Source organism: Streptomyces venezuelae, from assembly GCF_008642315.1.
Lineage (GTDB): Bacteria > Actinomycetota > Actinomycetes > Streptomycetales > Streptomycetaceae > Streptomyces > Streptomyces venezuelae_D.
This window is the reverse complement of sequence record NZ_CP029192.1, coordinates 1,364,227-1,421,897: the sequence shown is the minus strand read 5'-3', so window position 1 is coordinate 1,421,897 and position 57,671 is coordinate 1,364,227. Positions and strand designations below refer to the sequence as shown.

The 57,671-nt window shown below is 70.8% G+C and carries 46 protein-coding genes and 1 tRNA gene (1 of these 47 running past the window's edge); 27 read left to right on the top strand and 20 right to left on the bottom strand.

Features of this window, described 5'->3' with window-relative positions:
* The 4 genes from DEJ48_RS05835 to DEJ48_RS05820 form a co-directional block, all read right to left on the bottom strand.
* Positions 1 to 838 carry the 5' portion of an ABC transporter substrate-binding protein gene (locus DEJ48_RS05835; protein ID WP_150215079.1) on the bottom strand. 515 nt of this gene lie to the left of the window's left edge, so only the first 838 of its 1,353 coding nucleotides appear in the window; its start codon is at positions 836 to 838; the stop codon falls past the left edge of the window.
* A 14-nt stretch (positions 839 to 852) separates the two neighbouring features.
* Entirely contained in the window at positions 853 to 1,080 is a 228-nt protein-coding gene (locus DEJ48_RS05830) for a ferredoxin family protein (RefSeq protein WP_055563275.1), read from the bottom strand.
* A gap of 49 nt (positions 1,081 to 1,129) precedes the next feature.
* Positions 1,130 to 1,897: a GntR family transcriptional regulator gene (locus DEJ48_RS05825; protein WP_150215077.1), complete on the bottom strand. Its 768-nt coding sequence runs from the start codon at positions 1,895 to 1,897 to the stop codon at positions 1,130 to 1,132.
* A 173-nt stretch (positions 1,898 to 2,070) separates the two neighbouring features.
* Positions 2,071 to 3,612 (bottom strand): MFS transporter, encoded by a 1,542-nt coding sequence (locus tag DEJ48_RS05820; protein WP_150215075.1) that lies wholly within the window; start codon positions 3,610 to 3,612, stop codon positions 2,071 to 2,073.
* Positions 3,613 to 3,738: 126 nt separating this feature from the next.
* On the opposite strand from DEJ48_RS05820, the gene DEJ48_RS05815 reads away from it, so the two are divergent.
* Entirely contained in the window at positions 3,739 to 4,713 is a 975-nt protein-coding gene (locus DEJ48_RS05815; RefSeq protein ID WP_150215073.1) for an Lrp/AsnC family transcriptional regulator, read from the top strand.
* On the opposite strand, the gene DEJ48_RS05810 is transcribed toward DEJ48_RS05815, so the two are convergent.
* The gene (locus DEJ48_RS05810) at positions 4,692 to 5,600 is read right to left on the bottom strand and encodes a LysR substrate-binding domain-containing protein (RefSeq protein WP_150215071.1); all 909 of its coding nucleotides are present in this window, start codon (positions 5,598 to 5,600) and stop codon (positions 4,692 to 4,694) included. The two genes, DEJ48_RS05815 and DEJ48_RS05810, sit on opposite strands and share 22 nt — an antisense overlap.
* A 178-nt stretch (positions 5,601 to 5,778) precedes the next feature.
* On the opposite strand from DEJ48_RS05810, the gene DEJ48_RS05805 reads away from it, so the two are divergent.
* Positions 5,779 to 6,819: a bile acid:sodium symporter family protein gene (locus tag DEJ48_RS05805; protein ID WP_150215069.1), complete on the top strand. Its 1,041-nt coding sequence runs from the start codon at positions 5,779 to 5,781 to the stop codon at positions 6,817 to 6,819.
* On the opposite strand, the gene DEJ48_RS05800 is transcribed toward DEJ48_RS05805, so the two are convergent.
* The 3 genes from DEJ48_RS05800 to DEJ48_RS05790 all read right to left on the bottom strand — a co-directional run bounded on the left by DEJ48_RS05800 (position 6,755) and on the right by DEJ48_RS05790 (position 11,057).
* Positions 6,755 to 8,023 (bottom strand): hypothetical protein, encoded by a 1,269-nt coding sequence (locus DEJ48_RS05800; protein WP_223831914.1) that lies wholly within the window; start codon positions 8,021 to 8,023, stop codon positions 6,755 to 6,757. The two genes, DEJ48_RS05805 and DEJ48_RS05800, sit on opposite strands and share 65 nt — an antisense overlap.
* 10 nt (positions 8,024 to 8,033) lie before the next feature.
* On the bottom strand, positions 8,034 to 9,929 hold the full coding sequence (locus DEJ48_RS05795; protein WP_150215067.1) for a sialidase family protein: 1,896 nt from the start codon (positions 9,927 to 9,929) through the stop codon (positions 8,034 to 8,036).
* 204 nt (positions 9,930 to 10,133) lie between these two features.
* Positions 10,134 to 11,057, bottom strand: a complete 924-nt coding sequence (locus DEJ48_RS05790) for a zinc-binding alcohol dehydrogenase family protein (protein WP_150215065.1) — start codon at positions 11,055 to 11,057, stop codon at positions 10,134 to 10,136.
* Between the two features lie 108 nt (positions 11,058 to 11,165).
* Here DEJ48_RS05790 and DEJ48_RS05785 point away from each other — a divergent pair, with 108 nt between their 5' ends.
* Entirely contained in the window at positions 11,166 to 11,642 is a 477-nt protein-coding gene (locus DEJ48_RS05785; protein ID WP_150215063.1) for a MarR family winged helix-turn-helix transcriptional regulator, read from the top strand.
* A gap of 90 nt (positions 11,643 to 11,732) precedes the next feature.
* Here the strand turns inward: DEJ48_RS05785 and fdhD are convergent, their stop codons facing one another.
* The 5 genes from fdhD to DEJ48_RS05760 are packed head-to-tail and all read right to left on the bottom strand — an operon-like array spanning position 11,733 to position 18,350.
* The gene (gene fdhD, locus DEJ48_RS05780) at positions 11,733 to 12,581 is read right to left on the bottom strand and encodes a formate dehydrogenase accessory sulfurtransferase FdhD (protein ID WP_150215062.1); all 849 of its coding nucleotides are present in this window, start codon (positions 12,579 to 12,581) and stop codon (positions 11,733 to 11,735) included.
* A gap of 7 nt (positions 12,582 to 12,588) precedes the next feature.
* Positions 12,589 to 13,449: a 2Fe-2S iron-sulfur cluster-binding protein gene (locus tag DEJ48_RS05775; RefSeq protein WP_150215060.1), complete on the bottom strand. Its 861-nt coding sequence runs from the start codon at positions 13,447 to 13,449 to the stop codon at positions 12,589 to 12,591.
* Positions 13,446 to 15,449 carry an NADH-ubiquinone oxidoreductase-F iron-sulfur binding region domain-containing protein gene (locus DEJ48_RS05770; protein WP_150215058.1) on the bottom strand — a complete coding sequence of 668 codons (2,004 nt, stop codon included), beginning with the start codon at positions 15,447 to 15,449 and terminating at the stop codon, positions 13,446 to 13,448. The genes DEJ48_RS05775 and DEJ48_RS05770 overlap by 4 nt, the downstream gene beginning before the upstream one ends.
* A 13-nt stretch (positions 15,450 to 15,462) precedes the next feature.
* A complete protein-coding gene (locus DEJ48_RS05765; RefSeq protein WP_150215056.1) occupies positions 15,463 to 17,382 on the bottom strand; it encodes a molybdopterin oxidoreductase family protein in 1,920 nt (639 codons plus the stop codon).
* The gene (locus tag DEJ48_RS05760; protein WP_150215054.1) at positions 17,379 to 18,350 is read right to left on the bottom strand and encodes a 2-dehydropantoate 2-reductase; all 972 of its coding nucleotides are present in this window, start codon (positions 18,348 to 18,350) and stop codon (positions 17,379 to 17,381) included. The genes DEJ48_RS05765 and DEJ48_RS05760 overlap by 4 nt, the downstream gene beginning before the upstream one ends.
* 156 nt (positions 18,351 to 18,506) lie before the next feature.
* Here DEJ48_RS05760 and DEJ48_RS05755 point away from each other — a divergent pair, with 156 nt between their 5' ends.
* The 20 genes from DEJ48_RS05755 (at position 18,507) to DEJ48_RS05660 (ending at position 43,150) form a co-directional block, all read left to right on the top strand.
* On the top strand, positions 18,507 to 19,862 hold the full coding sequence (locus tag DEJ48_RS05755) for an OFA family MFS transporter (RefSeq protein WP_150215052.1): 1,356 nt from the start codon (positions 18,507 to 18,509) through the stop codon (positions 19,860 to 19,862).
* Between the two features lie 236 nt (positions 19,863 to 20,098).
* The gene (locus DEJ48_RS05750) at positions 20,099 to 21,046 is read left to right on the top strand and encodes a beta-ketoacyl-ACP synthase III (RefSeq protein ID WP_150215050.1); all 948 of its coding nucleotides are present in this window, start codon (positions 20,099 to 20,101) and stop codon (positions 21,044 to 21,046) included.
* A gap of 178 nt (positions 21,047 to 21,224) precedes the next feature.
* On the top strand, positions 21,225 to 21,905 hold the full coding sequence (locus DEJ48_RS05745; protein ID WP_150215048.1) for a GntR family transcriptional regulator: 681 nt from the start codon (positions 21,225 to 21,227) through the stop codon (positions 21,903 to 21,905).
* Between the two features lies 1 nt (position 21,906).
* The gene (locus DEJ48_RS05740) at positions 21,907 to 22,524 is read left to right on the top strand and encodes a GNAT family N-acetyltransferase (protein WP_150215046.1); all 618 of its coding nucleotides are present in this window, start codon (positions 21,907 to 21,909) and stop codon (positions 22,522 to 22,524) included.
* Between the two features lie 164 nt (positions 22,525 to 22,688).
* Positions 22,689 to 23,870: an ROK family transcriptional regulator gene (locus DEJ48_RS05735; RefSeq protein WP_150220987.1), complete on the top strand. Its 1,182-nt coding sequence runs from the start codon at positions 22,689 to 22,691 to the stop codon at positions 23,868 to 23,870.
* Positions 23,871 to 24,083: 213 nt separating this feature from the next.
* The gene (locus DEJ48_RS05730) at positions 24,084 to 25,601 is read left to right on the top strand and encodes a sugar ABC transporter ATP-binding protein (RefSeq protein ID WP_150215044.1); all 1,518 of its coding nucleotides are present in this window, start codon (positions 24,084 to 24,086) and stop codon (positions 25,599 to 25,601) included.
* The gene (locus tag DEJ48_RS05725) at positions 25,598 to 26,617 is read left to right on the top strand and encodes an ABC transporter permease (RefSeq protein ID WP_150215042.1); all 1,020 of its coding nucleotides are present in this window, start codon (positions 25,598 to 25,600) and stop codon (positions 26,615 to 26,617) included. Before DEJ48_RS05730 ends, DEJ48_RS05725 begins: the two co-directional genes overlap by 4 nt.
* 16 nt (positions 26,618 to 26,633) lie before the next feature.
* A complete protein-coding gene (locus DEJ48_RS05720) occupies positions 26,634 to 27,674 on the top strand; it encodes a substrate-binding domain-containing protein (protein ID WP_150215040.1) in 1,041 nt (346 codons plus the stop codon).
* Positions 27,675 to 27,722: 48 nt separating this feature from the next.
* A complete protein-coding gene (locus DEJ48_RS05715) occupies positions 27,723 to 28,958 on the top strand; it encodes a Gfo/Idh/MocA family protein (protein ID WP_150215038.1) in 1,236 nt (411 codons plus the stop codon).
* 78 nt (positions 28,959 to 29,036) lie between these two features.
* Entirely contained in the window at positions 29,037 to 30,050 is a 1,014-nt protein-coding gene (locus DEJ48_RS05710) for a sugar phosphate isomerase/epimerase family protein (RefSeq protein ID WP_150215036.1), read from the top strand.
* Between the two features lie 216 nt (positions 30,051 to 30,266).
* Complete coding sequence (locus DEJ48_RS05705) at positions 30,267 to 32,771, top strand: PQQ-dependent sugar dehydrogenase (RefSeq protein WP_223831913.1); 2,505 nt, start codon at positions 30,267 to 30,269, stop codon at positions 32,769 to 32,771.
* A 13-nt stretch (positions 32,772 to 32,784) separates the two neighbouring features.
* Entirely contained in the window at positions 32,785 to 34,308 is a 1,524-nt protein-coding gene (locus DEJ48_RS05700) for a ThuA domain-containing protein (RefSeq protein WP_150215032.1), read from the top strand.
* 95 nt (positions 34,309 to 34,403) lie between these two features.
* The gene (locus DEJ48_RS05695; protein ID WP_150215030.1) at positions 34,404 to 35,744 is read left to right on the top strand and encodes an inositol-3-phosphate synthase; all 1,341 of its coding nucleotides are present in this window, start codon (positions 34,404 to 34,406) and stop codon (positions 35,742 to 35,744) included.
* On the top strand, positions 35,741 to 36,886 hold the full coding sequence (locus DEJ48_RS05690) for an SCO3242 family prenyltransferase (RefSeq protein ID WP_150215028.1): 1,146 nt from the start codon (positions 35,741 to 35,743) through the stop codon (positions 36,884 to 36,886). Before DEJ48_RS05695 ends, DEJ48_RS05690 begins: the two co-directional genes overlap by 4 nt.
* The gene (locus DEJ48_RS05685) at positions 36,883 to 37,875 is read left to right on the top strand and encodes a sugar phosphate isomerase/epimerase family protein (RefSeq protein ID WP_150215026.1); all 993 of its coding nucleotides are present in this window, start codon (positions 36,883 to 36,885) and stop codon (positions 37,873 to 37,875) included. Before DEJ48_RS05690 ends, DEJ48_RS05685 begins: the two co-directional genes overlap by 4 nt.
* Entirely contained in the window at positions 37,872 to 38,546 is a 675-nt protein-coding gene (locus DEJ48_RS05680; RefSeq protein ID WP_150215024.1) for an EboA domain-containing protein, read from the top strand. The genes DEJ48_RS05685 and DEJ48_RS05680 overlap by 4 nt, the downstream gene beginning before the upstream one ends.
* A complete protein-coding gene (locus tag DEJ48_RS05675) occupies positions 38,546 to 39,397 on the top strand; it encodes a TatD family hydrolase (protein ID WP_150215022.1) in 852 nt (283 codons plus the stop codon). Before DEJ48_RS05680 ends, DEJ48_RS05675 begins: the two co-directional genes overlap by 1 nt.
* A 3-nt stretch (positions 39,398 to 39,400) precedes the next feature.
* On the top strand, positions 39,401 to 40,570 hold the full coding sequence (gene eboE / locus DEJ48_RS05670; protein WP_150215020.1) for a metabolite traffic protein EboE: 1,170 nt from the start codon (positions 39,401 to 39,403) through the stop codon (positions 40,568 to 40,570).
* Positions 40,567 to 41,943 carry a nucleotide pyrophosphatase/phosphodiesterase family protein gene (locus DEJ48_RS05665; RefSeq protein ID WP_150215018.1) on the top strand — a complete coding sequence of 459 codons (1,377 nt, stop codon included), beginning with the start codon at positions 40,567 to 40,569 and terminating at the stop codon, positions 41,941 to 41,943. Before eboE ends, DEJ48_RS05665 begins: the two co-directional genes overlap by 4 nt.
* A gap of 148 nt (positions 41,944 to 42,091) precedes the next feature.
* Positions 42,092 to 43,150 (top strand): sugar phosphate isomerase/epimerase family protein, encoded by a 1,059-nt coding sequence (locus tag DEJ48_RS05660; RefSeq protein WP_150215017.1) that lies wholly within the window; start codon positions 42,092 to 42,094, stop codon positions 43,148 to 43,150.
* A 67-nt stretch (positions 43,151 to 43,217) separates the two neighbouring features.
* Here the strand turns inward: DEJ48_RS05660 and DEJ48_RS05655 are convergent, their stop codons facing one another.
* From DEJ48_RS05655 to DEJ48_RS05635, 5 genes are all read right to left on the bottom strand, one after another.
* Positions 43,218 to 44,612 carry an OFA family MFS transporter gene (locus DEJ48_RS05655; RefSeq protein ID WP_150215015.1) on the bottom strand — a complete coding sequence of 465 codons (1,395 nt, stop codon included), beginning with the start codon at positions 44,610 to 44,612 and terminating at the stop codon, positions 43,218 to 43,220.
* Between the two features lies 1 nt (position 44,613).
* Complete coding sequence (locus tag DEJ48_RS05650) at positions 44,614 to 46,002, bottom strand: OFA family MFS transporter (protein ID WP_190537226.1); 1,389 nt, start codon at positions 46,000 to 46,002, stop codon at positions 44,614 to 44,616.
* A gap of 123 nt (positions 46,003 to 46,125) precedes the next feature.
* On the bottom strand, positions 46,126 to 48,279 hold the full coding sequence (locus tag DEJ48_RS05645; RefSeq protein ID WP_150215011.1) for an acetate--CoA ligase family protein: 2,154 nt from the start codon (positions 48,277 to 48,279) through the stop codon (positions 46,126 to 46,128).
* A gap of 3 nt (positions 48,280 to 48,282) precedes the next feature.
* Entirely contained in the window at positions 48,283 to 49,512 is a 1,230-nt protein-coding gene (frc, locus tag DEJ48_RS05640) for a formyl-CoA transferase (RefSeq protein ID WP_150215009.1), read from the bottom strand.
* 15 nt (positions 49,513 to 49,527) lie between these two features.
* Positions 49,528 to 51,213 carry a thiamine pyrophosphate-binding protein gene (locus DEJ48_RS05635; protein WP_150215007.1) on the bottom strand — a complete coding sequence of 562 codons (1,686 nt, stop codon included), beginning with the start codon at positions 51,211 to 51,213 and terminating at the stop codon, positions 49,528 to 49,530.
* Positions 51,214 to 51,411: 198 nt separating this feature from the next.
* On the opposite strand from DEJ48_RS05635, the gene sucC reads away from it, so the two are divergent.
* From sucC to DEJ48_RS40180, 3 genes are all read left to right on the top strand, one after another.
* A complete protein-coding gene (gene sucC, locus DEJ48_RS05630; RefSeq protein WP_150215005.1) occupies positions 51,412 to 52,542 on the top strand; it encodes an ADP-forming succinate--CoA ligase subunit beta in 1,131 nt (376 codons plus the stop codon).
* 11 nt (positions 52,543 to 52,553) lie between these two features.
* Positions 52,554 to 53,426, top strand: a complete 873-nt coding sequence (gene sucD / locus DEJ48_RS05625; RefSeq protein ID WP_150215003.1) for a succinate--CoA ligase subunit alpha — start codon at positions 52,554 to 52,556, stop codon at positions 53,424 to 53,426.
* A gap of 137 nt (positions 53,427 to 53,563) precedes the next feature.
* Positions 53,564 to 55,249: an aldehyde dehydrogenase family protein gene (locus tag DEJ48_RS40180; RefSeq protein ID WP_223831912.1), complete on the top strand. Its 1,686-nt coding sequence runs from the start codon at positions 53,564 to 53,566 to the stop codon at positions 55,247 to 55,249.
* Between the two features lie 78 nt (positions 55,250 to 55,327).
* Here DEJ48_RS40180 and DEJ48_RS05610 read toward each other — a convergent pair whose 3' ends face one another.
* Positions 55,328 to 56,671 carry a DUF2254 domain-containing protein gene (locus tag DEJ48_RS05610; RefSeq protein ID WP_150215001.1) on the bottom strand — a complete coding sequence of 448 codons (1,344 nt, stop codon included), beginning with the start codon at positions 56,669 to 56,671 and terminating at the stop codon, positions 55,328 to 55,330.
* 141 nt (positions 56,672 to 56,812) lie between these two features.
* On the opposite strand from DEJ48_RS05610, the gene DEJ48_RS05605 reads away from it, so the two are divergent.
* A tRNA-Leu gene (locus tag DEJ48_RS05605) sits at positions 56,813 to 56,897 on the top strand.
* 75 nt (positions 56,898 to 56,972) lie between these two features.
* Here DEJ48_RS05605 and DEJ48_RS05600 read toward each other — a convergent pair.
* Positions 56,973 to 57,635 carry a GntR family transcriptional regulator gene (locus DEJ48_RS05600; RefSeq protein ID WP_150214999.1) on the bottom strand — a complete coding sequence of 221 codons (663 nt, stop codon included), beginning with the start codon at positions 57,633 to 57,635 and terminating at the stop codon, positions 56,973 to 56,975.
* Between the last annotated feature and the right edge of the window lie 36 nt (positions 57,636 to 57,671).

Sequence of the window (57,671 nt, the reverse complement as noted above, 5' to 3'; positions counted from 1 at the left end):
TCGCCACCGACTCGGCGGCGGCGACCGGCCGCTCGCGCAGGTAGTCGGTGGCCCGGCGCTGCGCCGCGAGGAAGTCGTCGAGCACCCCGGAACGCTTCTCGGCGAACTCCTCCCGGACGGTGACGCCGTGGAAGGTCGGCAGGTTCAGGTCGGCCCCGTCGTAGAGCGCCTTCGCCTTCCCCTCGTACGCCAACTGGCCTGGCCAGGCCACGAATTGCGACAGCGCGTCGACGCTTCCGCCGGCCAGTGCGGACGCCCCTACGCTGGGCTGCTGGTTGAGCTTGCGCACCCCCTTGTCGGGGTCGATCCCGGCCTTCGTCAGAGCGCGGATCAAGGTGCCGTCGGCGGCCGAACCGATGCTGGTCGACACCTTCTTGCCGCGCAGATCGGCCAGCGTCCGCAGCTTCGAACCGGGCTTCGTGACCACGGTGTTGAGGCCGCCGCGCAAGTTGTAGCCGGTCACCGAGACGAGCCGCGTCGGCTGTCGCAGCTGCTTGCCGCGGGCCGCGTTGATCAGCAGCGGGAAGTCGCCCATCGACCCGATGTCGATCTTTCCCGTGGTCATCTGGGCGGTGATCGGGGCGCCCGTGGCGTAGTCCTGCCACTTCACCTCGTACGTCTTGCCGTCCTTCTTGCCGCGGGCGGCGAGCTCCTCCTCGAAATAGCCGAGGGAGCGGAGCAGCGTGCCCGCGGTGACGGTGTTGATGGTCTTCGACTGGTATCCGACGGTCACCGTGACGGTGTCCCCGTCGTCGGCCCCTGCGGCGCCGCCGCACCCCGTGGCCAGGGGCGCCAACAGTGCCACGGCGAGGAGGAGTCTGCCTGTCGTGCGAGTCATCGGGGTCGGGCCTTTCACCTGAGCAGGTAGGGCATGTTGACGGTGACCGCGCCGGTGGGGCACCGGGCCGCGCACGGGCCGCAGTACCAGCACTCGTCGACGTGCATGTACGCCTTGCCGTTGTCCTCGCGGATCGCGAGCGAGTCGAGCGGGCACATGTCGACGCAGAGGGTGCAGCCGTCGATACAGCGGGACTCGTCGATGGTCACGGGCACGTCGGCACGCTGCGGGACAACAGGCATGGCTGTCTCCAGGACTCAGAGAAAGGGGGTGGGCGGAAAGGCGTGCGGGTCATGCGGAACGGCGCAGGACCCCGTTCATCGTGATGCGGTCGCCGCGGAAGCGGATGAACTCCAGGTCCACGGGCCGCCCGTCGGGCAGATGGGTCAGCCGCTCCAGCATCAGGACGGCGCTCCCGCGCGGCGCCTCCAGGACGGCGGCGGAGTGCGCGTCGGCGTTCACGGCTTCCAGTGTCATGTCGGCGTGCCCCAGCGGGCCGCCGGTCACCGTCTCCAGGAGACGGAACACGTCCGTGTTCTCCAGGTCGCAGCCGAGCAGTTCGCCGCCCACGTCCATGGGCAGGTACGACAGGTCCAGGGAGAGCGGCAGCCCGTTCAGGCGGCGCAGCCGCTCGATACAGAGCACGTCGGTGTGGTCGGGCAGTCCGAGCCGACGCGCCACCGGCCCGGGTGCGCCGACCGGGCCGACGGTGCGGACCTCGTTGGTGACCGTGCCGTGTTCGTGCAGGGTCTCGGCGAGGCCCTGCAGCCGGTCCAGGGCGTGCGGGTACTTCTCGCACACGACGACGGTGCCGACACCGGACCTCCGGTCCACGAGCTGCTCGCCGCGCAGCAGGTCGAGGGCCTGCCGGACGGTGTTGCGGCTGGCACGGTAGTCGGCGGCGATGACGTCCTCCAACGGCAGGACGCCGCGCGGGAAGCCGCCCGTGAGGATCTGGTGGCGCAGCAGATCGGCGAGTTGCCGTGCCTGGTCCGCGCGCAGCCGCCGACGCCGCGCGGCGGCGACGGGAAGCGAGGCGGGGCTGTGTTCGGCTGGCATGGCAGGGAACGTACCGGCGCCGTGGCCGCGGTGGTGTTGCGGCAGCATTGCGCCACCTGACGGCTCCGGGCGCACCGCTCTGACCTGCCACGATGCCGGATGACGGGCAAGATCCGCCACCGGAGTGCCCACTCCGTGGACAGCTGCGGTGGCGGAACAGGGACGACGTACCGTCAGCGCTTCGCCTCTTCGACGTGCGGTTGCCGTCCCGGAGTTCCGGTGGCGCGGCCCGCTGCCGATGTACCGGGACCCTGCGCGCCGTCCGCCGGACCCTCGACCCCTCGGTTCCCCGGCGCCCGCACCATCACCAGCACCAGGACGCCCGCGACCAGGCCCGCCACGCCCGCGGCCAGCGACGCCCCGTTGAGCCCCGAGGCGAAGGCCGCACGGACCGCGTGCTCCGGCACCGTGCCGTGCAGGGCCGCGGCGCCGCCGCCCGCGACGGTGTGCGCGGCGTCGTGGCCGAGCGAATCCTGCATGCGCGCGGTCAGCACCGTCCCGAACAGGGCGACCCCGATCGCGTACCCGAGCTGGCGGAAGGTGTTGACCGCGCCGCCCGCCATCCCGGCGTTCGCGGCCGGCACCGAGGCGAGCGCCGCCCCCGCGAGCCCCGGCGCGACCAGACCGGCGCCGACACCCGTGAGCGTGAGCCCCGGCGCGAGCGCCCCCCAGGACGACCCGGCGTCAAGTACCGCCATGCACAGCCCGCCCGCACCGATCAGGAGCAGCCCGACACCGATGACCAGCCGCGGCGCCACCCCGTGCAGCAGACGCCCGGCGAGCAGCGCCACCACGAACGACGTCGCGGCGAGCGGCAGCAGCACCAGGCTGCCCCGCACCGGACTCATCCCCAGCACGGTCTGCAGCCAGATGGAGAGGTAGGGGACGACGCCGAACGCGGCCCCGTTGTAGCCGACCGCGCCGATCAGCACCCCCGTGAAGGCGGGCTTGCGCAGCATCCGCAGGTCGAGGAGCGGCTGCGCCACACGCCGCTCGACGAGGACGAAGCAGAGCAGCGCGAGCGCCGCCACCGCGAACGACGTGCCGGCGGCCGCAGACGCCCAGCCGTCCGCCCCGCCCCGCAGCACCCCGTACGTCCCCGCGCCCGCGAAGCACGCGAACGCCGCCGTGCCCGCCCAGTCGACGCGGCGCACCGCGGGTCCGCGCGACTCCGGCACCAGGCGCAGCGTCAGCCAGACCGACGCGACGCTCACCGGCAGGTTCACGAAGAAGATCCAGCGCCAGCCGGGACCCTCCGTGAGCAGTCCGCCCACGATGGGCCCGAGCGCTGCCGACGCGCCGCTCACCGCGCCCCACACCCCGAGCGCGGCCGACCGCTCGCGCCCCTGGTAGGCGGCGCCGAGCAGCGGCAGCGTCGTCGCGAGCATCGCCGCCGCGCCGAGCCCCTGCACGGCGCGGGCCGCCACCAGCACGTTCGCGTCCGACGCGAGTCCGCAGCCCAGCGAGGCGACCGCGAACAGCGCGGTGCCGATGACGTTGAGCCGCCGCCTGCCCCACACGTCGGCCGCCGCGCCGACGCCGAGCAGCAGCGCGGCCAGCGCGAGCGCGTAGCCGTCGATGACCCACTGCAAGTCGCTCAGTGAGGCGTTCAGCGCCGCCGCCATGTCGGGCAGCGCCACAATCACGATGGTCACGTCCAGCAGCAGCATGAACGTCCCCAGAGACACCGCCGCGAGCGGCCCCCATGTACGCATGTCCTTGTTCTCCCGACTCCTCGTCCGATGCCCTCAGGCGTCCTCGTACGATGAGCCGACGGCGGACGAAGCCGGTGCCGGACGACCGTCCAACACACGCATCCGATACACAGGGGTCTTTCCACGATGGAATCCGACACCTTCGACGATCTCGACCTCAAGCTGCTGCACGCCCTGGAGATCGACGGCAGGGCGTCCTTCAGCCGCATCACGGGGGTCCTCGGCGTCTCCGACCAGACGGTCGCCCGCCGGTTCCGCAGACTGCGGGCCGAGGCGGGCCTGCGCGTCGTCGGCGTGCGCGACACCCGCAGGCTCGGTCTCGACGAGTGGATGCTGCGGCTGCGCTGCGCACCCGACGGCGCCGAGGCCATCGCGACCGCCCTGGCCCGCCGCCCCGACACCGCGTGGGTCCATCTCACGTCGGCGGGCACGGAGGTGGTGTGCATGACGGTGCCCCGGACGCAGGACGACTACGACGACCTGCTCTTCGGCAAGCTCCTGCGCACCCGCAAGCTCGTCGACATCACCGCCCACCAGCTGATGCACCGCTTCTTCGGCGGCCGCACGGGATGGATCGGCAAACACCGCCCGCTCACCGACGCGCAGGCCGCGGCGCTTACCCCCGCGGAGGAGCCGGTCGCCGCCCCCGCCCGCATCACCCCCGACGACGCACCCCTGCTCGCCGCCCTCAAGGCCGACGGCCGCGTCACCTACCCCGAACTGCGGCGGCTGACCGGCCGTTCCGAGTCCTCGGTCAAGCGCCGTGTCGCCGCGCTGCTCGGCTCCGGCGCGCTCTACATCGACACCGAGTACGACACCGCGCGCTTCGGCTTCACCACCGCCGCGATGCTCTGGGTCACCGTCGCCCCCGGCGCGCTGGACGCGGTGGGCCGGGCGATGGCCGGGCATCCGGAGGTCGCGCACGTCTCCGCGATCACGGGCTCCGCCAACCTGATGGCGAGCGTCCTGACCCGCGACACCGCGGAGCTCTACACCTACCTCAGCGGCGGACTCGGCGCCCTGGACGGCGTGCGGCACGTCGAATCGGCCCCCTACGTGCGCCGATTCAAGGAACTCACCTACCCGCGGCCGCTGCGGTAGCCCTCCGGGGTGAGGGCTCGGCGTCCGCTTCGGTGCAGCCGGTCCCCGCCCGCCAGGACCGCCGCCGCCAGCGCGTCCGCCGCGTCCTGGGCCGACGCGCGCCGCTCGCCGTGGAGCAGGACGAAGTCGACCGGACCCAGCTCGGGCAGTCCTGCCCGGTCCGGGACGCGGACCAGGCCGGGCGGGATCAGGCCCCGCGAGTGCGCCATCACACCGAGCCCCGCGCGGGCCGCCGCCACCAGACCGTTGAGGCTGCCGCTCGTGCAGGCCACGCGCCAGGAGCGACCCCGCCGCTCCAACGCCTCGAAGGCGAGGGCGCGGGTGATGCCCGGCGGGGGATAGACGATCAGCGGCACCGGGCGCTCGGGGTCGAGGCGGAGCCGCTCGGCGCCGATCCAGACCAGGTCGTCCTGCCACACCAGCTCGCCGCGCGGATCCTCCGGGCGGCGCTTGGCGAGCACGAGGTCGAGCTTGCCCGCGTCCAGCTGTTTGTGCAGCGTGCCGGAGAGCTCGACCGTCAGCTCCAGGTCGACGTCGGGGTGGTCGTGCCGGAACGACTCCAGGATGTCGGTGAGCCGGGTCAGGACGAAGTCCTCCGACGCCCCGAACCGCAGCCGCCCGCCGAGCCGCTTGCCGGCGAAGAACGCGGCGGCCTGTTCGTGCGCGGCCAGGATCCTGCGGGCGAAGCCGAGCATGGCCTCGCCGTCCTCCGTCAGCTCCACGCTGTGCGTGTCGCGCGTGAACAGCTGCCGCCCGGTGACGTCCTCCAGACGGCGCACGTGCTGGCTGACGGTCGACTGACGCAGGCCGAGCCGACGGGCGGCCCGGGTGAAGCTCAGCGTCTGGGCGACCGCGAGGAACGTACGGAGCTGCGAAGGGTCGTACACGCGCCCCAGCCTAGTACCGCTCATCGCAGAACGTGATGACAGTCAGAACGGTGTACGGGATTCCCGATCACCCCGATCAGGAGGATCATGGAGAGGGCACGCCCGCAGCACAGCGGGAACACCCCGCCGCAGAGCAAGAACACGGCGGGACCGCCCCGCACCGAGAGCATGGAGCACCGTGAAACGCCTGAAGTGGCCGTCGTGGATGCCGGTCGACCCGTACATCGTGGCGTTGCTCGCGACCGTGGGCCTCGCGGCCCTGCTGCCCGCCCGCGGCACGTCCGCCGATGTCGCCTCCGGTGCCTCCACCGCCGCCGTCTCGCTGCTCTTCTTCCTCTACGGCTCCCGGCTCTCCACTCGCGAGGCGCTCGACGGGCTCAAGCACTGGCGGCTCCACGTCACGGTCCTGGCCTGCACGTTCGTCGTGTTCCCGCTGCTCGGGCTCGCCGCGAAGGGCCTCGTTCCGTACGTCCTGACGCCCGCGCTCTTCAGCGGCTTCCTCTTCCTCACCCTCGTGCCCTCGACGATCCAGTCGTCCATCGCCTTCACGTCGATGGCGCGCGGCAACGTGCCCGCGGCGATCTGCGCGGGCTCCTTCTCCTCGCTGGCCGGCATCGTGCTGACGCCGCTGCTCGCGGCCGCGCTGCTCGGCGGGAGCGGGGGCGGGTTCTCCGCGGACTCGCTCCTCAAGATCGTGCTGCAACTGCTGGTGCCGTTCCTCGCCGGGCAGCTCCTGCGCCGGTGGGTGGGCGGCTTCATCGCGCGCCACAAGAAGGTCCTCGGCCACGTGGACCGCGGGTCGATCCTGCTCGTCGTCTACACCGCATTCAGCGAGGGCATGGTGCAGGGCATCTGGGGCCAGGTGCACCCGCTGCGGCTGCTCGCGCTGCTCGGCGTCGAGGCGGTGCTGCTCGCGGTCATGCTGGCGCTGACCTGGTACGGCGCGAAGCGGCTCGGCTTCGGCCGCGCCGACCGCATCGCGATCCAGTTCGCCGGGTCGAAGAAGTCCCTGGCCGCGGGGCTGCCCATGGCGAGCGTCCTGTTCGGCGCGGACGCCTCGCTCGCGGTGCTGCCGCTGATGCTCTTCCACCAGATGCAGCTGATGGTGTGCGCGGTCATCGCCAAGCGCCGCTCGCGGGACCCGGAGGAGTTCGTCAGCGAGCCGCCGCGAGCCGCAGCGACACGAACCGCGGTCGGTACAGGGACACGTTCCGGGTGACGTTCGCCTGTGCGTTGGCGGGCGTCGCGTCCAGCCAGTTGACGTCGTAGCTCAGCACGACACGGCCGTCGCCGTCCCCGCCCCCGGCGAGCGCCGGGTGGGCCTGCGGGTTGTAGGCGGCGGTGTCCTGGCGGGGGGCGCTGTCCTCGGGCAGGGCGGCCTCGAAGGCCTTGGCGGGGCCGTGCCAGGGCCCGGTGGGGGAGCAGGACCAGTACGAGCTGACGGTGGTCAGGCCCTCGGTGCCCGCCGCCATCGTGAACAGCACGTACGTCCCGTCGTCGCGCACCACGGTGAACGCGCTGCCCACCCCCTTGCGCCTGCCGTCCCCGAGCACGGCCCGGGGCGTGACGTCGTGCCCCCACTTCTCGCCGTCCCAGTACTCCCACGCCGACCGGTCACCGAGACCACCGTGCGGGACGCGCGCGACATGGGCGTCGGAGGAGGGGCGCGAGGTCGCCTGGGCGTCCGTGCCGCCGAAGACGTACGTCCAGTCCTCGTCGTCGGCCGTCGTCGTGCCGTACAGGACGCGCTTCTCCGGGTCGCCGACCGACTGCTGGTCGGAGACCTTCGTGATGCCCTCGACCCGCAGGTCGGGCAGGGAGAGCGTGGCGACCTCGGTGGCGAGGGGCACGCCGTAGATCCACGGGCCCTGGCTGGCCATGCGGTTCCACAGCAGGACGCGCACCACCCGCTCGTCGCCGCCGGGGGTGCGGGGCTCCACGCGCGCCGCGACCGGCCAGCGCCACTGCTGGGGTGCGGGGTCGGGGAAGAGCGGTGCGGCGAGGGTGCGTTGGAGACGGCCCGAACGGGACATCACCACGGCCGAGTTGCGGACCATGGGTGTGTTGGTGTCGCGCCAGGTGTGTGGCTGGCCCGCCGGGTTCGGGGGCGCGTGGACCTGGCCGAGGAAGGTGTCGGAGAACAGCCACAGCACGCGTCCGTCGGGCAGGCGCACGGAGTGGGTGCCGTCGCCGCCGGTCCAGTCGTCCGTGCGCGTCATGTCGTCGCCGTAGCGCGCGAACTCGTCGGTCGGCGCGGCCTCGGGGGACGCCGAGGCGACGGTGCGGGGCCTGCACGCTGCCGCATCGCCCTCCCGGTCGTCGTCCGGGAGGGCGATGAGCAGGACGGCCGCGCAGGCCAGGGCCAGCAGCAGGACCGGCCAGATCCTGCGCGGCCCCGACGCGGCACGTTCGCGGGCGGACACGCCGGGGACGTTAGTTGCTGCCGCGCACGCGGTCCATGGGGAGTCGGACGACGGTGTCCCGTGTCACAGCAACCTCACCCGTACGCAGCTCCCCCACCTCGGCGTCGTCCAGAGCCCAGTCGTATACGCGCACTTCGTCGATCGCCCCGGTGAAGTGGGCGCGACTGTCCATGCGTTGCCCGACGTGCACGCCGAACGGCGAGTTGCGGCTGACCGTGCCCGGTACGTCGGCGGCGGAGATCCGCGTACCGTCCAGGAACAGCGTCAGGCGGCCGTCGCCGCGGCGCAGCGCGATGTGGTGCCACGCACCGTCGTTGTACGCGCCCGTCGTGCGGACCGACGCGGACCTCGGTGGCGCCGCACCGTCGCGCGTGGTGATGAGGCCGGTGACGCGGTTGCTCGCGGGCTCGCCGCGCAGCCACACCTGCGGCTGGTTGGTGCCGATGCCGCCCATCCACAGCAGCGGCTGTTCGCCGGTCGTCGCGTCGTAGCGGAACCACAGGGAGGCGGTGAAGTCCTCGGTGCCGAGCGGGAGTCGGCGGCTGAACGGGAGTCGCACGGCGTCGTCCGTGCCGTCGAAGGCGAGCGCGCCGCCGAAGCGGCCCGGGGTCACGCGCGCCCCGCCGAGCACCGCGGCGGGGCGCGCGCCCGGCGCGCGGTCGCTCGTGGTGGGGTCGGGGCCCCGGCGTGGCTTCAGCCAGTCCTCGGTGAAGCGGGCGAAGCGGATCTCGTCGCGCGCGTCGACGGCGCCGCCCTCGTACAGCAGCCCCACGTGCGTGCGGTCGGCCCGCACCAGGTCCGAGTAGCCGGACCAGTCCGTGGTCACCGTGGTGCCGCGGTCGACGCTGTCCCAGGTGCGTCCGCCGTCGTAGGACGAGCGGATCTGCATCGTGCGGCGGCGGTCCGGGTCGGCCGGGCAGGCGAGCAGCATCCGCTTGCCGAACTGGAGCGTGGAGCCCTGCACTTGGGGCGTGTAGAGGTCGGGGATCGCGCGGAAGGGCGCGGTGAAGGTGTTGCCGCCGTCCTTGCTGACGGTGTGCGTGCGGTGGCCCAGGTCCGTGCCGTCCTGTTCGCGGCCGCTGACGTAGACCGCGCCGTCGGGCCGCTCGGTGACGGTCATCTCGGACGGCTTCTGACGGAACGTGCCGTCAGCCGGTATCGGGTACGAGTCCGTCGCGCCGATCTTCCAGTGGTCGCCGCCGTCGTCGCTGACGATCAGCGCGGCGTGGTTGGCGGTGATGCGGCTGCCGTTCCACGTCTCGGTGTTGGCGGTGAAGACGAGGCGCCCCTTGTGGCGGCCGCGGGTCAGCTGGATGCCGTGCACGGGACCGGTCGCGTACCAGGAGTTCCAGTGCGGCGGCAGGATCTCGTTGCTCAGGTCGCGCGGCGCGGACCAGCTGGCGCCGTCGTCGTCGCTGTACTGCAGGTGCGGGGTCCGGTCGCACGGTATGTCGCAGTTCTTGCCGTCGGTGCGTCCCGTGTTGTACGTCTCGGCCAGCAGGATGCGGCCGGTCTCCCGGTCCACGACGGGCGCCGGATTGCCGTGGGTGTCGCCGTCGCCCTCGTTGATCACCTGGAGCGGGCCCCAGGTGCGGCCGCCGTCGTGCGACCGCTTCAGCACCAGGTCTATGTCGCCGGCGTCGCTGCAGTCGTTGACCCTGCCCTCCGCGAAGGCGAGCAGCGTGCCCTTCGTCGTCCGTACCACGGCGGGGATGCGGTAGCAGGCGTAGCCGGGGTCCTGGTCGGCCTTGAACAGCACCTGCTGCTCGAACGGGGCGCGCGGCTCCGGCGCCGCCCGCGCGGCTTGCGCGGCAGGCGCGGGCAGTAAGGCGCCGACGGTGGCGACGGTCAGGGCGGCGGTGGCGGTGCGGAATGATCTGAGACGTACGCGGAGGCTCGATGGCATGGTGCGGTCCGCCTTTCGTGGCGACGACGGCGACTCATGGCGCGTCCTGGACACGGGGCCCTGGCCCCGGCCGGGGCATGGTCATCTGACGTACTGACATCCTGACATCCCATGTCCACGTTTCGACGCAGACGCTACTGCGGGTCACCCACACCCCACAAGGAGTACGTCCTCACGCGATTGCGTGCCCACGAAATCGTGTCCTCACGGGACGAGGACGACCTTGCCGAGGTTGCTCCGCTCCTCGATCACCGCGTGCGCTTTCGCCGCGTCCCGGAGCGGGAACACGTCGTGGACCGCCACGCGCAGGCCGCCGGTCGCGTGCAGCTCCCACAGCTCTCGTCGCCACGCCTCGTACAGCTCCGGCCGCTCGCGCGCGATCAGTCCCATCTGGAAGCCGATGACGGACTTGGCGCCGACGAGCAGGTCGTACGCCGCCACTGTGCCGCCGCCCGAGCTGTAGGCCACCAGCCTGCCGTGCGGCGCCAGGGCCCGGACGGCGGGTGTCAGGAGGTCGCCGCCGACCGCGTCGAGGACGTAGTCGACCGGTTCGCCCCACGTCTCCCGGTCGTACGTGACGACGTCGTCGGCGCCGAGCCCGCGCACGAAGTCCGCCTTACCGGGATCGGAGACGGCGGCCACCACGCGTGCAGCACCCTTCAACCTGGCCAGCTGCACCGCGAGGTGGCCGACGCCGCTCGCCGCCGCCGTGACGAGCGCGGCCTCACCGGGCGCGGGCCGCGCGGCCTCCAGCGCCCCGTACGCGACGAGCCCGGAGCGGACCAGCGCGACCGCGTCGACGGCGCTCGCCCCGGCCGGGACGGGGGAGGCCAGCGCGGTGTGGAGCAGGGCGTGGTCGGCGTAGCCGTGTCCGAAGACCAGGCCGGTGACGCGGTCGCCGGGCGCGAACCCGGTGACTCCCTCGCCGAGCGCCACCACCGCACCGGCGACCTCCCCGCCGAGCGCGATCGGGTCGCGGGGCTCGCGGACCTTGCGCACGACGGGCAGGGTCACGCCGACGGCCTCGACCCGCACCAGGAGCTCACCGGGCCCGGGCTCGGGGACGGGTACCTCCTCCAGGAACAGGACCTCGGGGCCGCCGCTGCGCTCGTACCGGACGCGACGCATCCGCACCACCTCCATGAGCCATAAACCGTTGGGACCTCCAACGACTTGGGCATCACCGTAGGACAGAAACCGTTGGGGAGTCCAATGATTCTTCGGTACGCTTCCCTCATGGCCACGACACCCGCAGCCCCCAGCACCATCCGCACCCTGCCCAGCTGGCTGCTCGGCCGCGCGGCGGCCCGCGGGCGCGCTCTGGTCGCCGACGCGCTGGCCCGCGAGGGGCTCAAGATGTGGCATCACGTGGTGCTCTCCGCCGTCGCGGACCTCGGCCCCGTCGCCCAGGCGGAGCTGGGCCGCAGCGTCTCGCTCGATCCGAAGGACATGGTCGGCGTCATCAACGACCTGCAGGCCGACGGCCTCGTCGAGCGCGCCCCGGACCCCCGCGACCGGCGCAAGAACGCCATCACCATCACGGCACGCGGCAGGCGTACGGTCGCACGCTGCGCGGAAGCGGCCGAACAGGCCAACGCGGAACTGCTCGCGCCGCTTTCGCCCGACGAACGGAAGCGGTTCCTGGACATGCTGAACCGGGTCTCGGGGATCTCGGGTGTCTCCGGGACCTCGGACGTCGAGGGGACGTCCTGAGGGCGGCGCCGCATCGGGCAGGGGCCCGGCCGGCGCAGGGGGCGCTCCCCGCCGGCCGCGGCGCCGCCGCCGTGCGGCGGGGAGCCCGGGTCAGCCCTGGGCGGCCGCGGCCCGCAGGGCGACGCGGTGCTCGCCCGCGTACACGTTCATGGAGGAGCCCCGCAGGAAACCGATCAGCGTGAGGCCCGTCTCGGCGGCCAGGTCGACGGCGAGCGAGGACGGCGCGGAGACCGCCGCGAGCACCGGAATGCCCGCCATCACCGCCTTCTGCGCGAGCTCGAAGGACGCGCGGCCCGAGACGAGCAGGACCGCGCGGGACAGCGGCAGCTCACCGTTCTGCAGGGCGCGTCCGATCAGTTTGTCGACGGCGTTGTGCCGCCCCACGTCCTCCCGTATGTCCAGCAGATCGCCCTCTTCGGAGAAGAGCGCCGCCCCGTGCAGCCCGCCGGTCCTGTCGAAGACCCGCTGCGCGTCGCGCAGCCGGTCGGGGAGGCTCGCGAGGAGCTCGGTCCCGACCCGAACGGGCGGGGTGTCGGCGATCGGGAACCGGGCCGTCGTACGGACGGCGTCCAGGCTCGCCTTGCCGCACAGACCGCAGGACGAGGTGGTGTAGACGTTGCGTTCGAGGGTGATGTCGGGAAGCACGACACCGGGGGCGGTCTTCACGTCCACGACGTTGTAGGTGTTCGAGCCGTCGGCCGTCGCGCCCGCGCAGTACACGATCGACTGCAGCTCGTCGGCGGAGCCGAGCACGCCCTCGCTCACCAGGAAACCGGCCGCCAGCGCGAAGTCGTCACCGGGCGTGCGCATGGTGATGGCGAGCGGCTTGCCGTTCAGCCGGATCTCCAGGGGTTCCTCGGCGACGAGGGTGTCGGGCCGCTCCGAGACGTGCCCGTCCCTGACCCGGATCACCTTGCGTCGCTCCGTGACTCGTCCCATGTCTTGATCAGTCCCGGTTCTGTACGTGCTGGTAGCCGAAGCGGCCCTTGATGCAGAGGTTGCCGTGGGTCACCGGATTGTCGTGCGGGGAGGTGACCTTCACGATCTCATTGTCCTGCACGTGCAGCGTCAGGTTGCAGCCGACTCCGCAGTACGCGCACACAGTCGTCGTCTCGCTCTGCGCGGACTCGTCCCACGTACCGGCGGCGCGCATGTCGAACTCCGACTTGAAGCTGAGGGCGCCCGTCGGGCACACCTCGATGCAGTTGCCGCAGTACACGCAGGCGGAGTCCGTCAGCGGCGCGTCGTGCTCGACGGCGATCCGGGCGTCGAAGCCGCGCCCCGCGACCGCGATGGCGAAGGTGTTCTGCCACTGCTCGCCGCAGGCGTCCACGCATTTGTAGCAGAGGATGCACTTGTCGTAGTCCCGTACGTACAGGTCGTTGTCGACCTTGGGTTCCTCGTTCAGGCGGGCCGCGTCGGCCCCGAACCGACCGGGCTCCGCCCCGTACTCCACGATCCACGCCGCGGCCCTCGGCGTCGTCGACAGATCGACGGAGGAGGCGAGCAGTTCCAGGACGAGCCTGCGGCTGTGCCGGGTGCGCTCGGTGTCCGTGTGCACGCTCATGCCGGGCTCGGCCGCGCGCGAGCAGGCGGGTGCGAGGGTGCGGGCGCCCTCCACCTCCACCACGCACACGCGGCAGGCGTTCTTCGGCGTCAGGGTGTCGCCCTCGCACAGGGTCGGGACGTCCTTGCCCGCGGCACGGCAGGCGTCGAGCAGCGTGGCCCCCTCGGGAACCCTGGTCGCCGCCCCGTCCAGCGTGAACTCGACCAGTCGGCGCGGCGGTTGCAGCGGTATCGCGGTCATTCGTACGCCCCCAAGCGGTCGATGGCGGATTCCACGGCGTTCCACGCGGTCTGGCCGAGACCGCAGATCGAGGCCTCCCGCATGGCCCGCCCCACGTCGCGCAGGAGCGCGATGTCGTCGGCCGCGTCGGCACCGGTCCGCGCGACGATGCGGTGCAGCGCCTCCTCCTGCCGTACGGTTCCGACGCGGCAGGGCACGCACTGTCCGCAGGACTCGTCGCGGAAGAACCCGGCGATGCGCAGGAGGACGCGGGGGAGCGGCACGGTGTCGTCGAACGCGAGCACGACGCCGGAGCCGAGCGTCGTCCCGGCGGCCCTGGTCCCCTCGAACGTGAGCGGGATGTCCGTCTCGTCGGCCCGTACGAAGCCGCCCGCCGCACCGCCGAGCAGCACCGCGCGCAGATTGTCGGGCTTCCCGGCGAGCGAGAGGAGCTCACCCAGGGTGGCGCCGAAGGGCAGTTCGTAGACGCCGGGCCGCGCCACGCTCCCGGACACGCAGAAGAGCTTGGGCCCCGTGGACTCCTCCGTGCCGATGGCCGCGTACGCCGCCGCGCCCATGGTGAGGATCGGCAGGACGTTGACGAGGGTCTCGACGTTGTTCTCGGCAGTGGGTCCGCCGAACAAACCCTTCTCCACAGGGAAGGGCGGTTTGGAACGGGGCTCTCCTCTGTACCCCTCTATGGAGTTGAAGAGCGCTGTCTCCTCACCACAGATGTACGCGCCGGCGCCGCGCCGGATCTCGATGTCGAAGGCGTACCCCTGACCGAGGACGTCGTCTCCGAGCAGGCCACGCGCGCGTGCCTGCGCGATGGCGTGTTCCAGGCGTTGGAGCGCGAGCGGGTACTCGCCGCGCAGATACAGGTAGCCCCGGTGGGCGCCGACCGCGTACCCCGCCACGGTCATCGCCTCGACCAGCGCGTACGGGTCGCCCTCCATCAGGACGCGGTCCTTGAACGTGCCCGGCTCGGATTCGTCGGCGTTGCAGACCACGTAGTGCGGTTGCTCGGGCCGGGCGGCGGTGGCCTGCCACTTCCTTCCCGTGGGGAAGGCGGCGCCGCCCCGGCCCAGCAGCCCGGAGTCGGTGACCTCGCGGATGACCTCGGCGGGGCCGATGGCGAAGGCGCGGCGGAGCGCGGTGTAGCCGCCGTGGGCGCGGTAGTCGTCGAGGGAGGCCGGGTCGACGCTCCCTATGCGCCGCAGCAGGATCAGGGTGTCCTGGCCTGCCTGAGGGAGTGGAGCGGGCGGGGCTTCGGAGGAGAACGTCTCCGGGTCGAGGGCGGCGAGGGTGAGGGTGTCGGGGGTGGCGGGGGCGAGGGTGAGGGTGGCGTGTGTCTTCTCCCCAGCCCCGCCCCTTCCCGAACCGGGGCTCCGCCCCGGGCCCCGCTCCCCAATCGCCGGAGGAGCTGGGATTGCCAGCCCGTCCGGCGATTGAGGACGAGCGCGCAGCACGACAGGCGGGGGCCCAGGGGGCGGAGCCCCATGGTTTCGGGGAGGGGCGGGATCGGGGAATGCAACCGCCGGAGGCCCCGCCCGCACCACCACCGCCCCCGGCCCCCGCTCGCACAGCCCCAGGCAGGGACTCGCCTCCACACCGACCCCCGGCACGGAGGCGAGCCGCGCCTCCACCTCTCCGCACAACCCCGCACCCCCGCAGACCAGATCCGTGCACACCCGCACCACCGTCGCAGGTCTCGGCCGCACCGAGAACATGGAGTAGAACGTGGCCACCCCATAGCCCTCCGCAGGAGGAACCGTCAGCCGACGGCACAGGTAGTCGAGGCCCCCCTCGCTCACCCACCCCACCCGGTCGTTGAGCGCGTGCAGCCCCGGCAGCAGCAGATCCCGCCGCCCCCGCGCCGCCCGCCCGCCCCGCGCCCACCGCAGATCCGCGGCGTCCCGGTCCTCGGCCCCTTCCCACGCGGACCCCGGCGGCCCGAGCACCGCGTCGACGGCCGCCCGCTCCTCGTCCGTCGGCTTGCTGTCACCGAAGCGCAGATCCATACGCCACCTCACCTCACCCCGATCGGTCGGTCAGCTTGTCGATGCGGATCGCGGAGGCCTTGAACTCCGCCGTGCCCGCGATGGGACAGTTCGCCTCGATCGTCAGCCGGTTGGTGTCCACCTCGTCGGGAAAGTGCATGGTCATGAAGGCGAGGCCGGGCCTGAGCCCCGGGTCCACCCACACCGGCGCCACCACCGACCCGCGCCGCGAGGCGACCCGCACCTCCTCGCCCGCCACGACGCCGTACCGTTCCGCGTCCTCCGGGCACAGCTCGACGTACTCGCCGCGGCGCAGCGGAGACGCGAAACCTCCGCTCTGCACACCGGTGTTGTAGGAGTCGAGCCGTCGGCCCGTCGTCAGTCGTATCGGGTATGCCTCGTCGGTCGCGTCGACCGGCGGATCGTGTGCGACCAGCCCGAACGGCGCGCGCCTTCCGCGCCGTTGCGGATCCGCCTCCCACAATCTGCCGTGCAGATAGGAGGGTTCGAGACCGTCCTCGTCGGGGCAGGGCCACTGGATGCCCTGCAGCGCCTCCAGGCGGTCGTACGTCATGCCCCGGTGATCCGGCGAGACGGACCGCAGCTCGTCCCAGACGGCCCGCGCGTCCGCGTACTTCCACTCGTGCCCGAGGAGCCCGGCGAGCTCGCAGAGGATGTCGATGTCCTCGCGAGCCTCCCCGGGCGGCGCGACCGCCTTGCGGACCCGCTGCACGCGCCGTTCGCTGTTGGTGGTGGTGCCGTCGGTCTCCGCCCAGGCGGCGGTCGCGGGAAGCACGACGTCCGCCAGCTCGGCCGTCTTCGTGAGGAAGATGTCCTGGACCACGAGGAAGTCGAGGGCGCGCAGCCGCCGCGCCGCCTGCTCGCTGTCCGCCTCGGACTGGGCGGGGTTCTCGCCGATGCAGTAGACGGCCTTGAGGGTGCCTTCCTCCATGGCTTCGAACATCTCGGTGAGGTTCAGACCGTAGCGGGGCGGGATGGTCGTGTCCCAGGCCGACTCGAACGTGTGGCGTGTGTCCGGGTCGAGGATGTCCTGGAAGCCGGGGAGCCGGTTGGGGATGGCACCCATGTCGCCGCCGCCCTGCACGTTGTTCTGACCGCGCAGAGGCTGGAGCCCGGAGCCGAAGCGGCCCACGTGGCCGGTGAGGAGCGACAGGTTGATCAGTGCGCGCACGTTGTCCGTGCCGTTGTGGTGCTCGGTGATGCCGAGCGTCCAGCACAGCTGGGCCCGCTCGGCGCGTGCGTAGGCGTGCGCCAACTCCTGTATGGCGGCGGCCGGTACGCCCGTCACCTGTTCGGCGAGCGACAGCGTCCACGGCTCGACCAGGGCCGCGTACTCCTCGTGGTCCGTCGTCGCCCGCTCCATGAAGGCCCGGTTGGCGAGGCCCGCGTGGATGATCTCGCGGCCGATCGCGTGCGCCATCGGGATGTCCGTGCCGACGTTCAGACCGAGCCAGCTCTCCGCCCACTCCGCCGTCTTCGTGCGGCGCGGGTCGACCGCGTACATGCGGGCCCCGTTCCTGATGCCCTTCAGGACGTGCTGGAAGAAGATCGGGTGCGCGAAGCGGGCGTTGGAGCCCCACATGACGATCAGATCGGTGTGCTCGACCTCCTCGTACGAGGAGGTGCCGCCGCCCGAACCGAAGGCGGCCGACAGGCCCGCGACGCTCGGCGCGTGACAGGTGCGGTTGCAGGAGTCGACGTTGTTCGTGCCCATGACGACGCGCGCGAACTTCTGCGCCACGTAGTTCATCTCGTTGGTGGCGCGGGCGCACGAGAACATGCCGAAGGCGCCACGGGCCCGCCCGAACCCGGCGGCGGTGCGGGTCAGCGCCTCCTCCCAGGTGGCGCGGCGGAACGGTTCGGCACGGGAGTCGCGGACGAGGGGGTGGGTGAGGCGGGTGTACGTCTTGGGTGTGCGGTCGCGTTTGCTCATGCGGCGGTCCTCGATGCGAGCAGGTCCGAGATGGCGTGGACGGTGCGCAGCGTCGGCACCGGAACCCCGGTGATGTCCGCCAGTTCGACGACGGCCGCGAGCAGCACGTCCAGTTCAAGCGGTTTGCCGCGCTCCAGGTCCTGGAGTGTGGAGGTGCGGTGGTCGCCGACGCGCTCGGCGCCGGCGAGGCGCCGCTCCACCGAGATGTCGGGCTCGCAGCCGAGCGCCGAGGCGACGGCCAGCGTCTCGGTCATCATGATCTCGATGACGCGCCGGGTGCCGCCGTGCCGGCACATCTCGCCCATCGTGGCGCGGGCCAGCGCACTGATCGGGTTGAAGGAGATGTTGCCGAGCAGCTTGATCCAGATGTCGCCGCGCAGCTCCGGTTCGACCGGGCACTTCAGACCGCCCGCCACCATGGCCTCGCTGAAGGCGGCACAGCGGGCCGAGCGGGTCCGGTCCGGCTCGCCGATGGAGAAGCGGGTGCCCTCCAAGTGGCGGACGACGCCCGGTCCTTCGAGTTCGGTCGCCGCGTAGACGACGCAGCCGACGGCCCGTTCGGGCGCCAGCACCGCGCTGACGGCGCCGCCCGGGTCGACGCTCTCGACGCGGTGACCGTCGTGCGGTCCTCCGTGCCGGTGGAAGTACCACCAGGGGATGCCGTTCTGCGCGGCGACCACCGCGGTCGTGCCGTGCAGGAGCGGTGCGATGAGCGGCCCGCACGCCGCGTACGAGGTGGCCTTCAGGCCCAGGAAGACGAAGTCGACCGGCCCTATCTCGGCGGGGTCTCCGGTGGCGCGGACCCGTGCGGTGAAGTCTCCGCGCGGGCTCAGGACCCTTGCTCCGTGCTGCCTCATGGCCGCCAGATGCGGTCCACGGGCGACGAGATGGACGTCGGCGCCCGCGCGGTGCAGCGCGGCTCCGACGTAGGCGCCGATCGCACCGGCACCCAGGACTGCGACTTTCACGGTGGGACACTCCATTCGGTCGAGGAACGTATGGAGAATCAGGTCGACAGAATATTGTCTACAGTATGGAGGTTGGGTCGACAAGGGTCCGCGCATGCCCGTGCACGCTTCCCAACCTCCGGCCCAGTTCCTATGGTTCGGGATCATGAGGCAAACATGAGGCCCCCCGTCGCTCCCCCCGGCTGGAGCCGCTGGCTCGTACCGCCCGCCGCTCTGTCGGTGCACCTCTCCATCGGCCAGGCCTACGCCTGGAGCGTCTTCAAACCGCCCCTCGAATCCGCCCTCGACCTCTCCGGCACGCAGAGCGCGCTCCCCTTCCAGCTGGGCATCGTCATGCTCGGCCTCTCCGCAGCGTTCGGCGGCACACTCGTGGAACGCAACGGCCCGCGCTGGGCGATGGCCGTCGCACTGACCTGCTTCTCCTCCGGCTTCCTGATCGCCGCGCTCGGCGCGGCCCTCGGCCAGTACTGGCTGATCGTCTTCGGCTACGGCTTCGTCGGCGGGATCGGCCTCGGCATCGGCTACATCTCACCCGTCTCCACCCTGATCAAGTGGTTTCCGGACCGGCCGGGCATGGCCACCGGCATCGCGATCATGGGCTTCGGCGGCGGCGCGCTCATCGCCTCGCCGTGGAGCGCGCAGATGCTGGACTCCTTCGGTACGGACGCGGACGGCATCGCCCTCGCGTTCCTCGTGCACGGCCTGACATACGCCGTCTTCATGGCGCTCGGCGTGCTCCTGGTGCGCGTGCCGAGGACGGAGGGTGCGCACCGACCGGGCGGCCCCGGCGCGCTCGACGGGCCGCAGGTCTCGGCCGCGCGGGCCGTCCGCACCCCGCAGTTCTGGTGCCTGTGGGTCGTCCTGTGCATGAACGTGACCGCGGGAATCGGCATCCTGGAGAAGGCCGCCCCGATGATCACGGACTTCTTCGCCGGCACCGGGACGCCCGTGTCCGTCTCCGCCGCGGCCGGCTTCGTCGCCCTGCTCTCGGCGGCGAACATGGCGGGCCGCATCGGCTGGTCGTCGGCCTCCGACCTGATCGGCCGCAAGAACGTCTACCGCGTCTACCTCGGCGCGGGCGCGCTGATGTATCTGCTGATCGCACGCTTCGGCGACACCTCGAAACCGCTCTTCGTCTGCTGCGCGCTGGTGATCCTCTCCTTCTACGGAGGCGGCTTCGCGACAATCCCCGCGTATCTGAAGGACCTCTTCGGCACGTACCAGGTGGGCGCCATCCACGGCAGGCTGCTCACCGCGTGGTCGACGGCGGGCGTCCTCGGACCGCTGATCGTGAACCGGGTCGCCGACCACCAGGAGGAGGCGGGCAAGCACGGCCCGGGCCTCTACGGCCTCTCCTTCTCGATCATGATCGGGCTGCTGATCGTCGGCTTCGTCGCGAACGAGCTGGTCAGGCCCGTCCACCCCCGCCACCACATCCCCGCACCGAGGGAGGCCGCCGATGACGACGCCACAGCCGCCGACGACCACGCCACCGAGCGCACCGCCCAGTGACCGCGCGCGCGGCCGCCGCGCCCTGACCGTGTTCGCCTGGCTCTGGGTGGGCCTTCCACTCGGATATGGCGTCTACGAACTCGTACACAAGGTCACACAGCTCTTCAGAGGGTGACCAGATCATGAGAAACGTCCAAACCCTGCGCTCCTTTCCTGTCGCATCACGTGCACCGTTACTCATGAGTCGCTGACCACACTGGAGGGTCCCGTATCTCCGGCCCAAGGGGGACCCGTACATGCACGGCTCACGCATCGCCGCCGTCGGCCACTACCAGCCCGCCAGGATCCTCACCAACGAGGACCTGACGGCCAGGGTCGACACCAGCGACGAGTGGATCCGGTCCCGGGTGGGCATCCGCACCCGCCACATCGCGGGCCCGGAGGAGCCGGTCGACGAGCTGGCCGCGCACGCGGGCGGCAAGGCCCTCGCCGCCGCCGGGCTCACCCCCGAGGCGATCGACCTCGTCCTGGTGGCCACGTCCACGGCGATCGACCGCTCGCCGAACATGGCCGCGCGGGTCGCCGCGCGGCTCGGCGTCCCCGGCCCGGCCGCCCTGGACCTCAACGTGGTCTGCGCCGGTTTCACCCACGCCCTCGCCACCGCCGACCACACCCTGCGGGCCGGCGCCGCGACCCGTGCCCTGGTCATCGGTGCCGACAAGATGTCCGAGGTCACCGACTGGACGGACCGCACCACCTGCGTCCTGACCGGCGACGGCGCGGGCGCGGTCGTCCTGGAGGCGTGCGGGCCCGGCGAGGAGCCCGGCGTCGGCCCCGTGCTCTGGGGCTCGGTGCCCGAGATGGGCAACGCCGTCCGCATCGAGGGCACACCGCCCCGCTTCGCACAGGAGGGCCAGAGCGTCTACCGCTGGGCGACGACCCAGCTTCCCCCGCTCGCCCGAGCGGCCTGCGAGCGCGCCGGGCTCGCCCCCGCCGACCTCGCCGGAGTCGTCCTGCACCAGGCCAACCTCCGCATCATCGAGCCGCTCGCCGAGCGCATCGGCGCGGTGAACGCCGTCGTCGCGCGCGATGTCGTCGACTCCGGCAACACCTCGGCGGGCAGCATCCCGATGGCCCTGTCCAAGCTGGTCGAGCGCGGGGAGCTCCGCTCCGGGGACCCGGTCCTGCTGTTCGGCTTCGGCGGCAACCTGTCGTACGCGGGGCAGGTCGTGCGCTGCCCGTGAGGTGGTGCGCTGCCCGTGAGGTGGTGTGCCGCCCGTGAGGTGGTGTGCCGCCCGTGAGGTGGTGTGCCGCCCGTAACCGGACAGGCGATGTCCGTGTGATGGGCTCAACTCCCCCTGGTACTGGCCCCTGTAGCTCGTAGACTGTAGACAAAAGGCAATCTTCGAGGAGGGGACCGCGATGTTGTCCACAGGACTGCCGGCGGGGGCGGTGCCCAAGCTCGAACGGCCCGGGCCCCTCAGGGAGCGGGTCTACGAAGCCCTGCTCGAACTGATCACGACCCGTTCCCTGCAACCGGGCCAGCACCTCGTCGAGAGCGAACTGGCCGGGCACCTGGGCGTCTCGCGGCAGCCGGTGCGCGAGGCGTTGCAGCGGCTCAACACCGAGGGATGGGTGGACCTGCGGCCCGCCCAGGGCGCGTTCGTGCACGAGCCGACCGAGGAGGAGGCGGACCAACTCCTCACGGTCCGGACCCTGCTGGAGGCGGAAGCCGCCCGGCTCGCCGCCGCGAACACCGGCCTCGCCGGCATCACGGAGCTCGACGAGCTCTGCACCCGCGGCGAACAGGCCGTGTCCGACGGCGACGTGGACCAGGTGGTCGCCCTCAACGCCGCCTTCCACGCCAAGGTGATGGAGCTCGCGGGCAACGTGGTCCTCGCCGAGCTCGCCGGACAGGTGGACCGCAGGGTCCGCTGGTACTACACGCCGGTGGCCAGGCAGCGCGGCAGGCAGTCCTGGATGGAGCACCGCGAGCTGATCGCGGCGATCGCCGAGCGCGACGAGCGGCGGGCCACGGACGTCATGCGCGCTCACACGGAACACACCAGGCAGACGTACCACCAGCGCGACCGGGAGCAGTGAATTGAGTGCACCTCACGGTGTCCCCGGCCCCACGCCCCACCGCATACGCCCCCTGATCGACGAAGACGTTCCGGCGGCGGTGAACACCCTCGCCAGAGCCTTCGCCGACTACCCCTTCACCCGGCACGTCGTCGCCGCCGACGACCACCACCAGCGGGTGCGCCGGTTCCAGGAACTCTTCCTGACGCGCATCGGGATGGTCTACGGACGGGTCTGGGTCGCGGGCGCGGGCCGCGCCGTCGCCGTATGGACGACTCCGGCCCGGGACCCGGGCCCCGGCTTCGCCGCGGTCGGTCCGCTGATCGCGGAGCTCGCGGGGGACCGGGCGCCCTGGTTCGAGTCGGCGGACCGCGCGCTGCGGCCGCACCGGCCGCACTTCCCCGCCTGGTTCCTCGCGACGGTCGGGGTGGACCCGGACGAGCAGGGCAAGGGGCTCGGCGGTGCGGTGATCAGACCCGGCCTCGAAGCCGCCGACCGTGCCGGACTGCCCTGTTTCCTGGAGACCTCGACGGAGCAGAACGTGGCGTTCTACGAGCGGCTCGGCTTCACCGTCACGGCGGACGTCCCGCTTCCGGACAACGGGCCGCGTACCTGGTGCATGCTCAGGAAACCCGCCTAGACACACACCCCACCCCGTCCCCTCACCCCCCTTTGTCCTGTGACTGGAGAAAGTCATGGGTAATTCGCGCTCAACTTCTTCCCAGCCCCGGCAGGCACTGCTACGTTCCCCTCGAAAGCTCGAACCGGGAAGCCCGAAGAGGCGGGGAGGGGCGCGTGAGACGTATGACGGCTCGACCCGCCAACACGCACCAGGCACGGCTGCTGCGCCTGTTGCGTGACGGAGGACCCAACTCCCGCGCCCAGCTGGGCGATCAGGTCGACCTCTCGCGGTCCAAGCTCGCCGTCGAGGTCGACCGGCTCCTGGAGACCGGACTCGTGGTCGCCGACGGACTCGCCGCCTCGCGCGGCGGCCGCCGCTCCCACAACATCCGCCTGGCCCCGGCCCTCCGCTTCCTCGGCGTGGACATCGGCGCGACCTCGGTCGACGTCGCGGTCACCAACGCCGAGCTGGAGGTACTCGGCCACATCAACCAGCCCATGGACGTGCGCGAGGGCCCGGTCGCGGTCTTCGAACAGGTCCTCGCCATGGCGGCCAAGCTCAAGGCCTCCGGGCTCGCGGAAGGGTTCGACGGCGCCGGCATCGGCGTCCCGGGCCCCGTCCGCTTCCCCGAGGGCGTGCCGGTCGCCCCGCCGATCATGCCGGGGTGGGACGGCTTTCCCGTCAGGGAGGCCCTCAGCCAGGACCTGGGCTGCCCCGTCATGGTCGACAACGACGTGAACCTCATGGCGATGGGGGAGCAGCACGCGGGCGTCGCACGTTCCGTGGCCGACTTCCTCTGCGTCAAGATCGGCACGGGCATCGGCTGCGGCATCGTCGTCGGCGGTGAGGTCTACCGCGGTACGACGGGCAGCGCCGGCGACATCGGCCACATCCAGTCCGAACCGGACGGACGTCCCTGCGCCTGCGGCAACAAGGGCTGCCTGGAAGCCTATTTCAGCGGCGCGGCGCTCGCCCGCGACGCCGAGGAGGCGGCCAGGGAGGGACGTTCGGCGGAGCTCGCCATGCGGCTCGACGAGGCGGGACGGCTCAGCGCCGTCGACGTCGCGGCGGCGGCCGCAGCGGGTGACGCCACCGCACTCGACCTCATCCGCGAGGGCGGCAACCGCACCGGCCAGGTCATCGCGGGCCTCGTCAGCTTCTTCAACCCCGGACTCGTGGTGATCGGCGGCGGTGTGACCGGCCTCGGCCACACGCTGCTCGCCGCGATCCGCACCCAGGTCTACCGTCAGTCGCTCCCCCTGGCGACCGGCAACCTCCCCATCGTCCTCGGTGAGTTGGGCCCCACCGCCGGAGTCATCGGCGGCGCCCGCCTCATCAGCGACCACCTCTTCTCCCCGGCCTGACGGCCGGCCTCACCCCGAGCACCGTCCACGTGCCGGTCGGCCCGACCGGCACGTGAGGAACACCCGGCACGTAACCCGGCACGTGAGGAACACCGCCTCACCTCACCCGGCACCGCGCTCTGCTCCGCCCTGCGCCGGTGCCGCCACCCAGGCAACTCCGCCCTGCCCTGAATCCGCCCTGCCCTGCTGCGATCGCCGCCGAGGGGAACCGTCATGGCACAAGAACCACCACTGCTCACCATGTCCGGCATCACCAAGTCGTTCCCCGGAGTCCGTGCCCTCGACGGCGTCGACCTCCAGGTCCAGGCCGGGGAAGTGCACTGTCTCCTCGGCCAGAACGGCGCCGGGAAGTCCACCCTCATCAAGGTCCTCGCCGGCGCCCACCAGCCCGACGGCGGAGAGATCACCTGGCGCGGTGAGCGCACCACGCTCCGCTCCCCGATCGCCGCCATGCGGCTCGGCATCGCCACCATCTACCAGGAACTCGACCTGGTGGAAGGGCTGTCCGTGGCTGAGAACGTCCACCTCGGACACGAACCGACCGCCGCCGGATTCGTGGTGCGCGGCCGCGAGGCGAAAGCCTCAACTGCCGCACTGCTCAAGCGACTCGGGCACAGCGAGATCGATCCGGGGCGGCTCGTCGGCGACCTCTCCGCCGCCCAGCAGCAGATCGTGTCGATGGCCCGCGCGCTCTCGCACGAGGTGCGCCTCATCGTCATGGACGAGCCGTCCGCCGCCCTGGACCCCGACGAGGTCGACAACCTGTTCCGCATCGTCGGCGACCTGACGGCGGACGGAGTCGCCGTCGTCTACATCTCCCACCGGCTCGAGGAGATCCGCCGCATCGGCGACCGCGTCACCGTCCTCAAGGACGGGCGGGCCGTCGCGGGCGGACTGCCCGCCGAGTCCACGCCGACCAAGGACGTCGTGGCGCTGATGACCGGCCGCAACGTCGAGTACGTCTTCCCGGACCGGCCCACGGAACCTCCCACCGCCGAACCGGTGTTGACCGTGCGCGGCCTCTCCCGCCACGGCGAGTTCGAACCCTTCGACCTCGATCTGCGGCCGGGCGAGATCGTGGGCCTCGCCGGACTCGTCGGCTCGGGACGCTCCGAGATCCTGGAGACGATCTACGGCGCCCGAAAGCCCGGCTCCGGGCAAGTGGCCGTGAACGGACAGCCGTTGCGCTCCGGCAGCGTCCGTGCCGCCGTCCGTGCGGGGCTCGGGCTCGCCCCCGAGGAACGCAAGGCGCAGGCCCTCCTCATGCTGGAGTCCGTCACCCGCAACGTCTCGGTCACCTCCATGTCCCGTTTCTCGCGCGGTGGTTGGGTCGACCGGGGCGCCGAACGCGCCGCCGCACGCGCGGCGACCCGCGAACTCTCGCTGCGGCCCGACGATCCCTCGGTCCCCGTGCGCACTCTCTCCGGCGGCAACCAGCAGAAGGCCGTGCTGGCCCGCTGGCTGCTGCGCGGCTGCCGGGTCCTGCTGCTCGACGAGCCGACCCGGGGTGTCGACGTCGGCGCCCGCGCCGAGCTGTACGCGGTGATCCGCCGTCTCGCCGACGAAGGCCTCGCCGTACTCCTCGTATCCAGCGAAGTACCCGAAGTGCTCGGCCTCGCCGACCGCGTCCTGGTGCTGCGCGAAGGCCGCGTCGTCCATGCCGCGCCCGCCCGTGAACTCGATGAACACCGCGTACTCGACCTCGTCCTTGAAGGGAGCCCGGCGGCATGACCCAGCCAGCCCCGGCGGCCGAGGCCGCCACCCACAAGAGCACCCCCGCAGACGGCGGCAGCCCGTGGCGCGCCGCCGTGGCCCGCGCCGACGTGCGGACGCTCTCCCTGCTCGGCGTGCTCGCCGCGCTGATCGTGATCGGCGGCATCACTCAGCCCGACTCGTTCCTGGACTCCGACAACGTCCAGCTGATCCTCACCCAGGCCTCCGTCATCGGCGTGGTCACCGTCGGCATGACGTTCGTGATCATCTCCGGCGGCATCGACCTGTCGGTCGGCGCGATCGTCGCGCTCGCCTCGGTGTGGGCGACGACGGTCGCGACCCAGGATTTCGGTTTCGCCGGCATCCTCTTCACCGCCGTCATCGTCGGCATGGGGTGCGGCCTGGTGAACGGCGTGCTCATCGCGTACGGCGCGATCGTGCCGTTCATCGCCACCCTCGCCATGCTGGCGGCGGGCCGCGGTCTGGCCCTGCAGATCACCGACGGCAAGACCCAAATGGTCACGGTCGACGGGGTGTTGAAGCTCGGTGAGCGCGACTCGTACATCCTCGGCATTCCGCCGCTGGTCCTGGTCTTCGCCGCCGTCACCGTCGTCGGCTGGCTGATCCTGAACCGCACCACCTTCGGCCGCCGCTCGGTCGCCGTCGGCGGCAACGCGGAAGCGGCCCGGCTCGCCGGCATCGACGTCCGCAGGCAGCGGCTCTACCTGTACCTGCTTTCGGGGCTGTGCTGCGGCATCGCGGCCTTCCTGCTGATCATCCTCTCCGGCTCCGGCCAGAACACCAACGGCAACCTGTACGAACTCGACGCGATCGCGGCGGTGATCATCGGCGGCACCCTGCTCAGCGGCGGCCGCGGCACCATCACCGGCTCCGTGCTCGGCGTGCTGATCTTCACCACGATCCAGAACATCTTCGCGCTCAACAACCTGGAGACCGCGACCCAGCAGATCGCCAAGGGCGCGATCATCGTCGCCGCGGTGCTCGTCCAACGACGTTCGGCCACCACTTCCTGACCCGAGAGGCTCACCCATGCCATCCCACACGAGCCGCAGAGGACTCCTCTTCGGAGCCGCCGCGCTGTCCACCGGAGCCCTCATCACGGGCTGCACCAGCAACGAGTCCAAGGACGACGACTCCGACGACAAGTCGCAGCAGGTCGCCGACGACAAGCCGGGCAAGAAGGTCACCATCGGCTTCGCCGGCCCCCAGGCCGACCACGGCTGGCTCAACGCCATCAACGACAACGCCAAGAAGCGCGCCGAGAAGTACTCGGACGTCACTCTGGAGGCCACCGAGGGCTCCAACGACACCGCCGCGCAGATCGGCCAGGTCGAGACGCTGATCAACAAGAAGGTCGACGTCCTCGTCGTGCTGCCCGCCGACGGCAAGGCGCTCACCCAGGTCGGCCTGAAGGCCATGAAGGCCGGCATCCCCGTCGTCAACCTCGACCGCGTCTTCGCGTCCCCGCAGGCCTACCGCTGCTGGATCGGCGGCGACAACTACGGCATGGGCCTGAGCGCCGGGCACTACATCGGCGAGAAGCTCAAGGACAAGAAGAACGCACGCGTCGTGGAACTCGCGGGACTCGACAACCTGGAGCTCACCAAGCAGCGCTCCAAGGGCTTCGACGACGCACTGAAGAACTACCCGAACATCAAGAAGGTCGCCCGGCAGGCGGCCGACTTCACAGTCGAGTCCGGACAGTCAAAGATGTCCCAACTCCTGCAGGCGCAGAAGAACTTCGACGCCCTGTGGAACCACGACGACGACCAGGGCGTGGGCGCCCTGCGTGCCATCAAGCAGGCGGGCCGCGACGACTTCCTGATGGTCGGCGGCGCGGGCGCGCTCTCCGCCATGCAGGCCATCGAGGCGGACAACAGCGTCCTGAAGGCCACCGTCCTCTACCCGCCGACGATGGCAGCCTCCGCGATCGACCTCGCGCGCGCCCTCGGCCAGGGCAAGGGCGTCAACGGCATGGCGGAGTTCGAGATCCCCTCCTTCGTGACCTGCTACTCGGCCGTGGTCGACAAGGAGAACGTCGGCCAGTACATGTCCACCGGTTTCAAGTGATGCGCACGCCCGCACCCCCCACCGAGCGTCGACGAGGAGGATTACCGCATGCGTGAGACGGAAACCGAGGCCGGTGCCGATTCCGGGTCCGGTGCCGATTCCGGGTCCACCGGGAAGCGCCCCCTGGGCGTGGGCATGGTCGGCTACGCCTTCATGGGCGCCGCCCACTCGCAGGGCTGGCGCACCGTGGGGCGCGTCTTCGACCTGCCGGTGCGGCCGGTGCTCTCGGCCGTCTGCGGCCGCGACGGCGGCGCCGTGCGCGCCGCCGCCGACCGGCTCGGCTGGGCCGCCGCCGAGACCGACTGGCGCGCCCTGATCGCCCGGGACGACGTCGACCTCGTCGACATCTGCACGCCCGGCGACAGCCATGCGGAGATCGCCCTCGCCGCTCTGGAGGCGGGCAAGCACGTGCTGTGCGAGAAGCCACTCGCCAACACCGTCGAGGAGGCCGAGGCGATGGCCGAGGCCGCCGAGCGGGCCCGCGCACGCGGCCAGGTGGCCATGGTCGGCTTCAACTACCGCCGGGTGCCCGCGCTCGCGCTCGCCCGGCGGATGGTCGCCGAGGGGCGGCTCGGGGCGCTGCGCCACGTACGGCTGACGTACCTTCAGGACTGGCTCGTCGACGCTTCGTTCCCGCTCACGTGGCGGCTGCGCAAGGACCGGGCGGGGTCCGGGGCGCTCGGCGACCTCGGCGCGCACATCGTGGACCTCGCGCAGTACCTGGTGGGGGAGCCGGTGGCCGGAGTGTCGGCGCTCACGGAGACGTTCGTCCGCGAACGGCCGCTGCTGGAAGGCGCGCCGAGTGGTCTCACCGCGGAGGGTGGCAGCAGGCTCGGGACGGTCACCGTCGACGACGCGGCCGTCTTCACGGCACGGTTCCCGTCCGGCGCCCTCGCCTCCTTCGAGGCGACCCGCTTCGCCGCTGGCCGCAAGAACGCGCTGAGACTCGAACTCAACGGCTCTGAAGGGTCGTTGGCGTTCGACCTGGAGCGTCTGAACGAGCTCTCCTTCCACGACCACACCGAGCCCGCCGCGTCGTCCGGCTTCCGCCGCATCCTGGTGACGGAGCCCGACCACCCGTACGTGGAGGCCTGGTGGCCGCCGGGCCACGGTCTCGGCTACGAGCACACCTTCGTGCACCAGGCCCGCGACCTGCTGCACGCCATCGCGACCGGGGCACGGCCCGAACCGTCCTTCGCCGACGGTCTCTCCGTGCAGCGGGTGCTCGCCGCGGTGGAGGAGAGCGCGGCGAAGAACTCCGTGTACACGCCCGTCCTCGGCTGAGGTCCCGCCCGTTCCCGCCTGAATGCACACCCGTTCCCGCCCGAAGTTCGTCTCGTCCCCCTCCGAGGAGGCCTGGTCATGCCACGGCAGTTCACGCTCTTCACCGGCCAGTGGGCCGACCTTCCGCTCGAAGAGGTCTGCTCCCTCGCCCGCGACTTCGGTTACGACGGCCTCGAACTCGCCTGTTGGGGCGATCACTTCGAGGTCGACAAGGCGCTCGCCGACCCGACGTACCTGGACGGGCGGCACGCGCTGCTCGACAAGTACGGACTCAAGTGCTGGGCGATCTCCAACCACCTGGTCGGCCAGGCCGTCTGCGACGCGATCATCGACGAGCGGCACCAGGCGATCCTGCCCGCCCGCATCTGGGGCGACGGCGAGGGGGAGGGCGTGCGGCAGCGTGCCGCCGCCGAGATCAAGGACACCGCGCGGGCGGCCGCCGCCTTCGGGGTCGACACGGTCGTCGGCTTCACGGGGTCCTCGATCTGGCATCTGGTCGCGATGTTCCCGCCGGCTCCCGAGTCGATGATCGAGCGGGGGTACGAGGACTTCGCCGAGCGCTGGAACCCGATCCTCGACGTCTTCGACGCGGAGGGCGTCCGGTTCGCCCACGAGGTGCACCCCTCGGAGATCGCGTACGACTACTGGACCACGCACAAGGCCCTGGACGCCGTCGGCCACCGCCCCGCCTTCGGGCTGAACTTCGACCCGTCGCACTTCGTGTGGCAGGACCTCGACCCGGTCGGCTTCCTCTACGACTTCCGCGACCGCATCTACCACGTCGACTGCAAGGAGGCCCGGCGCCGCCTGGACGGTCGCAACGGCCGCCTCGGCTCGCACCTCCCGTGGGGCGACCCGCGCCGCGGCTGGGACTTCGTGTCGGCGGGCCATGGGGAAGTCCCCTGGGAGGACGTCTTCCGGATGCTGCGTTCCATCGCGTACGACGGACCCATCTCCGTCGAGTGGGAGGACGCGGGCATGGACCGCCTGCAAGGCGCGCCGGAGGCGCTGACGCGACTGAAGGCGTTCGATTTCGAGGCTCCGAGCGCGTCCTTCGACGCGGCGTTCGGCGGCCCGGACCGGGCCGAATGATCCGTACTGAGCAGTAGAGCCCATCCGGCCCCGTGCCACGTTTGTCCATTGACAGGAAAAAGTTCAACTTCCGTCGTGCACAAGGGCTTTCCGCCCGGGACAAACGTGGCTACCGTCCTTGAGGTGTTCAGGACATGAATGGTCCGGGGTGACGGCGCACCCCGGCGCACGGCGCACACACCCCGTACGACCGTCCCCCCATCCGGAGGAACCCCCGTGCACAGGAAACGCCCGAGACTCCGCAGCACCCTCGCCCTGCTCACCGGCACGGTACTCACCGGTGCCACCCTGACCCTCGCCGTGCCGAACGCCGGTGCCGTCCCCGCCGACCCGCCCGCGAAGGCAGCCCCCGCAGCCCCCGCCGCTCCTGTCGCCGAGGACTTCCAGCAGGTCACCCTCGCCAAGGGCGCCCCGGAGACGGGCGAGCCGATGACGCTGGCCGTGCTCCCCGACCGCTCGGTCCTGCACACCTCACGCGACGGCACGCTCCGCCTCACGGACGCGGCGGGCAACACCAGGATCGCCGGGAAGATCCCGGTCTACACGCACGACGAAGAGGGCCTCCAGGGCGTCGGCATCGACCCGAAGTTCAAGGACAACCGGGCGATCTACCTCTACTACGCGCCGCCGCTCGACACCCCCGCGGGTGACGCCCCGGAGAACGGCACGGCCGAGGACTTCAAGAAGTTCGACGGCGTGAACCGCCTCTCCCGCTTCGTCCTGAAGGCGGACGGCACCCTCGACAACGCCAGCGAGAAGAAGGTCCTCGACGTCCCCGCGAGCCGCGGCACCTGCTGCCACGTCGGCGGTGACATCGACTTCGACAAGGAGGGCAACCTCTACCTGTCGACCGGCGACGACTCGAACCCCTTCGCCTCGGACGGCTTCACGCCCATCGACGAGCGAGCGAACCGCAACCCCGCCTTCGACGCGCGGCGCAGCGCGGGCAACACTAACGACCTGCGCGGCAAGATCCTGCGCGTCAAGGTCGCCGACGACGGCTCGTACACCGTCCCGGACGGCAACCTCTTCGCCAAGGGCACCGAGAAGACCCGCCCCGAGATCTACGCGATGGGATTCCGCAACCCCTTCCGCATGAGCGTCGACAAACCGACGGGCATCGTCTACGTCGGTGACTACGGGCCCGACGCCGGCGCGGCCGACCCCAAGCGCGGCCCCGCGGGACAGGTCGAGTTCGCCAGGGTCACCGAGGCCGGCAACTTCGGCTGGCCGTTCTGCACCGGCAAGAACGACGCCTACGTCGACTACGACTTCGCGACCGGCACCTCCGGCTCCGCCTTCGACTGCAAGGCACCCAAGAACGATTCGCCGCACAACACCGGCCTGACCGACCTGCCGCCCGCGCAGGAAGCCTGGATTCCGTACGACGGCGGCTCCGTGCCCGAGTTCGGCAGCGGCTCCGAGTCCCCGATGGGCGGACCCGTCTACCGCTACGACGCGGCGAACACCTCCCCGGTGAAGTTCCCCGAGGCGTATGACGGCGACTTCTTCGCCGGCGAGTTCGGCCGCCGCTGGATCAAGCGCATCGAGCAGGGTGCGGACGGCACGGTCTCGAAGATCAACCCGTTCCCGTGGACCGGCACCCAGGTCATGGACATGGAGTTCGGCCCCGACGGCGCCCTCTACGTCCTCGACTACGGCACCGCCTGGTTCGGCGGCGACGAGAACTCGGGCCTCTACCGCATCGAGAACGCCACCGACGGACACTCCCCGGTCGCCGAGGCCACCGCCTCCAGGACGAGCGGGCAGGCGCCCCTGCGCACCAAGTTCACCGCCAAGGCCACGGACGCCGACGGCGGGACGCTCACCTACGCCTGGGACTTCGGCGACGGCGGCAAGTCCACGCAGCAGAACCCCACGTACACGTACAAGAAGAACGGCGTCTACACGGCCACCGTGACCGTGAAGGACTCCACCGGACGCACCGGGTCGGCCAGCGCGCACATCACCGTCGGCAACACCGCGCCCAAGGTGACCCTGGAACTCCCCGGCGACGGTCAGATGTTCACCTTCGGCGACAAGGTGCCCTTCAAGGTGAAGGTGACCGACCCGGAGGACGGCCCGATCGACTGCACCAAGGTCAAGGTCACGCACATCCTCGGCCACGACAGCCACGGCCATCCCGTCACCTCGGCCAACGGCTGCGAGGGAACCATCCAGACCTCCGCCGACGGTGAGCACGACCCGAACGCCAACATCTTCGGGGTGTTCGACGCCGAGTACACCGACAAGGGCGCCAACGGCCAGCCCGCGCTGACCACCCACGACCAGAACGTCGTCCAGCCGAAGCACCGTCAGGGCGAGCACTTCAACGACTCCAAGGGCGTCTCCGTCGTCAACCACACCCCCGCGCACGGCGGCAAGACCGTCGGCGACATCCACAACGGCGACTGGGTCTCCTTCAAGCCGTACATCCTCGGCAACGCCACCAAGCTGACCGCGCGCGTCGCGTCGGCCGGATCCGGGGGCACGCTCGAGGTGCGCAGCGGATCCGCCGGCGGCAGGCTCCTCGGCACCGTGAAGGTGGCGCCGACGGGTGGCTGGGAGACGTACGCCGACGTCAGCACGGCCATCAGCAAGCCGCCCACGAAGACCACGACGCTCTACCTGGTCTTCAAGGGCAAGGGTTCGGGAGCGCTGTACGACGTGGACGACTTCACGTTCACGACGAGCTCCACGACGCGCTCCTCGACGAGCTGAGAGGGGTCAGCACATGCGCTCATCCGTACGGCTGGCCACCGCGACCGCCGCAGCCGCCCTGCTCATCGGCTGTGTGTCGGGTCCCGCGGCCTCCGAGCCCGAGCCGTCGAAGAAGGCGGGGGAGAAGGTCCTGGTTTTCTCCAAGACCGCCGGCTTCCGCCACGACTCGATCCCCACCGGCGTCGCCACCGTCAAGGAACTCGGCGCCGCGAACGGCTTCGCCGTCGACGCGACCGAGGACGCGGGGGCCTTCACCGCCGCCAACCTGGCCCAGTACGACGCCGTGGTCTGGCTCTCGACGACCGGTGACGTCCTGAACGCCGCCCAGCAGACGGCGTTCGAGCAGTACATCCGCGGCGGCGGCGCCTACGTCGGCGTGCACGCCGCGGCCGACACCGAGTACGACTGGCCCTTCTACGGCGGGCTCGCGGGCGCCTACTTCCAGTCCCACCCCGCGATTCAGCCCGCGAAGGTGCACGTCGAGGACCACGCGCACCCGGCCACCGCCCACCTCGGCACAGGCAGCTGGGACCGCACCGACGAGTGGTACAACTACCGCGTCAACCCCCGCGACCGGGCCCGCGTACTCGCCACCCTCGACGAGTCGTCGTACACGGGCGGCACGATGTCCGGCGACCACCCCATCGCCTGGTGCCAGAACTACGAGGGCGGCCGCTCCTTCTACACCGGCGGCGGCCACACCAAGGAGTCCTACGCCGAACCCGCCTTCCGGCAGCACCTGCTCGGCGGCATCCGCTGGGCCGTCGGCGCGGCCCAGGCCGACTGCCGACCGGAGAAGGGCTACACCCCGATCTTCGACGGCACCGCCTCCTCGCTGCAGGGCTGGAAACAGGCGGGCCCCGGCTCGCTCCAGCTCAACGAGGGCGACGGAACGCTCAAGACCGTCGGCGGCATGGGCATGCTCTGGTACGACCGGCGCGAACTCGGCTCCTACTCCCTCAAGCTCGACTGGCGGATGCGGGGCGACGACAACTCGGGGATCTTCGTGGGCTTCCCGCCCTCCGACGACCCCTGGTCGGCCGTGAACAACGGTTACGAGATCCAGATCGACGCCACGGACGTCCCCGAGAAGACCACGGGCTCCGTCTACGGCTTCCGCTCCGCCGACCTGAAGAAGCGCGACCAGGCGCTGAACCCGCCGGGGCAGTGGAACACGTACGAGATTCGCGTCGAGGGCGAACGCCTTCGCGTCTACCTCAACGGAGTCAAGGTCAACGACTTCACCAACACGGACCCGGCGCGCAGCCTGCGCCAAGGCCACATCGGCATCCAGAACCACGGCGACGCCGACGAGGTCACCTTCCGGAACATCCGGCTGAAGGACCTGCCCGCCAAGGGCCGGCCGACTCGGCCGGGCCGACCGGGCAAGGACCACGCGGGGACAGCACATTCAGGACAGGACGGCCTGGACGGCCTGGGGAAGGTCCGCCCGGGGAAGGCTGTGCCGATGAGTGATGTGACGGCACACCACTCCGACCCACCCGCCCCGACGACCGGTTCGGGCGCGGGTCGCTAGACGGCGGCGGGCGGAGGACGCCGGACCTCCGCCCGCCGTCTTGCACCGCACTCACGTTCAGCGAGCTCCCGAACCGTGTCCCGAGCTCTTGAGTCATGCAGGAGGCAGCCGTGTCCACATCCGCGACCTCACCATCTACGCCCTCCACTCCTCCCCTCGGGACGCCGCCCCTCGGTCCCGTCGGCGTATGGCTGATCGGGGCACGCGGCTCGGTCGCGACCACGGCCGTCGCGGGCTGCGCGGCGATGACCGCCGGCCTCCACGCCCCCACCGGCATGGTGACCGAAACCGCGCCCTTCATGGACCGCGGCCTGCCAACGTTGTCGTCACTCGTCTTCGGCGGCCACGACACCACCAGCTGCCCCCTGCCCAAACGCGCCGAGGAACTCGCCGCGGGCGGCGTCCTGCCGCACGGCCTCCCCTCCGCGGTGCACGCCGAACTCGCGGCGGCAGACGCCGAGATACGTCCCGGCGGCCCCCAACCGGGCGACACCCGCACCGACGAGCAACTGATCGAGGCCTTCGCCGCCGACATCCGCGACTTCGTACGTCGCCGGGGCCTGGCCCGTGCCGTGGTGGTGAACGTCGCCTCGACCGAACCCCTCCCCGCCGACGACGCCGAACGGCTCCCCGCCAGCTCCCTCTACGCGGCCGCCGCCCTGCGCGCCGACTGCCCCTACGTCAACTTCACCCCCTCCACGGGCCTGCACCACCCGCGTCTCGCCGACGCGGCACGCACCTCCGGCCTCCCCTACGCGGGCCGCGACGGCAAGACCGGCCAGACCCTGCTCCGCTCCGTACTCGGCCCGATGTTCGCGCAACGCGCCCTCGCCGTACGCGCCTGGTCCGGCACGAACCTCCTCGGTGGCGGTGACGGCGCCGCCCTGGCCGACCCCGCGGCCGCCGCGGCGAAGAACGCGGGCAAGGAACGCGTCCTCGCCGACACGCTGGGCTCCGCCCCCGAGGGCGAGGTCCACATCGACGACGTCCCCTCCCTCGGTGACTGGAAGACGGCCTGGGACCACATCGCCTTCGACGGCTTCCTCGGCACACGCATGGTCCTCCAGACCACCTGGCAGGGCTGCGACTCGGCACTCGCGGCCCCCTTGATCCTGGACCTCGCCCGCCTGACCTCCCGCGCCCACGAACGCGGCCTCTCCGGCCCCCTGCCCGCCCTCGCCTTCTACTTCAAGGATCCGGACGCCGACGCCCCGGCGGCCCTGGGCGAGCAGTACGCCGCACTCATGGACTTCGCGGCGCAGCTGGGAGAAACCGGAGGGGCCCTGGGGGACCCGGGGGACCTGGGGGACCGAGGCGTCCCAAGGGACCGAGGCGTCCCAAGGGACCGAGGGGTTTTCGTCGAAGCCACTGGTCGCGTTTCCGGACGGGCCGATCGCGGTCCCGCCGACGGATCGCCGTCCGGTGAGGCCTCATGAGCGCCGTGGCCACGCGACGCGCCTGGGCCGAACTCCTGCGCCTCCCCGCCCTGTTCACCGTCCCCGGCGACGCCCTCGCCGGAGCGGCGGCGACCGGCCTGCGTCCCAACCATCGCACCCTCCTCGCCATCGGTTCCTCCCTCTGCCTGTACGAGGCCGGCATGGCCCTCAACGACTGGGCCGACCGCGCCGAAGACGCCGTCGAACGCCCCGAGCGCCCCCTGCCCTCCGGCCGCATCGCCCCACCCGCGGCCCTCACCGCGGCCACCGCCCTCACCGCCGCGGGCCTCGCCCTCGCCTCCCGCGCGGGCCGCCCGTCCCTCGCCGTCGCGGGCGCGCTGGCCGGGACGGTGTGGGCGTACGACCTCGCCCTGAAGCACACCCCCGCCGGTCCGGCAGCCATGGCCACCGCACGCGGCCTCGACCTGCTCCTCGGCGCGACCGCCACGGCAGGCCCCGACCACGATCACGATCCGCGGTCCCGGGCCACCGCGGCCGCCCCCTCGGCGGCGGCCCTCGCCGCCCACACCCTGGCCGTCACCGTCGTCTCCCGCCGCGAAGCGCAGGGCGGCTCCTCGACCGCGCCCTTGGCCGCACTGGCGACGACGGCCGCCCTGACCCGCCTGGTCGGCGCCGGCACCACACGCCGCCCCTCGGTGGGCGGGGACGGAGACGTGGACGACGGCGGGTTCGGATGGCGGCGACGAGGCCGGAGCGCCCCGGGGGAAAGCGCCTCAAGGGGAAGTGCCTCAAGGGGAAGCGCCTCAAGGGGAAGCGCCTCGACGGGGAGCGCCTCAAGGGGGAGTGCCAGTGGACTCGCTCCCGAGAGCGGCCCCGCCCTCCGGACCGCGACTCCCGAGAGAGGCCCGGCCCCCCGGACCGCGACTCCCGACACCGCCCACCGGGCCCTACGTGGCGCCCTCGCCCTCGCCTACGCCGGAACCGCCGCCAGACCCCTCTTCCACGCCGCCCTCAACCCGTCGCCTCCCCTCACCCAGCGCGCCGTCGGCGGCGGCATCCGCGCCATGATCCCGCTCCAGGCCGCCCTGGCCGCCCGTACCGGCGCCCCCGTCACAGCCCTCCTGACCGCAGCGCTCGCCCCCGCGGCCCGACGGTTCGCACGAAAGGTGAGCGTCACATGAGCGGACCAGTCCCACGGAAGCGCCACCCGCACGACGCGAGCCAGAGTGGTCACGATGGCCACGACAGCCATGACAGCCAAGACAGCCACGGCACCGGGCTCCGCTTCGGCTATGGGACCAACGGGCTGACCGACCTGCGTCTCGACGACGCCCTCGGTCTCCTCGCCGACCTCGGCTATGCCGGTGTCGGCCTGACGCTCGATCACATGCACCTCGACCCCCTCGCCCCCGATCTCGCCGCCCGCACCCGCCATGTGGCCCGCCGTCTCGACCGCCTCGGCCTGGGCGTCGCCATCGAGACCGGCGCCCGCTACGTCCTCGACCCGCGCCAAAAGCACGGTCCCTCCCTCCTCGATCCCGACCCGGAACGGCGCGCCGAACGCGGCCGTCTGCTGATCCGCGCCGTTCAGGTCGCCGTCGACCTGGGCGCCCACGCCGTGCACTGTTTCAGCGGCATCACCCCGGCAGACACCCCGGCCGACATCGCCTGGCGGCGCCTCACCGACGCGCTCGAACCCGTACTCGACGCCGCCTCGGGCGCCGGTGTCCCGCTCGCGATCGAGCCCGAACCCGGCCACCTCCTTTCGTCCCTCGCTGACTTCCATCACCTGCGCCGGCATCTAGGGGACCCCGACCCCGAACTCCTCGGCCTCACCCTCGACATCGGCCACTGCCAGTGCCTCGAACCCCTCCCTCCCGCGGACTGCGTGCGTGCCGCCGCCCCCTATTTGCGGCACGTCCAGATCGAGGACATGCGCCGCGGAGTCCACGAGCACCTGCCCTTCGGCGACGGAGAGATCGACTTCCCGCCCGTCCTCGAAGCGCTGGCCAGCGTCGGATACCGAGGGCTGACCGTCGTCGAACTACCCCGCCACTCCCACGCGGGCCCCGACCTCGCCGCCCGCTCCATCGACTTCCTGCGCCGCGCGGAAGCCGCCGTTCCGGCCCCCGTCCTCGCCGCCACCCCCGCCGAAGGAGGTACCCCATGACCGACGCCTCCGAGATCACCGCCCTCCGCGCCCACCTCGAGAACGACCTCGGCGGAGCCGCCCGCGCCTGGCTCGACCAGGCCACCGCCGAAGCCGCCGCCCACGGAGAGCGACCCGAACGGGAGGGGCCGGGACCCACCCCCATGTGGGAGCTTCGGTTCGCCGAGGCCGGACGCCGCTGCGGTCCCGACCACGCCGACGCCGCCCGCATCCTGCTCCTGCAAGCCGCGAACGCCACCCCGGTCACCCTCGCCCGCCTCTACGCCCAGGGCACCGCAGCCGAACGCCGGGCCGTCCTGCGGTCACTGCCCCACCTGGTGCCGGGCCCCGACGCGCTGCCCCTGGTCGAGGACGCCCTGCGCACCAACGACACGAGCCTCGTCGCCGCGGCCGTCGGCCCCTACGCCGCCGCACACCTGCCTCCGCACGACTGGCGGCACGCCGTCCTCAAGTGCCTGTTCACCGGTGTCCCGCTGGACGCCGTCGCCGACCTGCCGAGGCGTGCCCACTCAGACGCGGAACTCGCCCGGATGCTCGGCGACTACGCCACGGAGCGGTCCGCGGCCGGCCGCCCTGTCCCCGGCGACCTGCACCGAGCCATGGAGCTGACCGTCCTCGAGTCCCCCTCGGCCCCCACGGGCCCCCTCACCGGCGAGGAGCAGGAGTCCTGATGCGCATCTTCGACCCCCACATCCACATGACGTCCCGCACCACCGACGACTACCAGGCGATGTATGCCGCCGGCGTCCGCGCCGTCGTGGAACCCGCGTTCTGGCTCGGCCAGCCACGCACGTCGCCCGCCTCCTTCTTCGACTACTTCGACTCCCTTCTCGGGTGGGAACCCTTCCGCGCGGCCCAATACGGCATCGCCCACCACTGCACGATCGCCCTTAACCCGAAGGAGGCGAACGACCCCCGCTGCACGCCCGTCCTCGACGAACTGCCCCGCTATCTCGTCAAGGACAACGTCGTCGCCGTCGGAGAGATCGGCTACGACTCCATGACGCCGGCCGAGGACACCGCGCTCGCCGCCCAGCTGCAGCTCGCCGCCGACCACGAGCTGCCCGCTCTCGTGCACACCCCGCACCGCGACAAGCTCGCGGGTCTGCGCCGCACCATCGACGTGATCAGCGAGTCCGCCCTGCCCCTCGACCGCGTCCTGATCGACCACCTCAACGAGACCACCGTCAAGGAAGCCAAGGACAGCGGCTGCTGGCTGGGCTTCTCCGTCTATCCCGACACCAAGATGGACGAGCAGCGGATGGTCGCGATCCTGCGCGACTTCGGCCCCGACCGGGTGCTCGTCAACTCCGCCGCCGACTGGGGAAAGAGCGACCCCCTCAAGACCCGCAAGGTCGCCGACGCCATGCTGGCCACCGGGTACGACGAGGACGACGTCGACCTCGTGCTGTGGCGCAACCCCGTGGAGTTCTACGGACTCAGCGGCCGGCTCCAGCTCGACGTGCGCGAACCGGACACCGCCACCCACGAAGGCAACTCCATCCTGCGCGGCGGGGCGTGACCCATGCGCTTCCGGCACCCCGACGGCTCCACCGTCCACCTCGCCTACTGCACCAACGTCCATCCGGCCGAAACCCTCGACGGTGTGCTCGCCCAGCTCCGCGACCACTGCGAGCCCGTGCGCAAGAAGCTCGGCAGGGATCGCATCGGCATCGGCCTGTGGCTCGCCAAGGACGCCGCCCGCGCCCTCGTCACCGACCCCGCGGCCCTGCGCGGCCTGCGCACCGAACTCGACCGGCGCGGACTCGAAGTCGTCACCCTTAACGGCTTCCCCTATGAGGGGTTCGGCGCGGAGCAGGTCAAATACCGTGTGTACAAGCCGGACTGGACCGACCCGGAACGCCTCAGCCACACCACCGAACTGGCCAGGCTGCTCGCCGCCCTCCTGCCCGACGACGTCACCGAAGGCACCATCTCCACCCTTCCGCTCGCTTGGCGCACCCCCTTCGACCCCCAGCACGCCGAGGCCGCCCGCACGGCCCTCACCGTGCTCGCCCAGCGCCTCGACGCCCTCACCGAGCTGACCGGCCGCTCCATCCGCATCGGCCTCGAACCAGAGCCCGGCTGCACCGTCGAGACGACCGCCGACGCCATCGCCCCGCTCACCGCGGTCGGCCACGACCGCATCGGCGTCTGTGTCGACACCTGTCACCTCGCCACCTCCTTCGAAGATCCCCGGACCGCCCTCGACGCCCTCACCGCCGCAGGCGTCCCTGTCGTCAAATCGCAGCTGTCCGCCGCACTGCACGCCGAACACCCTCACCTCCCCGCCGTACGCGAAGCCCTCGCCGCCTTCGACGAACCCCGCTTCCTCCACCAGACCCGGACCCTGACCGGCGCCGGCCTGCGCGGCACCGACGACCTGGGCGAAGCCCTCGCCACCGACGTGCTGCCCGACACAGCACCCTGGCGCGCCCACTTCCACGTCCCCCTCCACGCGGCCCCCGCCGCGCCCCTCACCTCCACGCTCCCCGTCCTTCAGGACGTCCTGACCCGACTCGTCGGCGGGCCCGTCCCCCTCACCCGCCATCTGGAGGTCGAGACCTACACCTGGCAGGCCCTCCCGTCCGCACTGCGCCCCCGCGGCCGCCCCCAGCTCGCCGAAGGCATCGCCGCAGAGCTCTCCCTCGCCCGCGACCTCCTGACCGACCTCGGCCTCAAGGAACTCCCATGACCCCGACCCCCTTGCTGGTTCTTGACGTCGTCGGCCTCACCCCGCGCCTCCTCGACCACATGCCGCGCCTCAAAGCGCTCGGCCAGTCCGGGTCCAGAGCACCGCTCGGCACCGTGCTGCCCGCCGTCACCTGCGCCGCCCAGTCGACCTTCCTCACCGGCACCACCCCGGCCGAGCACGGCATCGTCGGGAACGGCTGGTACTTCCGCGAGCTCGGCGACGTACTCCTGTGGCGTCAGCACAACGGCCTCGTGGCCGGCGACAAACTGTGGGACGCCGCCCGCCGCGCGCACCCCGGCTACACCGTCGCCAACATCTGCTGGTGGTACGCCATGGGCGCCGACACCGAATTCACCATCACCCCCCGCCCCGTCTACTACGCCGACGGCCGCAAAGAACCCGACTGCTACACCCGGCCCCCGGCCCTCCACGACGAACTCACCGACAAACTCGGCACGTTCCCCCTCTTCCACTTCTGGGGGCCCGGCGCCGACATCGTGTCCAGCCACTGGATCGTGGACGCCACCCGGCACATCATCGACACCCGTCACCCCGACCTCGCCCTGTGCTACCTCCCTCACCTCGACTACGACCTGCAGCGCTTCGGCCCCGACGATCCACGTTCCTTCCGCGCCGCAGCCGAGCTCGATGCGACCATGGCGCCACTCCTGGACGACGCGAAGGCGGAGGGCAGGACCGTCGTCGCGCTGTCCGAGTACGGCATCACCCGGGTGAACCGCCCCGTCGACATCAACCGGGTGCTGCGCCGCGCGGGTCTGCTCGAAGTGCACACCCAGGACGGCATGGAGTACCTCGACCCGATGGCCTCCCGGGCCTTCGCCGTCGCCGACCACCAGATCGCCCACGTCTACGTCCGCCGTCCGGAAGACCTCGACGCCACCCGGGCGGCCCTGGAAGGCGTCCCCGGCATCGAGCAACTCCTCGACGACGAGGGCAAGAAGGACCACCACCTGGATCATCCGCGCTCCGGTGAACTCGTCGCCGTCGCGGAGCCGGACGCCTGGTTCACGTACTACTACTGGCTCGACGACGCCCGCGCGCCCGACTTCGCGCAGCTCGTCGAGATCCACCGCAAACCCGGCTACGACCCCGTCGAGCTCTTCATGGACCCCAAGGACCCGTACGTCCGCCTCAAGGCCGCGGGCGCGGTGGCCCGCAAGAAGCTCGGCATGCGCTACCGCATGGCGGTCGTGCCCCTGGACCCGTCACCTATTCGCGGCAGCCATGGCCGCCTCCCCACGAGCGAGGACGAAAGTCCGCTCATTCTGTGCTCCACCCCCCGCGCCGTCAGCGGCCGCGTCGCGGCCACCGATGTGAAATCGCTCCTGCTCGACCTCGCGGGTCTGCGGTGATGTCCACCGGCCCGCGTCGCTGAATCTGCTTGATCTCCACTGAACCAGACAGCTCGGACCCTGCCATCAGGGCCCGACCCTCAGCGATCCCTGATCCGTTCTTCGAACCCATCCCTGACACGCCCCTGAGGCCACCGAGGAGAACCGCATGAGCCGCAAGCCGACCACCACCGACCCCGAACTCGCGCAGAGACTCAGCCGACGCGGCATGCTCGGTGTGGCCGCGGGAGCCACCGCCGCGGCGCTCGTCGGGGCGGCCGCCCCCACCGCCGCGGCGGCCCCCGCCGACTCCGCGGCCGCGGGCAAGGGCCGCGGGCGTCCCGTCCTGCCGCCCGGCCGGCTCGGCATCCAGCTCTACAGCCTGCGTGACAAGGTTTCCTCTGTCGGATTCGCGCCCGTCTTCGCGGAGTTGGAGAAGTACGGATACGACGAGATCGAATTCGCCGGATACACCCAGGGCGCCGCGGGCGCCATCACCCTGGCCCAGCTCAAGAGGTTGGCCCGCGATCACGGCCTGAACCCCATCGGGTCCCACGTCGGCTACTACGACGACAACAACCCCAACGCGTACACGTTCGCGCAGAACCTCACCAAGGTCCTCGACGACGCCGAGGCCCTCGGCCTCAAGCACATCGGCACCGCCTCGGGCCCCTTCCGCTACGGCACCACCGTCGACGCCTGGAAGCGTGCGGCGGAGGACTTCAACACGTACGGCGAAGCGGCCCGCAAGCGCGGCATGAAGTTCTACCAGCACAACCACGCCGAGGAGTTCTCCTTCGCCACCGACAAGCCGAAGGTCCGGCTCTACGACGTGCTCCTCGCGGAGACCGACCCCGACTTCGTGTATCTGGAGATGGACATCTACTGGGCGTTCAGCGCCCAGTTCCGCTTCGGGGAGCGCGTCGACGGCACCCCGGCCCCCTTCCACCCGCTCGACTACGTGCTGAAGCAGCCCCATCGTTATCCGCTGTTCCACGTCAAGGACGGCATCCGTGACGAGACCACGCGTGACGGCTACCGCATGACGGATGTCGGAGACGGCGACATCGACTACAAGAAGTTCCTGTCGAAGGTGACGTCCCGCACCCACCAGGGCAAGCGCTACCACCACTGGCAGACCGAGCACGACAACCCGGTCGAGTCCTACGCCTTCGCCCGCAAGTCCAGCGAGCACCTGCATTCCCTGCGCGGCCGCTGCGGCGACTGACCGCATGCCCATGGATGGGGCCCTCCCGCCACAGGCGGGAGGGCCCCATCCATGGGTGCCGGGACAGCTAGACCAGCACTTCACGCGCGCGTGGCGCTTCCGGCTGGCGCAACAGCAAGGAGAGGGCGGCCGCGATCAGCGACACCACTCCGGCCGTCACGTACGCGCCGATGTACCCCCAGGAGTCCACGACCATCGCGCCCACGCCGCCGCCGAACAGCCCGGAGACGAGCTTCGCGCTGTACACCATGCCGTAGTTGGACGCGTTGTTGTTCTCCCCGAAGTAGTCCGGCACCAGGGCCGCGAACAGGGGATAGAACGCGCCCCCCGCGAAGCCGGAGAGGAAGGCGAAGACGAGGAACAGCGGCTGGTCGCGGATCTCACCGGCCCACAGCACGCCGAACTGTGCCACCGCGAGCACCAGACAGACGTAGGTCAGGGTCCGCTGCCTGCCCAGACGGTCGGAGAGCCAGCCGACCACACCCCGGCCCGTGCCGTTGATCACCGACATGACACCCATCGACGAAGCCGCGATGAGCGGACCGAAACCCATCTCCTTCGCGAAGGGGACCTGGAACGAGATCCCGAAGATCGACACCCCGGCGCAGCAGAGCATGCACACCCACATCAGGGGGATCACTCCCGTGCGCAGTGCCTCTCCAGGGGTGAACTGCCGTGCCGCGGGAGGGTTCTTGGCCAGGGCCACCGCAGTGCGCGGATCGCCGCCGCGCCGCAGCGGGTCCACCTCGGCCGGCCACCAGTTCTTCGGCGGGTCCTTGAAGAACAGGCCTGCCACCAGCGTCACGGCGAGTACGTAGAAGCCGACGAGGTCCAGCACCGTGCGGTAGTTGGACGTGTCGAAGCCGTACGAGAACAGGAAGATGAAAGGCACCGCTCCGTAGGCGAACGCTCCGTTCACGAAGCCCGTCTTGCCGCCGCGTCGCTCCGGATACCACTTGCCGACCATGTTGACGCAGGTCGAGTAGATCAGTCCCGAACCGACACCGCCGAGCAGACCGAAGCCGGCCATCGCCGTTGCCACGTTCGGGGCGTGGCTGAGGCTGACGAAGCCGAGCAGCGACAGGACGGAGCCCGTCAGCATCGCGGCCCTGCTGGTCAGGATGCCCTTCTCCCGCAGCTTGCCCGCCGGGAAGGACACCCCGGCCTGGAAGAAGATCCAGACGCTGAGCACCCAGAATGTGTTTGACGACGTCCAGTGGTGCGCGGCGGACAGGGTGTCCTCGGCCGCCCCGAAGGCGTACTCGAAGACACTGATGGCGAGCATGGCCGCCCAGGGCAGGGCCACCATCGTCCAGCGCGGCCGGCCAAGGATGTCCCGGTCGCTCTCGCCGATGCGGTAGACGCGCCCGCGCGCGTCCTTGATCTCTCTGTAGGGCTGTTCTCCGTAGGGCGCGTCGCGGTCGTCCGACGCGTGCGATCCGGCGATGGGCTCCGCCGTCATGTCAGGCCATCTCCTCACCGAGAGGTTGCGGATTGGGGCTGATGTTCTTGGCTTTCGGCCTGCCGGGTTGCGACAGGAAGAGAGCGATGAATCCGGCGAACAGGGATATCGAGCCCGCCAGAGTGAAGGCGCCGGTGTGACCCCAATGGCTCACCACCACGGCTCCCATGCCGGAGCCCAGGAGCCCGGAAACGAGCTTGGAGCTGTAGACCAGGCCGTAGTTGGACGCGTTGTTGTTCTCGCCGAAGTAGTCCGCCGTCATGGCCGCGAACATCGGGAAGATGGCACCGCCGCCGAATCCGGAGATGCTGGAGAAGATCAGGAAGAGCGGCAGGTTCTTGATCTCCGCGGACCACAGGATGCCGTACTGCGCCAGACTGAGGACGATGCAGACGAAGATCAGGCAGCGTTTGCGTCCGTAGCGGTCCGAGAGCCAGCCGATGACACCGCGGCCCGTTCCATTGACGACGGCTTTCAGCGACATCGCCGTGGCGACGATTCCCCCGGCGAATCCGGCTTCCTCCCCGATGTCGACCTGGAACGCGATGCCGAAAATGTTCACGCCCGACGTGCACAGCAGGCAGAACCACATCAGGGCCACCCGGCCCGTCTGCCACGCCTCCCTGGGCGTGTACTGCCGCACCGCGGGCGGGTTCATGCGCAGGGCGCGCCGGGCCCGCGGGTCGTCCGGCGGGTGCAGCGGATCCACGTCGGCGGGCCACCAGTTCTTCGGCGGGTCCTGGAAGAAGTAGCCCGCACAAGCGACCGTCGCGGCGAGGAGAACGCCCGCCGAGACCAGCACCCAGCGGAAGTTCGACATGTCCATATAGCCCGTGAAGAGAAAGACGAACGGAACCGATCCGTAGGCGAACCCGCCGTTGACGAAGCCGGTCTTTCCGCCCTTCCGTTCCGGATACCACTTGCCGACCATGTTCACGCACGTCGCGTAGACCATTCCCGCGCCCATGCCGCTGAACATGCTGAAACCGATGTAGGCGACGACCACGTGCGGTGCGAAAGCCAGCGACAGATAACCGAGAAGTGTGCCGAGTGCGCCGAGCATCATCGCCCAGCGTGCCGGGAGTTTCCCGCTCTCCCGCAGCTTGCCCGCGGGAAAGGCCACCGCGGCCTGGAAGAAGACCCAGACGCCGAGCATCCAGAAGATGTGCAGACTGCTCCACTGGTGCGCGGTGTGCAGGGTGTCCTCGGCGGACGCGAACGCGTACTCGGCCGAGCTGATGCCCATCATGCCCACCCACGGCAGGATGACCATCCACTTGCGCTTGCGGCCCATGATGTCGACGTCGGTCTCGCCGACGCGGTACATCCGGCCGTTGGCGTCCCTCACTTCCCGGTAGGGGACGGCAGTTGGTATGTCCGTTGTCGTCATCTCGCTCAGCACCCCTTGCGTCGGAAAGATCCTGGCCAGCGCCCCCTGTCCCATCCCTTCCGTGTGCGCACGGGTCCCGGGGCCGGCCGGCGCGCACCGTCGGCCGGCCCCGAACCGTTCACCTCATCGGCCACCCCCCAACAACCCGGCCGCACGCGCCCACCGGTACTTCGCGCCGAGCGCGGCGACCGGCTTCTCGGTCGTGTAGGGGTACGCCACGACGCCCCGTTCGAAGAGGTACTGGCAGGCCTCCTCCACCTCGACATCGCCCGCCAGCGACGCCACCACGGGCTTCTCGACGCCGCGCGCGCGGAACTCCGCGACCGCGCGGGCCGTGAGTTCGGCGAAGACCATGGGAGGGGTCACGATGGTGTGCCAGTAGCCGAGCACGAGGGCGTGGATGCGCGGGTCCTCCAGGCCGAGCCTGATCGTCGCCTCGTACGTGGAGGGCGGCTCGCCGCCCGTGATGTCCACGGGGTTCCCCGCGGCTCCGAAGGGCGGGATGAACGCCTTGAAGGCCGCGTCCAAGTCGTCGGGGATGTCCATCAGCCGCAGGCCGTTGTCGGTCACCGCGTCGGACAGCAGCACGCCCGAGCCGCCGGCCCCGGTGATGATGACGATGTCGTCGCCCTTCGGAGTGGGCAGCACCGGCAACGCGCGCGCGTACTCGAGCATCTCGTTCAGGCCAGGTGCCCGGATGACGCCCGCCTGCCTTAGGATGTCGTCGTACACGGCGTCATCGCCGGCCAGCGCGCCCGTGTGCGACCCGGCGGCTTTCGCGCCCGCCGCCGTTCGTCCGGCCTTGAGGACCACGACCGGCTTCTTCGGTACGGTCGCCCGCGCCGCCTCCACGAAGGCGCGGCCGTCCTTGAGGTCCTCCAGGTGCATGGCGATGCACTCCGTGTGGGGGTCCTCGCCGAACCACGTCAGGAGGTCGTCCTCGTCCAGGTCGGACTTGTTGCCGAGCCCCACGATCGCCGAAACACCAGTCTTCGTGGAGCGCGCGAAGCCGAGGATCGCCATGCCGATGCCGCCCGACTGACTCGTCAGGGCCACCGGGCCCTTCACGTCGTACGGCGTGCAGAACGTCGCGCACAGGTCCTGCCACGTCGAGTAGTAGCCGTAGATGTTGGGGCCGAGAAGCCGTACACCGTGCCTCTCGCCCATGGCCACGATCTCGTCCTGAAGTGCGTGCTCACCTGTCTCGGCGAAGCCGGAGGGGATCAGCACCGCGTTGGGCACGCCCTTGCGGCCGACCTCCTCCAGTGCCGACGCGACGAACTTGGCGGGGATCGCGAAGACCGCCACATCCACCTCGCCGGGAACGTCGGTGACACTCTTGTACGCCTTGCGGCCCAAGATGTCATCGGCTCTGGGGTTCACCGGGTGGATCTCTCCGGAGAAGCCGCCGTCGATGAGGTTGCGCATCACCGAATTACCGATCTTGCCCGGCTCGTTGGAGGCACCGATGACCGCGACGGAGCGCGGCCGCATGAGCCTGTGCATGGAGGTGAGCATCTCCGCGCGCGTGTAGGTGCGCCGTGCTTTTGGGGCCCCTTCGGAGAGGATGATCCGGATGTCCGCCGCGACCGCGCCGTGCGGTGTGGCGATGACCGGGTTGAGGTCGACCTCGGCGATCTCCGGGAAGTCGGTGACCAGCTGGGACACTCGGCTGATCTGTTCCGCGACGGCCCGCCGGTCCACCGGTGGCGCGCCGCGCACTCCGCGCAGTACGTCCGCCGCGCGGATCGAGTCGAGCATGGAGGCCGCTTCGTCGGCGTCGACGGGCGCCAGACGGAAGGTGACGTCCTTGAGTACCTCCACGAGCACGCCGCCGAGCCCGAAGGCGACGACCTTCCCGAACGTCGGGTCGGTCACCGCACCCACGATGACCTCCTGGGACGCTGGATCGCCTGGCAGCAGCTCCTGCACCAGAACACCGTCGATGCGGGCCTGAAGGGCGTACGCACGGGCGTTCCCGACGATCTGACGGAAGGCGGCCCGCACGTCGGCGGCGCCCTCCACGCCGACCTTCACGCCGCCCGCGTCGGTCTTGTGCGAGATGTCGGGGGAGACGATCTTCATGACGACGGGGCCGTCGAAGCGGGCGGCACACGCCACGGCCCGTTCGACGTCGGCCGCCAGTTCCTCGCCCGGCACGGCGATCCCGTAGGCGTCCGCGATCACTTTGCCCTCGGGGGCGGTCAGCGACGTACGCCCTTCGGCGCGCACCTCGTCGAGGAGCGAGCGCACCTTCAGCAGGCGGTCCTCGGCCATCACTCAGATCACTCCGTTCGACTTGAGCAGACGTAGCTCCTCGTCGCCGAGACCGAGCTCGCCGACGTAGACCTCTGCGTTGTGTTCGCCGAGCAGGGGCGAGCTGCGCACCTCGACGGGGGAGTCGGAGAGCTTCAGGGGAGAGCCGACCGTGGTGAAGGTGCCGCGTTCGGGGTGCGGGACCTCGACGACCATCTCGTTGGCGGTCAGTGAGGCGTCCTCGATGATCTCCCTCGTGGAGAGGATCGGACCGCAGGGAATGTTGTGCGCGTTCAGCCGCTCCAGTACGTCCCACTTGGGCAGCGTCGAGGACCACTCCTCGATGAGCTGGAACATCTTGCCGAGCTTGGGAAGGCGTGCTTCCGGAGTGGCCCAGTCGGGGTCCTGCGCCAGCTCCGGCCGGCCGATGAGCTCGGTGAGCGGCGGCCAGCCCACGGGCTGCACGATGACGTACACGTAGTCGTTCGGACCGCCGGGGGCACACTTGACGGCCCACCCGGGCTGCCCGCCGCCGGAGGCGTTCCCGGAGCGCGGGACCTCGTCCCCGAAGTCCTTGTTCGGGTACTCCGCGAGCGGCCCGTGCGCGAGCCGCTGCTGATCGCGCAGCTTGACCCGGCACAGGTTCAGCACGGCGTGCTGCATCGCCACGTTCACGCGCTGACCGCGGCCGGTGTTCTCCCTCTGGAAGAGGGCGGCGAGAATCGCCGCGACGGCGTGGATGCCGGTTCCGGAGTCGCCGATCTGGGCGCCCGTGGCGAGCGGTGGGCCGTCCTCGAAGCCCGTGGTCGACATGGAGCCGCCCATGGCCTGGGCGACCACTTCGTAGGCCTTGAAGTTGGTGTACGGGCCCTCTCCGAAGCCTTTGATCGAGGCGTACACGATGCGCGGGTTGATCTCCTGGATGCGGTCCCAGGTGAAGCCCATGCGATCCACCGCACCGGGGCCGAAGTTCTCCACCATCACGTCGGACCGGCGTATCAGCTCCGTGAGGAGCTCCTTGCCCCGCTCGGTCTTGGTGTTGAGGGTGATGCTCCTCTTGTTGCAGTTGAGCATCGTGAAGTACAGCGAGTCGACGTCGGGCAGGTCACGCAGCTGTTTGCGTGTGATGTCCCCGGAAGGGGCCTCAAGCTTCACCACGTCCGCGCCGAGCCAGGCGAGGAGCTGGGTGGCGGAGGGGCCGGACTGGACATGCGTCATGTCGAGGACGCGAATGCCTTCGAGAGCCTTGGTCATGGTTGTCAGGGCTCCTTACTTGTACATGGTCTGGTTCATGGTTCCGGGGGCGTAGGCGTCCGGATCGACCCACACGTTGATCAGCGAGGGCCTGCCGGACTCGCGGGCGCGGCGCAGCGCCGGGCCGATGTCGGCGGGGTCGCGGACCTCTTCGCCGTGGCCGCCGAGCAGTTGGGCGAACTTGTCGTAGGGAACGTCGCCGAGGGTGTTGCCGACGCGTTCGCGCTCCTTGCCGTACTTGGCCTTCTGGCCGTAACGGATCTGGTTCATCGAGGAGTTGTTGCCGACGACCCCGACGAAGGGGAGGTCGTAGCGCACGAGTGTCTCGAAGTCCCAGCCGGTGAGACTGAAGGCTCCGTCTCCGAAGAGGGCCACCACTTCCTTGTCGGGCCGGGCCTGCTTGGCGGCGAGCACGAAGGGGATGCCGACTCCGAGAGTGCCGAGCGGGCCGGGGTCCATCCAGTGACCGGGGGACCTGGGCTGGACGACCTGGCCGGAGAAGGTGACGATGTCGCCGCCGTCGCCGATGTAGACGGAGTCTTCTGTAAGGAAGTCGTTGATTTCGCTGACCAGGCGGTACGGGTGGATGGGGGAGGCGTCGGACTTCAGGTGCGGCAGGCGCTTCTCCACGGCGGTCTGCTCGGCGGCCCGCAGCTCGTCCAGCCATTCCTTGCGGCGGGACCCGCCGCCGTTGAGGCGTCCTGACGCCGCTTCGGTGACCGACTTCAGGATGAGGCCGGCGTCTCCGACGATGCCGAGGTCGATGTCGCGGTTCTTGCCGACGGTGCGGTAGTCCAGGTCGATCTGGACGACGGTGGCGGCCGGTGAGAGGCGTTTTCCGTAGCCCATGCGGAAGTCGAAGGGCGTGCCCACGATGACGATGAGGTCGGCGTTGGAGAAGGCGTAGCGCCGGGAGAGCTGGAAGTGGTGCGGGTCTCCCGGCGGGAGCGTGCCGCGGCCTGCTCCGTTCATGTAGGCGGGCACGTTGAGGGTCCGTACGAGGTCGACGGCTGCCTCGGTGGCCCGGGTCGTCCACACCTGGCTGCCGAGCAGGATGGCGGGCTTCTCCGCATGCACGAGCAGGTCGGCGAGCTTCTCCACGGCGTCGGGGTCGCCGGCCGAGCGGGTCGAGGCGCGGTACTGCCCGGCTTTGGGGACGCGGGCCCGGTCGGCCGGCACCTTGGCGTCGAGCACGTCGCGGGGTATCTCGAGGAAGGACGGTCCTGGCGCGCCGTGGTAGCACTCGCGGAACGCCATGGACACCATGTCGGCCGCGCGTGCGGTGTCCGGCACCGTCGCGGCGAACTTCGTGATCGGCGTCATCATGTCGACGTGCGGGAGGTCCTGGAGGGAGCCCATCTTGTGCTGTGTGTGGGCGCCTTGGCCGCCGATCAGCAGCATGGGGGACTCCGCGCGAAAGGCGTTCGCCACACCGGTGACGGCGTCCGTCGTGCCGGGCCCCGCCGTGACCACCGCACAGCCGGGCTTACCCGTGACGCGTGCATAGCCGTCGGCCGCGTGGGCCGCCACCTGCTCGTGCCGCACGTCGACGACGTTGATGCCCTCGTCGACGCAGCCGTCATAGATGTCGATGATGTGGCCGCCGCAGAGGGTGTAGATGACCTCCACACCTTCTGCTTTGAGCGCTTTGGCGACCAGGTGTCCACCGGAGATGTCGTTCTGGCTGGTGTCGTCGGGCATGGCGAAGTCCTGTCCCTTCGTAGGGGAGTTGGAGTGCGCTCGCACACTCTCGGGGGCGCCCTCGCGGTAGATTGCATACAGTCGACGAATACTGTATGAAGCTTGTTATCCCGCATCCCGTGAGCGGTGTCCAGGGGGCGAGCGCCATTTTTGGCCGCCGGGGGACACCCCCGGCGGACGCAGCGGTCAGGAGCCGAAATGGATCTTTTCGAGCACCAGGCAAGGCAACTCTTCGCAGACCACGGCATCTCGGTGCCACGCGCCGAAGTCGCCCGCACGGCCAAGGAAGCGCGGGCGGCCGCGGCACGGCTCGGCGGCCGCGTCGTCGTCAAGGCCCAGGTCAGGACCGGCGGGCGAGGCAAGGCGGGCGGGGTGAAGATCGCTGCGGACCCCGCGGCGACGGAGATCACCGCACGCCAGATCCTCGGCATGGACATAAAAGGCCACACCGTCCGCGCGGTGATGGTGGCCCAACCCGTCGACATATCGGCCGAGTTCTACGTCTCCTACGCGCTGGACCGCGCGGCCGGACGCTTCCTCGCGATCGCCTCCGCCGAGGGCGGCACGGAGATCGAGGAGGTGGCGGCGGCCCGCCCCGACGCGGTGGCGCGCGTCCCCATCGACCCCGCGCAAGGAGTGACAGAGGAGAAGGCCGCCGAGATCGCGGCCGCGGCCGGCCTCCCGGCCGGAACAGCGGACACGCTGCTCAGACTCTGGCGTGTTCTGATCGACGAGGACGCTCTCCTCGTAGAGGTCAATCCGCTCGTTCTCGCGGACGACGGTCAGTTCCTCGCCCTGGACGGAAAGATCACACTCGACGACAACGCCCGCTTCCGGCAGACGCGCTGGGGCGCGCAGCCCGAGACGTACGACCAGGAACTGGAAGCGACGGCCGCCGCCAAAGGCCTCAACTACGTGAAGCTCGACGGAGAGGTCGGCATCATCGGCAACGGCGCCGGGCTCGTCATGTCGACGCTCGACGTGGTCGCCGGCTGTGGCGCCCGCCCCGCCAACTTCCTCGACATCGGCGGCGGCGCCTCCGCCGAGGTCATGGCGGACGGCCTCACCGTCATCCTCTCCGACCCGTCCGTCCGATCCGTCTTCGTGAACGTCTTCGGCGGCATCACCGCCTGCGACGCCGTGGCCGACGGCATCGTCCGCGCCCTGGAGTCCGTCCGCCTGACCAAACCCCTGGTGGTCCGCCTCGACGGCAACAACGCGGACCGCGGCCGAGCCATCCTCGACGGCCGCGCCCACCCCCTCGTGCAGCAGGCCACCACCATGGACGACGCGGCGCGCCGCGCCGCCGACCTCGCCACCGTGCGGTAAGGAGAAAGGACATGGCGATCCACCTCACCAAGGAGAGCAAGGTCCTCGTCCAAGGCATGACCGGGGCCGTCGGCATGCAGCACACACGCCGCATGCTCTCCGCAGGCACGAACGTCGTCGGCGGCGTCAACCCGCGCAAGGCGGGCCGCACCGTCACTTTCGACGAACGCTCCGTCCCCGTCTTCGGCTCGGTCCGCGACGCGATGACCGCCACCGGCGCCGACGTCACGGTCGCCTTCGTCCCGCCCGCCTTCACCCAGGCCGCCGTCAACGAGGCGGCCGACGCCCGGATCGGACTCGCCGTCGTCATCACGGAGGGCGTCCCCGTCCACGACTCCGTGGCCTTTCTCTCGTACGCGAGGGAGCGCGGGACCCGTGTCATCGGCCCCAACTGTCCCGGCCTGATCACCCCGGGCCAGTCCAACGCGGGCATCATCCCCGCCGACATCACCAAGCCCGGCCGCATCGGCCTCGTCTCGAAATCCGGCACGCTCACCTACCAGCTCATGTACGAGCTGCGCGACATCGGCTTCTCGACGTGTGTCGGCATCGGCGGCGATCCCGTCGTCGGCACCACACACATCGACTGCCTCGGCGCCTTCCAGGACGACCCCGACACCGAACTCATCGTCCTCATCGGCGAGATAGGAGGCGACGCGGAGGAGCGAGCGGCGGCTTACATCAAGACCTCCGTCACCAAACCCGTCGTCGCCTACATCGCCGGGTTCACCGCCCCCGAAGGCAAGACCATGGGCCACGCCGGCGCCATCGTCTCCGGCTCGGCAGGCACCGCACAGGCCAAGAAGGCGGCGCTCGAAGCCGTCGGCGTCCGCGTGGGCAGCACTCCGACGGAGACCGCGCGCCTGGTGCTCGAGGCGCTGTGACCGGCCCGCACGACGGACGGTGGACGGTGGACGGTGCGCGACCGTTTCCCACGCCCTCAGCCTCCATGCCTTCAGCCTCCACGCCCTCGGCCTCCACGCATTCCGCCCCGACCAGCCCCGTGAGCGGAGAACACCAGATGACAGCCCGAAGCATCCACAAAGACGTCCGGGCCCTCAAGCCAGGGACCGCCTGGTCCGACGCCTGGCAGCGCTGCCGGGCCGTCGCGCCCGAGGCCTTCCGCGACGACCGCGTCCTGAACCTGTGGAACGGCACCTGGCAGGCCGACGGCCACCCCCTGCCCGCGACGAGCCCCGTAGACGGCACCCGCATCGCGGGCCCACCGCGGCTCGACGCCAGCACCGCCCGCCGAGCCGTGCGCGCCGCGTTCGACCAGCACCGCGCCTGGCGGCACGTCCCCCTGCCCGAACGCCGCGCACGCGTCGCCGCGGCGCTCGACTCCCTCGCACAGCAAAGGGAGTTGCTCGCGCTGCTCCTCGTCTGGGAGATCGGCAAACCCTGGCGGCTCGCGCAGGCCGACGTCGATCGGGCCGTCGACGGCGTGCGGTGGTACGTCGACGGCATCGAGGCGATGACCGACGGCAGGTCCCCGCTGGACGGCCCCGTCTCCAACATCGCGAGCTGGAACTATCCGATGAGCGTGCTCGTTCACACCATGCTGATACAGGTATTGGCAGGAAACGCGGTCATCGCCAAGACCCCGACCGACGGCGGCGTCGCCTGCCTCACCCTGGCGTGCGCGCTCGCCGCCCGCGAAGGGCTTCCCGTCACCCTCGTCAGCGGCAGCGGCGCCGAGCTGTCCGATCCGCTCGTGCGTGCGCCCGAGATCGGCTGCGTCTCGTTCGTCGGCGGCCGGGACACGGGCGCCGCGGTGGCCACGGCGCTCACCGACCTCGACAAGCAGCACGCCCTCGACGAGCAGCGCCTCCCCCACAACCAGCGCGTCCTCGACAACCGGCACGTCCTCGACAACCAGCACGTCCCCCGCTACCAACACGTCCCCGGCAAGCAACCCATCGTCGGCAAGCGGCACATCCTCGAACAGGAAGGACTGAACACCTGGGGTATCTGGAACCACAGCGACTGGGACGCGTTCGCCGCGCTCGTGCCCAAGCTCTTCGACTACGGCAAACAGCGCTGCACCGCCTACCCGCGCTTCGTCGTCCAGCGGGACCTGTTCGACGCCTTCCTCGCCGCCTACCTGCCGGCGGTCCGCTCCGTCCGCGTCGGACACCCGCTCGCGGTCGCCCATCCCGACGATCCGTTGCCCGACCTCGACTTCGGGCCACTGATCAGCGCTGCCAAGGCCAAGGAACTCGCCGACCAGGTGACCGAGGCCGTGGACCGGGGCGCCGTCCCGCTGTACCGGGGCGTGGAGGACACGGGACGGTTCCTGCCCGGCCAGGACAAGGACGCGTACTTCCACCCGGTCACACTCCTCAACCCGCCGCCGTCCTCACCCCTGCACCACGCGGAGCCGTTCGGCCCCGTCGACACGATCGTCCTGGTCGACACCGAGGCGGAGCTGCTCGCCGCCATGAACGCGTCGAACGGTGCGCTCGTCGCGACGCTCTCCACGGACGACCCGGCCACGTACGAACGGCTCGTGCCCCAGATCCGCGCCTTCAAGACGGGGTGGGGCAAGCCGCGCTCGCGCGGTGACCGCGAGGAGCCCTTCGGCGGGTTCGGTGCGTCCTGGCGGGGCGCGTTCGTGGGCGGTGAGCTGCTGGTCCGTGCCGTCACCCAGGGACCGGCGGGCGAGCGGCTGCCGGGCAACTTCCCGGACAGCCACGGCATGGCGTGACGGGCGGTTGCCGCATGGGGTGACCGGCGAGTGCCGCATGGAGTGACGGGCGGGTGCCGCCTGGCGCGAGCCGCGGCGTCAGCCGATTCCCTGGCGGTCCGGGCGCAGGGCGAACGTGCGGTCCGCCGACTCGGGGACCGAGCGTTCCACGGCCTGGGCGAGGAGTGTCCGGTGTCGCAGGAGCGGTTCGCGCCGCTCCTCGGGAGTGAGGAGGAGCAGATCGTCGAGGCCGGCGAGCATGCGCCGGGTCACCTGGGGGTTGCCGATCGCGGCCCCTCTGATCTCGGTGAACCCGAGATCGACGAGGGCCGTCCAGTCCGGTACCGACTGGACGAGGCGCAAGGCCCCGCGCCGGTCCCGGTGCCCGAGCGCGCCCAGAGGGTAGGGGGCGATCGACGCCAGGAACTGGATGATGCGGTCCAGGGCCTGTACGGCGGTCGTCGGATCGTTGACCGCGGGGGACAGGGCCCGCAGTGCGATGTCGGAGAGTTGCCGGAGGCCGAATGCGAGATCTTGGTGGAAGGTGCGCTCGACGCCGACGGACACGGTGTAGCCGAGCGCGCGCCGTGACGGTGCCGCTCCGCCGTGCACCGTGAACACAGGTGTTCCCGGCACCACGAAGTCCCCGATCCTGGGGATGAGCCGCAGCACGACCCCCTGGCGCCGAGCCGCCCGTACGGCGCGAGCGATGTTCACGTCCCGCAGTACGCCCGCCCGGCCGAGATGCGTGACACGGGCGGTCTCCGGGCCGAGCCCTGCCGTGTCCACCGGAAGCTCCGTCGGCTGCTTCATGGCCACCCGGAACGACTCGCGGGCGATCCTGTCGATCACGAAGCCGATCCGCATCATCCGGACCGTCCCGTTCACGTACGCCACGAACAGCAGGAGGCTCAGCAGCACCATGACCATCGCGAGCACCGACTCGACCAGCGGCACGCTCGTCAGGAGCCGGGGGTCCCGCTCGCTGTCGAAGGAGGTCAGCGTCAGCAGGGAGAAGAGGAACGTCGCCATGAAGACAGTGAGCGTGATCTTGGTGATGCGGGACCGTACGTAGAGCCGCACCACACGCGGGCTGAACTGCCCGCTCGCCATCTGCACGGCCACGAGCGAGATGCTGAAGACGACACCGATGAAGGTCATCATGGCGCTGCCGATGGTGCTGATCACCGCCTTCGCGTCGTCGGCGATGCCCATCAGCTCCTTGATGCCGTCGTAGTCACCGGCATCCCGCAGCGACGTGACGATCCCCGCGTCCAGCTCCGCCGCGCCCCACCACAGGAGCATGGACCCCAGGAGCCCGGCCGTCGGCGCGAACCACATGGTGTCCCGAAGGTGCTCGCGGAGAGGGGACAGCATCCGGGGGCGGCGCACCTTCACGTCGCCGAGCCGCCCACCCGTACCGGTAATCAACCCGTCACTCATGGTGAGACTGTAGGCGGGCGGGCGGCCTCCGCCGCGCATCCCGCCGTGGGCGGGTGGATACGCAGGTGAAAGGCACTCCGAAACCTTGGTATTGTTGTCCATGTCGCCGCGGGGAACACCCCGCACGGCGGCAGACACCTAGTCCGGGTGGCGGAATGGCAGACGCGCTAGCTTGAGGTGCTAGTGCCCTTTATCGGGCGTGGGGGTTCAAGTCCCCCCTCGGACACAGAGCAGTACAGCAGGACACCGAATGGTGCCGACCGGATTCCGGTCGGCACCATTTTTGTTAGCCGTGGTCCGTTCAGGTCGTGGCCCACAGTGACCGTACGTGGCCCAGGTGTCGCGCCATGCACTTCTCCGCCCCCTTGGCGTCGCCCGCCAGCATCAGGTCGAGGAGTTCGATGTGCTCCTGTGCGGATGGGGTCAGCTGGTCGCGCTCGTCGAGAGCCGTCAGGCCGTAGAGGCGGGAGCGCTTGCGGAGGTCGCCGACCGTTTCGACCAGCCGTTCGTTGCCCGAGAGGGCGAGGAGCGAGAGATGGAACCGCCGGTCGGCCTCCAGGTAGGCGATGAGGTCGTGGTCGCGGGCGGCCCGCACGATCTCCTCGGCGATCGGCCGCAGCACCTCCAGGTCCTCCTTCGCGGCGGTGCGCGTGATGCGGCCGATCATGGGGATCTCGATCAGGGCGCGGATCTCCGTGTACTGGTCGAGGTCGCGTTCGTTCACCTCCGTGACCCGGAAGCCCTTGTTGCGGACCGGTTCGACCAGTCCTTCGCGGGCCAGGTCGAGCATCGCCTCGCGCACGGGCGTCGCCGAGATGCCGAAGTCCTCGGCCAGGCCGGGCGCGGAGTAGATCTCGCCGGGGCGCAGCTCGCCCGAGATCAGGGCGGCGCGCAGTGCGTGGCCGACCTGGTCGCGCAGCCGCTCCCTGGTGGTGATGAGGTTCTTCTGCTTCAGGTGCCCCATGGTGTCCCCTCCGGTGGTACCCGCGCCCGCGCGGAT

Bases quoted from the DNA above. Each gene is read 5' to 3' on its own strand.
- DEJ48_RS40180 (WP_223831912.1), top strand. From the start codon at position 53,564: ATGACAGCCCGAAGCATCCACAAAGACGTCCGGGCCCTCAAGCCAGGG.
- DEJ48_RS05655 (WP_150215015.1), bottom strand. From the start codon at position 44,612: ATGACGGCGGAGCCCATCGCCGGATCGCACGCGTCGGACGACCGCGAC.
- DEJ48_RS05720 (WP_150215040.1), top strand. From the start codon at position 26,634: ATGCCATCCCACACGAGCCGCAGAGGACTCCTCTTCGGAGCCGCCGCG.
- DEJ48_RS05715 (WP_150215038.1), top strand. From the start codon at position 27,723: ATGCGTGAGACGGAAACCGAGGCCGGTGCCGATTCCGGGTCCGGTGCC.
- DEJ48_RS05635 (WP_150215007.1), bottom strand. From the start codon at position 51,213: ATGCCCGACGACACCAGCCAGAACGACATCTCCGGTGGACACCTGGTC.
- DEJ48_RS05820 (WP_150215075.1), bottom strand. From the start codon at position 3,612: ATGCGTACATGGGGGCCGCTCGCGGCGGTGTCTCTGGGGACGTTCATG.
- fdhD (WP_150215062.1), bottom strand. From the start codon at position 12,581: ATGGGACGAGTCACGGAGCGACGCAAGGTGATCCGGGTCAGGGACGGG.
- DEJ48_RS05675 (WP_150215022.1), top strand. From the start codon at position 38,546: ATGCGCATCTTCGACCCCCACATCCACATGACGTCCCGCACCACCGAC.
- DEJ48_RS05825 (WP_150215077.1), bottom strand. From the start codon at position 1,897: ATGCCAGCCGAACACAGCCCCGCCTCGCTTCCCGTCGCCGCCGCGCGG.
- DEJ48_RS05770 (WP_150215058.1), bottom strand. From the start codon at position 15,449: ATGGATCTGCGCTTCGGTGACAGCAAGCCGACGGACGAGGAGCGGGCG.
- DEJ48_RS05690 (WP_150215028.1), top strand. From the start codon at position 35,741: ATGAGCGCCGTGGCCACGCGACGCGCCTGGGCCGAACTCCTGCGCCTC.
- DEJ48_RS05755 (WP_150215052.1), top strand. From the start codon at position 18,507: ATGAGGCCCCCCGTCGCTCCCCCCGGCTGGAGCCGCTGGCTCGTACCG.
- DEJ48_RS05680 (WP_150215024.1), top strand. From the start codon at position 37,872: ATGACCGACGCCTCCGAGATCACCGCCCTCCGCGCCCACCTCGAGAAC.
- DEJ48_RS05660 (WP_150215017.1), top strand. From the start codon at position 42,092: ATGAGCCGCAAGCCGACCACCACCGACCCCGAACTCGCGCAGAGACTC.
- DEJ48_RS05650 (WP_190537226.1), bottom strand. From the start codon at position 46,002: ATGACGACAACGGACATACCAACTGCCGTCCCCTACCGGGAAGTGAGG.
- DEJ48_RS05700 (WP_150215032.1), top strand. From the start codon at position 32,785: ATGCGCTCATCCGTACGGCTGGCCACCGCGACCGCCGCAGCCGCCCTG.
- DEJ48_RS05830 (WP_055563275.1), bottom strand. From the start codon at position 1,080: ATGCCTGTTGTCCCGCAGCGTGCCGACGTGCCCGTGACCATCGACGAG.
- eboE (WP_150215020.1), top strand. From the start codon at position 39,401: ATGCGCTTCCGGCACCCCGACGGCTCCACCGTCCACCTCGCCTACTGC.
- DEJ48_RS05610 (WP_150215001.1), bottom strand. From the start codon at position 56,671: ATGAGTGACGGGTTGATTACCGGTACGGGTGGGCGGCTCGGCGACGTG.
- DEJ48_RS05785 (WP_150215063.1), top strand. From the start codon at position 11,166: ATGGCCACGACACCCGCAGCCCCCAGCACCATCCGCACCCTGCCCAGC.
- DEJ48_RS05790 (WP_150215065.1), bottom strand. From the start codon at position 11,057: ATGCGTCGCGTCCGGTACGAGCGCAGCGGCGGCCCCGAGGTCCTGTTC.
- DEJ48_RS05745 (WP_150215048.1), top strand. From the start codon at position 21,225: ATGTTGTCCACAGGACTGCCGGCGGGGGCGGTGCCCAAGCTCGAACGG.
- DEJ48_RS05725 (WP_150215042.1), top strand. From the start codon at position 25,598: ATGACCCAGCCAGCCCCGGCGGCCGAGGCCGCCACCCACAAGAGCACC.
- DEJ48_RS05665 (WP_150215018.1), top strand. From the start codon at position 40,567: ATGACCCCGACCCCCTTGCTGGTTCTTGACGTCGTCGGCCTCACCCCG.
- DEJ48_RS05600 (WP_150214999.1), bottom strand. From the start codon at position 57,635: ATGGGGCACCTGAAGCAGAAGAACCTCATCACCACCAGGGAGCGGCTG.
- sucC (WP_150215005.1), top strand. From the start codon at position 51,412: ATGGATCTTTTCGAGCACCAGGCAAGGCAACTCTTCGCAGACCACGGC.
- DEJ48_RS05685 (WP_150215026.1), top strand. From the start codon at position 36,883: ATGAGCGGACCAGTCCCACGGAAGCGCCACCCGCACGACGCGAGCCAG.
- DEJ48_RS05695 (WP_150215030.1), top strand. From the start codon at position 34,404: ATGCAGGAGGCAGCCGTGTCCACATCCGCGACCTCACCATCTACGCCC.
- DEJ48_RS05815 (WP_150215073.1), top strand. From the start codon at position 3,739: ATGGAATCCGACACCTTCGACGATCTCGACCTCAAGCTGCTGCACGCC.
- DEJ48_RS05765 (WP_150215056.1), bottom strand. From the start codon at position 17,382: ATGAGCAAACGCGACCGCACACCCAAGACGTACACCCGCCTCACCCAC.
- DEJ48_RS05795 (WP_150215067.1), bottom strand. From the start codon at position 9,929: ATGCCATCGAGCCTCCGCGTACGTCTCAGATCATTCCGCACCGCCACC.
- DEJ48_RS05775 (WP_150215060.1), bottom strand. From the start codon at position 13,449: ATGACCGCGATACCGCTGCAACCGCCGCGCCGACTGGTCGAGTTCACG.
- sucD (WP_150215003.1), top strand. From the start codon at position 52,554: ATGGCGATCCACCTCACCAAGGAGAGCAAGGTCCTCGTCCAAGGCATG.
- DEJ48_RS05750 (WP_150215050.1), top strand. From the start codon at position 20,099: ATGCACGGCTCACGCATCGCCGCCGTCGGCCACTACCAGCCCGCCAGG.
- frc (WP_150215009.1), bottom strand. From the start codon at position 49,512: ATGACCAAGGCTCTCGAAGGCATTCGCGTCCTCGACATGACGCATGTC.
- DEJ48_RS05730 (WP_150215044.1), top strand. From the start codon at position 24,084: ATGGCACAAGAACCACCACTGCTCACCATGTCCGGCATCACCAAGTCG.
- DEJ48_RS05735 (WP_150220987.1), top strand. From the start codon at position 22,689: ATGACGGCTCGACCCGCCAACACGCACCAGGCACGGCTGCTGCGCCTG.
- DEJ48_RS05710 (WP_150215036.1), top strand. From the start codon at position 29,037: ATGCCACGGCAGTTCACGCTCTTCACCGGCCAGTGGGCCGACCTTCCG.
- DEJ48_RS05645 (WP_150215011.1), bottom strand. From the start codon at position 48,279: ATGGCCGAGGACCGCCTGCTGAAGGTGCGCTCGCTCCTCGACGAGGTG.